The organism is Plantibacter flavus, assembly GCF_900177615.1.
In the GTDB taxonomy this organism is placed as follows: domain Bacteria; phylum Actinomycetota; class Actinomycetes; order Actinomycetales; family Microbacteriaceae; genus Plantibacter; species Plantibacter flavus.
This window is the reverse complement of sequence record NZ_FXAP01000001.1, coordinates 804,587-860,634: the sequence shown is the minus strand read 5'-3', so window position 1 is coordinate 860,634 and position 56,048 is coordinate 804,587. Positions and strand designations below refer to the sequence as shown.

51 protein-coding genes and 3 tRNA genes (2 of these 54 running past the window's edge) are annotated in these 56,048 nt (G+C 69.2%); 21 read left to right on the top strand and 33 right to left on the bottom strand.

The features are described 5' to 3' along the window. The 3 genes in view from cydD to B9Y95_RS04090 are tightly spaced (at most 9 nt apart) and all read right to left on the bottom strand, a layout consistent with a single transcriptional unit that may run on beyond the window. On the bottom strand, window positions 1-1,084 hold the 5' portion of the coding sequence (gene cydD, locus B9Y95_RS04100; RefSeq protein WP_085510708.1) for a thiol reductant ABC exporter subunit CydD. It extends 623 nt beyond the left edge of the window; only the first 1,084 of its 1,707 coding nucleotides appear in the window; the start codon lies at window positions 1,082-1,084; the stop codon falls past the left edge of the window. A 9-nt stretch (window positions 1,085-1,093) separates the two neighbouring features. Next, complete coding sequence (gene cydB / locus B9Y95_RS04095) at window positions 1,094-2,098, bottom strand: cytochrome d ubiquinol oxidase subunit II (RefSeq protein ID WP_064295578.1); 1,005 nt, start codon at window positions 2,096-2,098, stop codon at window positions 1,094-1,096. A 9-nt stretch (window positions 2,099-2,107) separates the two neighbouring features. Then, window positions 2,108-3,529, bottom strand: a complete 1,422-nt coding sequence (locus B9Y95_RS04090; RefSeq protein ID WP_079003899.1) for a cytochrome ubiquinol oxidase subunit I — start codon at window positions 3,527-3,529, stop codon at window positions 2,108-2,110. Window positions 3,530-3,730: 201 nt separating this feature from the next. Between B9Y95_RS04090 and B9Y95_RS04085 the strand changes: the two genes are divergently transcribed. The 3 genes from B9Y95_RS04085 to B9Y95_RS04075 all read left to right on the top strand — a co-directional run bounded on the left by B9Y95_RS04085 (window position 3,731) and on the right by B9Y95_RS04075 (window position 6,559). Further along, complete coding sequence (locus tag B9Y95_RS04085) at window positions 3,731-4,411, top strand: DedA family protein (RefSeq protein ID WP_085510707.1); 681 nt, start codon at window positions 3,731-3,733, stop codon at window positions 4,409-4,411. 133 nt (window positions 4,412-4,544) lie between these two features. Beyond that, window positions 4,545-5,510 carry an App1 family protein gene (locus tag B9Y95_RS04080; RefSeq protein ID WP_085511052.1) on the top strand — a complete coding sequence of 322 codons (966 nt, stop codon included), beginning with the start codon at window positions 4,545-4,547 and terminating at the stop codon, window positions 5,508-5,510. 8 nt (window positions 5,511-5,518) lie between these two features. Beyond that, a complete protein-coding gene (locus tag B9Y95_RS04075; protein WP_085510706.1) occupies window positions 5,519-6,559 on the top strand; it encodes an FUSC family protein in 1,041 nt (346 codons plus the stop codon). Window positions 6,560-6,621: 62 nt separating this feature from the next. Here the strand turns inward: B9Y95_RS04075 and B9Y95_RS04070 are convergent, their stop codons facing one another. Both B9Y95_RS04070 and B9Y95_RS04065 read right to left on the bottom strand, forming a co-directional pair. Next, window positions 6,622-7,176: a YceI family protein gene (locus B9Y95_RS04070; protein ID WP_079705738.1), complete on the bottom strand. Its 555-nt coding sequence runs from the start codon at window positions 7,174-7,176 to the stop codon at window positions 6,622-6,624. Between the two features lie 105 nt (window positions 7,177-7,281). Then, window positions 7,282-8,454, bottom strand: a complete 1,173-nt coding sequence (locus tag B9Y95_RS04065; RefSeq protein WP_085510705.1) for a glycoside hydrolase family 3 N-terminal domain-containing protein — start codon at window positions 8,452-8,454, stop codon at window positions 7,282-7,284. 116 nt (window positions 8,455-8,570) lie between these two features. Here B9Y95_RS04065 and B9Y95_RS04060 point away from each other — a divergent pair, with 116 nt between their 5' ends. After that, entirely contained in the window at window positions 8,571-9,740 is a 1,170-nt protein-coding gene (locus B9Y95_RS04060) for an aggregation-promoting factor C-terminal-like domain-containing protein (RefSeq protein WP_085510704.1), read from the top strand. A gap of 9 nt (window positions 9,741-9,749) precedes the next feature. Here the strand turns inward: B9Y95_RS04060 and B9Y95_RS04055 are convergent, their stop codons facing one another. After that, window positions 9,750-10,607, bottom strand: coding sequence for a UbiA family prenyltransferase (locus B9Y95_RS04055; protein WP_085511051.1), 858 nt, complete (start codon window positions 10,605-10,607; stop codon window positions 9,750-9,752). Window positions 10,608-10,662: 55 nt separating this feature from the next. Between B9Y95_RS04055 and B9Y95_RS04050 the strand changes: the two genes are divergently transcribed. The 3 genes from B9Y95_RS04050 to B9Y95_RS04040 are packed head-to-tail and all read left to right on the top strand — an operon-like array spanning window position 10,663 to window position 13,660. Next, entirely contained in the window at window positions 10,663-11,790 is a 1,128-nt protein-coding gene (locus B9Y95_RS04050; protein ID WP_085510703.1) for a type III polyketide synthase, read from the top strand. Beyond that, complete coding sequence (locus tag B9Y95_RS04045) at window positions 11,790-12,506, top strand: class I SAM-dependent methyltransferase (RefSeq protein ID WP_085510702.1); 717 nt, start codon at window positions 11,790-11,792, stop codon at window positions 12,504-12,506. Before B9Y95_RS04050 ends, B9Y95_RS04045 begins: the two co-directional genes overlap by 1 nt. After that, the gene (locus B9Y95_RS04040; protein ID WP_085510701.1) at window positions 12,503-13,660 is read left to right on the top strand and encodes an FAD-dependent oxidoreductase; all 1,158 of its coding nucleotides are present in this window, start codon (window positions 12,503-12,505) and stop codon (window positions 13,658-13,660) included. Before B9Y95_RS04045 ends, B9Y95_RS04040 begins: the two co-directional genes overlap by 4 nt. A gap of 21 nt (window positions 13,661-13,681) precedes the next feature. On the opposite strand, the gene B9Y95_RS04035 is transcribed toward B9Y95_RS04040, so the two are convergent. Then, a complete protein-coding gene (locus tag B9Y95_RS04035; protein WP_085510700.1) occupies window positions 13,682-15,172 on the bottom strand; it encodes a DHA2 family efflux MFS transporter permease subunit in 1,491 nt (496 codons plus the stop codon). A 162-nt stretch (window positions 15,173-15,334) separates the two neighbouring features. Here B9Y95_RS04035 and B9Y95_RS04030 point away from each other — a divergent pair, with 162 nt between their 5' ends. Further along, a complete protein-coding gene (locus B9Y95_RS04030; RefSeq protein ID WP_085510699.1) occupies window positions 15,335-16,162 on the top strand; it encodes an aldo/keto reductase in 828 nt (275 codons plus the stop codon). 66 nt (window positions 16,163-16,228) lie between these two features. On the opposite strand, the gene B9Y95_RS04025 is transcribed toward B9Y95_RS04030, so the two are convergent. The 10 genes from B9Y95_RS04025 to rplU form a co-directional block, all read right to left on the bottom strand. Beyond that, window positions 16,229-16,301, bottom strand: a tRNA-Ala gene (locus tag B9Y95_RS04025). A 107-nt stretch (window positions 16,302-16,408) separates the two neighbouring features. Continuing rightward, window positions 16,409-16,786, bottom strand: coding sequence for a ribosome silencing factor (gene rsfS / locus B9Y95_RS04020; protein WP_079002329.1), 378 nt, complete (start codon window positions 16,784-16,786; stop codon window positions 16,409-16,411). A 55-nt stretch (window positions 16,787-16,841) separates the two neighbouring features. Continuing rightward, a complete protein-coding gene (locus tag B9Y95_RS04015) occupies window positions 16,842-18,134 on the bottom strand; it encodes a hypothetical protein (protein ID WP_143736320.1) in 1,293 nt (430 codons plus the stop codon). Continuing rightward, window positions 18,131-18,808, bottom strand: a complete 678-nt coding sequence (gene nadD / locus B9Y95_RS04010) for a nicotinate-nucleotide adenylyltransferase (RefSeq protein WP_085510697.1) — start codon at window positions 18,806-18,808, stop codon at window positions 18,131-18,133. Before nadD ends, B9Y95_RS04015 begins: the two co-directional genes overlap by 4 nt. Then, complete coding sequence (locus B9Y95_RS04005) at window positions 18,759-18,968, bottom strand: hypothetical protein (protein WP_085510696.1); 210 nt, start codon at window positions 18,966-18,968, stop codon at window positions 18,759-18,761. The genes nadD and B9Y95_RS04005 overlap by 50 nt, the downstream gene beginning before the upstream one ends. A gap of 49 nt (window positions 18,969-19,017) precedes the next feature. Further along, window positions 19,018-20,286 (bottom strand): glutamate-5-semialdehyde dehydrogenase, encoded by a 1,269-nt coding sequence (locus tag B9Y95_RS04000; RefSeq protein WP_085510695.1) that lies wholly within the window; start codon window positions 20,284-20,286, stop codon window positions 19,018-19,020. 42 nt (window positions 20,287-20,328) lie between these two features. Continuing rightward, window positions 20,329-21,108 carry a glutamate 5-kinase gene (proB, locus tag B9Y95_RS03995; protein ID WP_079002325.1) on the bottom strand — a complete coding sequence of 260 codons (780 nt, stop codon included), beginning with the start codon at window positions 21,106-21,108 and terminating at the stop codon, window positions 20,329-20,331. Then, window positions 21,105-22,679 (bottom strand): GTPase ObgE, encoded by a 1,575-nt coding sequence (gene obgE, locus B9Y95_RS03990; protein ID WP_079705726.1) that lies wholly within the window; start codon window positions 22,677-22,679, stop codon window positions 21,105-21,107. The genes proB and obgE overlap by 4 nt, the downstream gene beginning before the upstream one ends. 91 nt (window positions 22,680-22,770) lie before the next feature. Then, the gene (rpmA, locus tag B9Y95_RS03985; RefSeq protein WP_056006626.1) at window positions 22,771-23,028 is read right to left on the bottom strand and encodes a 50S ribosomal protein L27; all 258 of its coding nucleotides are present in this window, start codon (window positions 23,026-23,028) and stop codon (window positions 22,771-22,773) included. Between the two features lie 20 nt (window positions 23,029-23,048). Continuing rightward, the gene (gene rplU / locus B9Y95_RS03980; protein WP_079002324.1) at window positions 23,049-23,357 is read right to left on the bottom strand and encodes a 50S ribosomal protein L21; all 309 of its coding nucleotides are present in this window, start codon (window positions 23,355-23,357) and stop codon (window positions 23,049-23,051) included. 335 nt (window positions 23,358-23,692) lie between these two features. Between rplU and B9Y95_RS03975 the strand changes: the two genes are divergently transcribed. Then, window positions 23,693-23,983, top strand: coding sequence for a DUF4031 domain-containing protein (locus B9Y95_RS03975; RefSeq protein ID WP_085510694.1), 291 nt, complete (start codon window positions 23,693-23,695; stop codon window positions 23,981-23,983). 10 nt (window positions 23,984-23,993) lie between these two features. Here the strand turns inward: B9Y95_RS03975 and B9Y95_RS03970 are convergent, their stop codons facing one another. Continuing rightward, window positions 23,994-26,408: an Rne/Rng family ribonuclease gene (locus B9Y95_RS03970; RefSeq protein ID WP_234993954.1), complete on the bottom strand. Its 2,415-nt coding sequence runs from the start codon at window positions 26,406-26,408 to the stop codon at window positions 23,994-23,996. Between the two features lie 312 nt (window positions 26,409-26,720). On the opposite strand from B9Y95_RS03970, the gene B9Y95_RS03965 reads away from it, so the two are divergent. Beyond that, window positions 26,721-27,320 (top strand): vitamin K epoxide reductase family protein, encoded by a 600-nt coding sequence (locus B9Y95_RS03965; protein ID WP_085510692.1) that lies wholly within the window; start codon window positions 26,721-26,723, stop codon window positions 27,318-27,320. A gap of 88 nt (window positions 27,321-27,408) precedes the next feature. Here B9Y95_RS03965 and ndk read toward each other — a convergent pair whose 3' ends face one another. The 5 genes from ndk to B9Y95_RS03940 form a co-directional block, all read right to left on the bottom strand. Next, complete coding sequence (gene ndk / locus B9Y95_RS03960) at window positions 27,409-27,825, bottom strand: nucleoside-diphosphate kinase (protein ID WP_064295600.1); 417 nt, start codon at window positions 27,823-27,825, stop codon at window positions 27,409-27,411. A gap of 2 nt (window positions 27,826-27,827) precedes the next feature. After that, complete coding sequence (locus B9Y95_RS03955) at window positions 27,828-28,202, bottom strand: DUF4233 domain-containing protein (RefSeq protein WP_064295611.1); 375 nt, start codon at window positions 28,200-28,202, stop codon at window positions 27,828-27,830. Beyond that, on the bottom strand, window positions 28,199-29,578 hold the full coding sequence (locus B9Y95_RS03950; protein WP_085510691.1) for a bifunctional folylpolyglutamate synthase/dihydrofolate synthase: 1,380 nt from the start codon (window positions 29,576-29,578) through the stop codon (window positions 28,199-28,201). The genes B9Y95_RS03955 and B9Y95_RS03950 overlap by 4 nt, the downstream gene beginning before the upstream one ends. Further along, window positions 29,568-32,936, bottom strand: coding sequence for an isoleucine--tRNA ligase (ileS, locus tag B9Y95_RS03945; RefSeq protein ID WP_085510690.1), 3,369 nt, complete (start codon window positions 32,934-32,936; stop codon window positions 29,568-29,570). The genes B9Y95_RS03950 and ileS overlap by 11 nt, the downstream gene beginning before the upstream one ends. 239 nt (window positions 32,937-33,175) lie before the next feature. Next, a complete protein-coding gene (locus B9Y95_RS03940; RefSeq protein WP_085510689.1) occupies window positions 33,176-33,826 on the bottom strand; it encodes a TetR/AcrR family transcriptional regulator in 651 nt (216 codons plus the stop codon). 208 nt (window positions 33,827-34,034) lie between these two features. Between B9Y95_RS03940 and B9Y95_RS03935 the strand changes: the two genes are divergently transcribed. From B9Y95_RS03935 to B9Y95_RS03920, 4 genes are read left to right on the top strand one after another with little or no spacing between them, the layout of a single operon-like run. Continuing rightward, window positions 34,035-35,654: an ABC transporter substrate-binding protein gene (locus B9Y95_RS03935; RefSeq protein ID WP_234993953.1), complete on the top strand. Its 1,620-nt coding sequence runs from the start codon at window positions 34,035-34,037 to the stop codon at window positions 35,652-35,654. After that, window positions 35,651-36,628 (top strand): ABC transporter permease, encoded by a 978-nt coding sequence (locus tag B9Y95_RS03930; RefSeq protein ID WP_085510687.1) that lies wholly within the window; start codon window positions 35,651-35,653, stop codon window positions 36,626-36,628. Before B9Y95_RS03935 ends, B9Y95_RS03930 begins: the two co-directional genes overlap by 4 nt. Then, complete coding sequence (locus B9Y95_RS03925; RefSeq protein ID WP_085510686.1) at window positions 36,625-37,503, top strand: ABC transporter permease; 879 nt, start codon at window positions 36,625-36,627, stop codon at window positions 37,501-37,503. Before B9Y95_RS03930 ends, B9Y95_RS03925 begins: the two co-directional genes overlap by 4 nt. Then, window positions 37,500-39,173: a dipeptide ABC transporter ATP-binding protein gene (locus B9Y95_RS03920; protein ID WP_085510685.1), complete on the top strand. Its 1,674-nt coding sequence runs from the start codon at window positions 37,500-37,502 to the stop codon at window positions 39,171-39,173. Before B9Y95_RS03925 ends, B9Y95_RS03920 begins: the two co-directional genes overlap by 4 nt. Here the strand turns inward: B9Y95_RS03920 and B9Y95_RS03915 are convergent. After that, entirely contained in the window at window positions 39,153-41,357 is a 2,205-nt protein-coding gene (locus B9Y95_RS03915) for an acyltransferase family protein (RefSeq protein WP_085510684.1), read from the bottom strand. The two genes, B9Y95_RS03920 and B9Y95_RS03915, sit on opposite strands and share 21 nt — an antisense overlap. 132 nt (window positions 41,358-41,489) lie before the next feature. On the opposite strand from B9Y95_RS03915, the gene valS reads away from it, so the two are divergent. The 4 genes from valS to B9Y95_RS03895 are packed head-to-tail and all read left to right on the top strand — an operon-like array spanning window position 41,490 to window position 46,854. Further along, window positions 41,490-44,087 carry a valine--tRNA ligase gene (valS, locus tag B9Y95_RS03910; protein WP_085510683.1) on the top strand — a complete coding sequence of 866 codons (2,598 nt, stop codon included), beginning with the start codon at window positions 41,490-41,492 and terminating at the stop codon, window positions 44,085-44,087. After that, window positions 44,084-44,530: a GNAT family N-acetyltransferase gene (locus tag B9Y95_RS03905; protein ID WP_064295157.1), complete on the top strand. Its 447-nt coding sequence runs from the start codon at window positions 44,084-44,086 to the stop codon at window positions 44,528-44,530. The genes valS and B9Y95_RS03905 overlap by 4 nt, the downstream gene beginning before the upstream one ends. After that, entirely contained in the window at window positions 44,530-44,787 is a 258-nt protein-coding gene (locus tag B9Y95_RS03900) for a hypothetical protein (RefSeq protein ID WP_085510682.1), read from the top strand. Before B9Y95_RS03905 ends, B9Y95_RS03900 begins: the two co-directional genes overlap by 1 nt. A gap of 33 nt (window positions 44,788-44,820) precedes the next feature. Further along, window positions 44,821-46,854: a M3 family metallopeptidase gene (locus B9Y95_RS03895; protein ID WP_085510681.1), complete on the top strand. Its 2,034-nt coding sequence runs from the start codon at window positions 44,821-44,823 to the stop codon at window positions 46,852-46,854. A 71-nt stretch (window positions 46,855-46,925) separates the two neighbouring features. Here B9Y95_RS03895 and clpX read toward each other — a convergent pair whose 3' ends face one another. The 6 genes from clpX to B9Y95_RS03865 all read right to left on the bottom strand — a co-directional run bounded on the left by clpX (window position 46,926) and on the right by B9Y95_RS03865 (window position 51,940). Beyond that, window positions 46,926-48,203, bottom strand: a complete 1,278-nt coding sequence (clpX, locus tag B9Y95_RS03890; protein ID WP_064295154.1) for an ATP-dependent Clp protease ATP-binding subunit ClpX — start codon at window positions 48,201-48,203, stop codon at window positions 46,926-46,928. A gap of 111 nt (window positions 48,204-48,314) precedes the next feature. Further along, entirely contained in the window at window positions 48,315-48,983 is a 669-nt protein-coding gene (locus tag B9Y95_RS03885) for an ATP-dependent Clp protease proteolytic subunit (protein ID WP_056006676.1), read from the bottom strand. A gap of 30 nt (window positions 48,984-49,013) precedes the next feature. After that, a complete protein-coding gene (locus B9Y95_RS03880; RefSeq protein ID WP_056006680.1) occupies window positions 49,014-49,607 on the bottom strand; it encodes an ATP-dependent Clp protease proteolytic subunit in 594 nt (197 codons plus the stop codon). 144 nt (window positions 49,608-49,751) lie between these two features. Then, entirely contained in the window at window positions 49,752-50,258 is a 507-nt protein-coding gene (locus B9Y95_RS03875) for a tetratricopeptide repeat protein (RefSeq protein ID WP_085510680.1), read from the bottom strand. Window positions 50,259-50,344: 86 nt separating this feature from the next. Next, window positions 50,345-51,811 carry a trigger factor gene (gene tig / locus B9Y95_RS03870; protein WP_159453325.1) on the bottom strand — a complete coding sequence of 489 codons (1,467 nt, stop codon included), beginning with the start codon at window positions 51,809-51,811 and terminating at the stop codon, window positions 50,345-50,347. Between the two features lie 55 nt (window positions 51,812-51,866). After that, window positions 51,867-51,940 (bottom strand) — tRNA-Pro (locus B9Y95_RS03865). 193 nt (window positions 51,941-52,133) lie between these two features. Between B9Y95_RS03865 and B9Y95_RS03860 the strand changes: the two genes are divergently transcribed. Both B9Y95_RS03860 and B9Y95_RS03855 read left to right on the top strand, forming a co-directional pair. Next, window positions 52,134-52,204 (top strand) — tRNA-Gly (locus tag B9Y95_RS03860). 587 nt (window positions 52,205-52,791) lie between these two features. Beyond that, window positions 52,792-52,983, top strand: a complete 192-nt coding sequence (locus tag B9Y95_RS03855; protein ID WP_085510678.1) for a hypothetical protein — start codon at window positions 52,792-52,794, stop codon at window positions 52,981-52,983. Here B9Y95_RS03855 and B9Y95_RS03850 read toward each other — a convergent pair. Beyond that, window positions 52,980-53,516 (bottom strand): gamma carbonic anhydrase family protein, encoded by a 537-nt coding sequence (locus B9Y95_RS03850; RefSeq protein WP_085510677.1) that lies wholly within the window; start codon window positions 53,514-53,516, stop codon window positions 52,980-52,982. The two genes, B9Y95_RS03855 and B9Y95_RS03850, sit on opposite strands and share 4 nt — an antisense overlap. Before the next feature lie 215 nt (window positions 53,517-53,731). Here B9Y95_RS03850 and B9Y95_RS03845 point away from each other — a divergent pair, with 215 nt between their 5' ends. Continuing rightward, window positions 53,732-54,220, top strand: a complete 489-nt coding sequence (locus tag B9Y95_RS03845; RefSeq protein WP_085510676.1) for a Dps family protein — start codon at window positions 53,732-53,734, stop codon at window positions 54,218-54,220. 90 nt (window positions 54,221-54,310) lie between these two features. Here B9Y95_RS03845 and B9Y95_RS03840 read toward each other — a convergent pair whose 3' ends face one another. Both B9Y95_RS03840 and B9Y95_RS03835 read right to left on the bottom strand, forming a co-directional pair. Beyond that, the gene (locus B9Y95_RS03840) at window positions 54,311-55,861 is read right to left on the bottom strand and encodes an amidohydrolase (protein ID WP_085510675.1); all 1,551 of its coding nucleotides are present in this window, start codon (window positions 55,859-55,861) and stop codon (window positions 54,311-54,313) included. A 37-nt stretch (window positions 55,862-55,898) separates the two neighbouring features. After that, window positions 55,899-56,048, bottom strand: the end of a protein-coding gene (locus tag B9Y95_RS03835) for an Fpg/Nei family DNA glycosylase (protein WP_085510674.1). The gene runs 852 nt beyond the window's last position; only the last 150 of its 1,002 coding nucleotides appear in the window; the start codon falls outside the window, past its right edge; its stop codon occupies window positions 55,899-55,901.

Below are 56,048 nucleotides of genomic sequence, written 5' to 3'. Positions count from 1 at the left end.
CCAGCACCCGCAGCTCGTCGTACTGCACGCCGAGACCGTCGAGTACCAGGCCAGACGTCCGGCGAGCGGAGTCGCCGACCGTTGCCGAATCGCCGACCTGATGAGGAGCCGACGGCGATTCGCGCACGGCCTTCGCTTCGTCGAGGATCTCGAAGACCTCGTCGGCGGCGGTGACCCCTTCCGCGGCCGCGTGGTAGTTCGCACCGACGTTCCGCAGTGGCAGGAAGGCCTCCGGGGCCAGGATCAGGACGAAGAGACCCGTTCCGAGGAGGAGCGAGCCGTCGAGGAGCCGGAGGCCGATGCCGACCGCGACCACGGCGACGGCGAGACTCGACAGCAGTTCGAGGGCGAAGCCGCTCACGAACGAGAACCGCAGGACCTTCATGGTCTCGACGCGGTACTCCTCGGTGACGGTTCGGATCCGCCGCACCTGCCGGTGCTGCCGACCGAACAGCTTGAGGGTCGCCATGCCCGCGACGAGCTCCAGGAACCCGCGCGACAGATGGGCCAGGGTCTCCCACTGCCGCCGCTGCACCGCCTGGGTCGCGAATCCGATGAGGATCATGAAGACGGGGATGAGCGGGAGCGTCACGATCACGGTGATGCCGCTGAGCGGGTCCTGGATGAAGATCACCGCCGCGATGATCGGCATGGCGATCGCCGTGAGGATGAGCTGCGGGACATAGCGACCGAAGTACGCGTCCAGGGCGTCGAGCCCGCGGCCCGCCACGGTCGTCAGTGCGGCGGAGCTCCGACGCGAGACCCACCCCGGCCCGAGCGTCTCGAACGCGCCGGCGAGGGCCCGCCGCAACTGACTGCGGACGATCGCGGAGCCACGGGCGTTCACCGAGTCGGATGCCAGGACGGTCCCGGCACGCAGCACCACGATGCCGATCAGCAGCCAGAGCGACGGCAGGAGCTCCTCGACCGGATCCCCCGCGATCGACCGGGACACGAGCTGGGCGACGAACCAGGCGAACCCGAGCGTGCAGGAGGTCTGGACGAGCGCGATGACCGCGCCGAGTCCGAGGATCGACCGGGCTCCGCGGGCGTAGCGGAGCAGTCGCGGATCGAGGGGGCGCACGATGACAGATTAGTGCGCGGCGGCTTCGATGTGCTTCCGCGTGATGCGCTTGCGGAACACCCAGTACGTCCATCCCTGGTAGGCGAGGATCAGCGGCAGGAAGATCAGGGCGGTCCACGACATCACCGTGAGGGTGTACTCCGTCGAGGAGGCGTTCGCGATCGTCAGGCTGTTCGCCGGGTCGTTGCTCGCCGGCATCACCGCTGGGAAGAGCGCGGTGAACAGGGTGAGCACGGCCGCCGCGACGGTCACGGCCATGAGCGCGAACGCACGGCCTTCCAGCCCTCGGCTGTTCGCGAACCAGGCGCTGATGAGCGAGACCGCGGCGATGGCGGCGAGGATCAACACCGGGAGCGAGAAGTGCGCCAGGACGGTCCACCCGAGGAATGACGCGGCGAGCAGGATGGCGACGAGCCCGGCGCGGCTCGCGAGGCGGCGGGCGCGCTCGCGGATGTCGCCCTCGGTCTTCAGCGAGGCGAACACGGCTCCGTGGGCGAAGAAGAGCACGAGCGTCGTGAGACCGCCGAGGATGCCGTACGGGTTGAGCAGGGTGAAGAGCGTGCCGGTGAAGTTGTGGTCGGCATCGAGCGGGACGCCCTGGACGATGTTCGCGAAGGCGACGCCCCAGAGGAAGGCAGGCAGGGCCGAGCCCACGATGATCATGAGGTCGAAGCGCCGTTTCCAGGAGGCTTCCGGCCGCTGGTGCCGGTACTCGAACGACACCCCTCTGATGATGAGCGCGAGCAGGATGAACAGCAGCGGGAGGTAGAAGCCGCTGAACAAGGTCGCGTACCACTCGGGGAAGGCGGCGAAGAGGCTCGCCCCGGCGACGATCAGCCAGGTCTCGTTGAGGTCCCAGACCGGCCCGATGGTGTTGATGAGCATCCGGCGGTCGGTCTCGTCCTTCCCGAGGAAGGGGATCGTCATGCCGACGCCGAAGTCGAAGCCGTCGAGGACGAAGTAGCCGACGAACAGTGCGGCGATGATCCAGAACCAGAGAATCGTGAGGTCCATGATGCGCTCCTAGTAGACCGTGGTCGCGGGGGCGGCGGGCTTCTGCACGCCGTCCTCGTCGGGTTCGGACAGCTCGATCGGGTCAGGCCCGGCCTTGATCGTCTTCTTCAGGAGACCGAACTCGACGACGAGCAGCGATCCGTAGACGACGGTGAAGGCGATCAACGAGATCAGGACGTCGAGGCCGGTGGTGTTCGGCGAGACCGCGTCCTCCGTCTTCAACAGGCTGAAGACGATCCACGGCTGGCGGCCCATCTCGGTGAAGACCCAGCCCATGGTCATGGCGAGGAACGGCATCGGGACGGCCCAGACCGCGACGCGCCACATCCAGCGCTTCGGCTCGCGGCCCTTGCGGGTGAACCAGAGACCGGCGGCCGCGACGAGCATCGAGGCGAGGCCGAGGCCGATCATCCAGCGGAACGCCCAGTAGGTGACCCAGATGACGGGCGAGTAGTCGCCCGGGCCGTAGAGCTGGGTGTACTGCGCCTGCAGGTCGTTGATGCCCTCAACCGTGCCGTCGAAGGTGTGGGTCGAGAGGAACGACAGCAGGTACGGGATGCGGATCGAGAAGAGCTCGTGGACGCCGTCGGGCGTGCCGAGGGTGAAGATCGAGAACGAGGCGTCGGCACCACTCGCCGTGTTGTACATCGCCTCCGCAGCCGCCATCTTCATCGGCTGGGTCTCGACCATGGCGAGGCTGAGCTGGTCGCCGGCGAGCATGGTGGCTCCACCCGCGAGGAGCATGCTCCACGCACCGACCTTGAGCGCCGGGCGCATCGCCTCGACGTGCTGGCCCCGGGCGAGGTGCCAGGCCGCAGCGGTGATGATGACGGCTGCGGAGACCATGAAGCACGCGAAGATCGTGTGCGGGAAGGCGGCCAGGGCGACCTTGTTGGTCAGCAGCTCCCAGATGTTCGTGAGCTCGGCGCGGCCTCGCTCCTCGTTGATCCGGAAGGCGACCGGGTTCTGCATGAAGGCGTTCGCCGCGATGATGAAGTAGGCCGACAGCACGGTGCCGAGCGCCACGATCCAGATGGTGGCGAGGTGGAGCTTCGGTGACAGCTTGTCCCAGCCGAAGATCCAGAGTCCGATGAACGTCGCCTCGAGGAAGAACGCGAGCAGGCCCTCGAGTGCCAGTGGTGCGCCGAAGACGTCGCCGACGAACCTGGAGTAGGTGGACCAGTTCATGCCGAACTGGAACTCCTGGACGATGCCCGTCACGACGCCCATGGCGAAGTTGATGAGGAAGATCTTCCCGAAGAACCGCGTGAGCTGCAGGTAGTGCAGCTTGCCAGTCCGGACCCAGGCGGTCTGGAACCCGGCGACCGTCACCGCCATGCCGATGGTGAGCGGCACGAAGATGAAGTGGTAGACGGTGGTGAGGCCGAACTGCCATCGGGACAGCAGTAACGGGTCGAGAAGATCGTTCACGATGATCACTCCATTTTTCGCGGCATCCAGGGAAGGCGGCGCAGGTGCGGCCCGATCGGGGTGGTCATCCCCGTGGCTTCGATCCATGTCGTCGAGACCAATGGTACAGGACTCCACGCCTGTGGTCAGACCACACATCCAAGGGTGTCCTAACAGGGGTTTCCGAGCCGCTCCCACACCCGCGGCAGTAGGCTCTGAGCCGTGAACGACGTGCTCGGCTGGCTGCTCGACCTGGTGCAGAGCGTCGACCCCGTCACGCGCACGATCCTCGCCGGGGTCGGCATCATGCTCGAGACCTCGGTCCTGGTCGGCCTCGTCATCCCGGGCGACACGGTCGTCATCGTCGCCAGCACCGCTGTCGTCGGACCGGTCCAGTGGATCTCGATGATCCTCGTCGTCATCACCGGCGCGCTCATCGGCGAGTCCGTCGGGTTCGCGCTCGGCCGCTGGTTCGGCCCGCGCATCCGTGCCAGCAGACTCGGCCGCCGCATCGGCGAGCGGCACTGGGCCCGGGCCGAGCGCTATCTCGACCGGCGGGGTGGCATCGCGGTCTTCATCTCGCGGTTCCTCCCGGTCCTCCACTCACTGATCCCCCTCACGGTCGGCATGAGCACGATGAGCTACCGACGCTTCATCTCCTGGACGGTGCCCGCCTGCGTCATCTGGTCCTCGGCCTACGTCTCCGTCGGAGCACTGGCCGCGGGCAGCTACCGCGAGCTGTCGGACCGCCTCCACTGGGCGGGCTACGTCTTCGTCGGCATCATCGTCGTCTTCGCCGTCGTGGTCCTCGTCGTGAAGCGACTCCTCCAGCGGAGCGAGGAGCGACACATGCTCGCCCAGGAGGACGCGACACGACCCGACGACGCCTCGACGCCCGAGTAGCAGACCACCGTCATCGCCGCGAGACGGCGGGCCGGACGCACCGGCATGACAGACTGAACGGGTGAAGGCATCCGACGATCGTCCAACGGCCTCCTCCGACGCCGCCGAGCAGATCCGGCACTTCGCCGCACGGATGGAGGACGCCGTCCAGCTGCGCCGCCAGCGTCGTGCGAGGCGGCACGGACGTGAAGCGGCGATCATCCCCTTCACCGGCTACGGATCGACGTCGTGGATCCGTGTCCTGGCCAGGGTCGTCCTGGCGGAACCCGGCAAGACCACCGTCCAACCGCAGCAGAAGGTGCGCGGCTGGAAGAGCTTCTTCGCGCTGAGCATCGCCGACCCGACGGTCGAGGTGGAAGTCGACGGACAGCGTCACACGGTCACGGGCGACCGAGGCGGCGTGGTCGACGCGGTGGTCCAGGTGTCACTCACCCCCGGCTGGCACACCCTCCGACTGAGCTCGGAGGGCAGCGACCCCGTCGAAGCGCCGGTCTTCATCGTCGCCGACGACATCGAGTTCGGCATCGTGTCCGACATCGACGACACGGTGATGGTGACGGCGCTCCCCCGCCCGCTCGTCGCGGCCTGGAACACCTTCGTCCTCGACGAGCACGCCAGGACACCGGTGCCCGGCATGGCGGTCTTCCTCGAGCGCACGGCGCGCGAGCACCCCGGTTCGCCGATCATCTACCTCTCCACCGGCGCCTGGAACGTCGCGCCGACGCTCACCCGGTTCCTCTCCCGCAACCTCTACCCCGCCGGAGCCCTCCTCCTCACCGACTGGGGCCCCACGCACGACCGGTTCTTCCGCAGTGGTCGCGAGCACAAGCGCAACAACCTCGACCGGTTCGCCGAGGACTTCCCGCGTCTGCGGTGGCTCCTCGTCGGCGACGACGGACAGCACGACGAAGCCCTCTACCGGAGCTTCGAGGAACGCCACCCCGACCGCGTCGCCGCCGTGGCGATCCGTCAGCTCTCCCCCGGTGAGGCGGTCCTCGCCGGGGGGCGCTCGAAGGTCGGCGCCCAGCACGAGGGCGCCCCCTGGGTCTACGCGGGGAACGGCGCGGAACTGCTCGACCAGCTCCACGACAAGCTCTGACGGCACGGATGTCCGTCGTCCCCGTCCTGCGCATCAGATCGCGGCTGCCCCTGCTCCAGGTGCTGAAGACGGCGCTGGCCGCCGTCGCGTCCTGGATCGTCGCGATCACGATCATCCCGGGCCAGCTCCCGGTCTTCGCCGCCATCGCGGCGATCCTCGTGGTGCAGCCGAGCGTCAACCAGTCGTTCGGGAAGGCGCTCGAGCGCAGCCTCGGGGTCATCACCGGCGTCATCCTCGCGACGGCCATCGGGATCGTCTTCGGACACTCCGCCTGGATCGTGCTCCTGGCCATCGTCATCTCCATCCTGCTCGGATGGATCCTCCGCCTCGGGCCCGGATCCGCCAACCAGATCCCGATCAGCGCGATGCTGGTGCTGTCGATCGGCGCTGCGACCCCGGACTACGCGGTCGCGCGGATCGTCGAGACCGTGCTCGGTGCGGGTATCGGACTCCTCGTCAACGTCGTCCTCGTCGCACCGGTCCTCCTCGCTCCTGCGAAGGCGGCGGTGACCACCCTCGCGCTCGCGTGCGCCGACACCCTGGACCATCTCGCCACATCACTCTCGCGTGCGAACTCGGACGCGGAGCTGGTGGCGCTGCTCCAGCAGGCTCGGGCGTTGAAGCCCCTGCGAGACCGGGCGATCGCCGCGGTGAAGGAAGGCGATGACAGCCTGCTGCTCAACCCTCGCCGATCGAGGCACCGAGACGAACTCGACCGTCAGCGCATGCTGCTGCGTCGACTGGAGCCGGTGGTCACGAGGACCCTCGGCATGGCGCGCTCGGTGCACGACCACGACGACCCGACCCTGCACGAGGAGCCGACGGTGGCGGACATCGCCGTCGAACTCGCACGGGCGGCCCACGACCTCAGGCTGCTGGTGAACGATCGTGCCGCGTCCGACGAGCCGCCGACCGAGACCGCGGAGATCCCGGCCCTGACGGCTCCCCTCGTGATCGCCCGCCCGCACCCCCAGCACTGGATCCTCATCGGATCGCTCATGGAGGACCTCCGTCGCGTGCGCGACGAGATCGTCGGCGAGCCGACCTGAGTCGGCCGAATACACGAAGGGCCGGTGGAGCGATGCTCCACCGGCCCTTCGACGTCCTGGGACTACGCCTGGTGCGCGGCCTGCAGTTCGATGGTGATCGTGACGTCGTTGCCGAGCAGGACGCCGCCGGTCTCGAGCGCCGCGTTGTAGGTGAGGCCGAAGTCCTCGCGGTTGATCTTGGTCGTCGCCGTGGCGCCGAACTTGTAGTTGCCGTACGGGTCGGTCGCGAAGCCGCCGAACTCGACGGTGAAGGTGACGGGCTTGGTCACGCCCTTGATCGTGAGGTCGCCGTCCACGAGGAAGTCGTCGCCCTTGGCGCGGGCGCCGGTCGAGACGAAGTCGATCGTCGGGTAGGTCTCGGCGTCGAAGAAGTCGCCGGTGCGGAGGTGACCGTCGCGGTCGGCCTGGTTCGTGTTGATCGATGCGACCTCGGCGGACGCGGTGATCTTCGTCTCGAGGGGGTTCTCCGGCGTGACGAACGTCGCGTTGAAGCGCTCGAACTTGCCCTTGACCTTCGAGACCATGATGTGGCGAATGCTGAAGCCGACCTCGCTGTGCGTGGCGTCGACCTCCCAGGTGCCAACCTTGTAGCCGGGAATCGTCAGGGTGTCGGTCATGCGGTACTCCTTGCGTCGATGTGCGGCGCGCTCGCGCCACGTTCTATTCAAACGCACGGACCTGGGAGCTATTCCCGCATCACCGAGAAATTCTCTTCACCGACATCAGCGCGACATCGGCCGGAGCGACGGCAGGCCGAGCCGGACGCGCAGCAGTCGGTGCGCCGCATCGGCGACCGTCGACTCCGGAATCCTCCCGGACCTGACCGCGGCGGCGATGTCGGCCACGAGCACGGCCGGATCGACACCGGTCGACGACGGGTCCGCCCCGAGGACGTAGAGCAGCATCGTGCTGCCGGCGGCCACGGCGCGGATCGCGTTCTCCGATGGGTTCTGGTACTCCGGCAGACCCGTGTGCTGCAGCATGAGCATGTCGTCGGTGATCGTGACACCGGTGAAGCCGAGGTCGTTCCGGAGGCGATCGTGCCACGCAGCCGACAGCGTCGCCGGTGCGGCGTCGACCGCCGAGTAGACCAGATGGCCGAACATCACGACCTCGGCCCCGGCGTCGATACCGGCGACGAACGGCAGGGCGTCGGTCGCAGCCCAGTCCGCGGCACCGATGGCCGTCGTCGGTACCGTCGAGTGCGAGTCCCCCGGCGCCTGTCCGTGGCCGGGGAAGTGCTTGAGCGTGCTGAGCACAGCACCTCGCTCACCGCGGACGGCCGCGGCCACCCGCTCCGCCGAGGCGTCCGGCGTCGTCCCGAGGGCGCGGTCGTAGATGAAGGAGCTCGGATCGGCGGTCTCGTCAGCGACGATGCCGAAGTTCACGGTGCAGCCGGCACCGGCGAGCATCACAGCGCGTTGGCGGAACGCCTCCTCGCTCGCAGCTGGCGGTTGCGACTTCAGGGTGTCGGCAGCGGCGAAGACGTCCTCGTCGATGCGCCGGACATCGCCGCCCTCCTGGTCGATGCCGATGAGCAGCGGCATGGTCGGGTCGGGGCTGAGGGCGCTCGTCACCGCGGGCAGCCCCGCGAGGTCCGGCACGTTGTCGCCCATGATGATGAACCCGCCCGGCCGATACCGCTCGACGAACGCCCGGAGCGTGCCCGGGTCGGTGCCTGGAGCGTGGAGCATCAGCATGGATGCGATCCGCTGCTCGAGGGTCATCGCGGCGAGTTCGGCGGCCGCACGCTGGTCGGCGACAGCCGGAGTCGTGCTCGTGGGACGGCTCGACGGCTTCGGGGATCCGGGCCCCGTGCACCCGGACAGGCCGAGGACGGCACTCGCCGCCATCGAGGCGCCGACTGCGAGAAACCCTCGTCGTCCCAGCTGCACCGGCCCACTCTAGGCTCGGATCTTCCACGCAGGCTGGGCGTCGCTCCCGGTGTGGCAGGAGTGACGAATGTGACATCGGCGGCTACACTTGCGTGGGTGACCGCCAGGATGGACGCATGCGCAAGCCGCTGACAGCCCTCTCGCCCCGCTCGAGGGGCGTCTCGCGAGCCGCCGCCCTCGGAGCCGCGCTCGTCATCGCGGTGTCGGTCGCAAGCCCGGCGGCCGCCGTGACCCCCACCTCGTTCCGGACCGCCGACTACCCGAGCTGGGACGACGTCCAGGCGGCCAAGGCGAACGAATCGACCGCCCAGGCCGAAGCCGACCGGATCGTGTCCCTCCTCGACGGACTGCGCGACGAGTCCGCCCGGCTCGGCGACGAAGCCGTCCGCCAGGGCGCGGCCGCGGGTGAGGCCAAGGCGGCGTTCGACGCGCAGGCCGCCGTCGCGGACACGATCAGTGCGCAGGCGACGGCCGCAGCATCGGCAGCGGCATCGAGCAAGCGTCAGGCCGGCGCGGTCATCGCCCAGATGACGCGCACCGGCGGCGTCGATCCGACACTCTCCCTCGTCCTCTCCGGCGCGGCCGACGACGACCTCCTGTCCAAGCTCAGCGCGATCAGCAAGCTGAGCGAGACCTCGGCTCAAGACCTCGCGTCCGCGACCGCCGCGAGCAACACGGCGACCGCGCTCGCCGAGCAGGCGACGGCGGCCGAGACCGAACGTCAGCGACTCTCGGAGGCGGCGGATGCCAGCTACGAGACGGCGCAGTCCGCGAGCGACGCCGCCGATGCGGCGGTCGCCGAACAGCAGGCCAACCGCGACCGGCTGTATCAGCAGCTCGCCGTCCTCAAGAACACCACCGCGGCGGTCGAACAGGCCTACGCGCAGAGCCAGGAGGCGATCGCCGCGGAGGAGCAGCGACGCAACGAGGCGACCGGTGGCGAGGGCTCCACGAGCGCTCCTCCGCCGGACCTCGCGGCCGACCCGGCCGGAGCCAAGGCATACGCCCAGTCCGCGATCGGCGCCTACGGCTGGGGCAGCGGAGAATTCCAGTGCCTGCTGCAGCTCTGGACACGGGAGTCGAGTTGGCGCGTCAACGCCTACAACGAGTCCAGCGGCGCCTACGGCATCCCGCAGTCCTTGCCCGGGAGCAAGATGGCCAGCTCCGGCGACGACTGGCGCACCAACGCGGCGACGCAGATCAACTGGGGCCTGAACTACATCGACAGCCGATACGGCTCCCCCTGCGGCGCGTGGGCGCACTCGGAAGCGACCAACTGGTACTGACGCCCCGTCTCAACCGACCTGGGCCGCGCCGAGATTCGTCCCGGCCACTGCCAACACCACGGTGACGAGCAGGGCAGCCCCGATGATCAGTCGGAACAGCAGACGGTCCGGCGCTCGGGTTCCGACGAGCACGAGCCCCCACACGACGAGCGCGAGGACGCCGACCGTACCCAGCACCCCGACGATCGGCGGTGCGATGGGCCTGCCGACGAAGATCCCGCTCTGTCCGAGGACGGCGACCACACCTGAGACGCCAAGGGCGACGAAGGCCGTCCAGCCGGCGGTCCGCGCGCCGAGCCGGTGCGGCAGGCCGCGGACGCCGGTCCGCAGGTCGTCCTCGAGATCGGGCAGTGCGTTCGTGAAGTGGATCGCCACACCGAACAGCCCACCGACGGCGAGCGTCCACGCGGCCGGCACGATCGGTGGGACCGCAGCGAAGGTGACCACGGCGGGCAATGCGCCGAACCCCACGATGAACGGGACGACCGACCAGGCCGTCGCCTTGAGACCCAGGTTGTAGGCCCATCCGCAGACGAGGAAGAGCAGGTGCGAGGCCGCCGACGCCCAGCCGAGTGATGCCGAGAGCGGAATGCTCGCCGCACCGGCCAGCAGTGCCGCCGCCCGGACGGTCGAGACGCTGAGGTCACCGCGTGCGATCGGTTTGTCCTGTCGTCCCGAGCGACGATCCCGCCTGGCGTCGAGCCAGTCGTTGGACCAGCCGATCGAGAGTTGCCCGACGAACACCACCACGCCGAGCAGTGCCGTCCGGAGGGGTGGCAGGCCGACGGTCGATCCGAGTACGACGGCGAGAACGGTCACCGCGACGGTCGGCCCGGGATGCGAGGACGCGAACAGACGACGGACCATGGAGAACACCGCCTCAGCTTAGGGTGACACCCGGGCCGCGGCGGTACACTGCAGCATGACCGTCTCCGTGAGGGCGATCGGCGTGGCCGTTCCTCAGACCATCCTTCATCAAGACGAGATCAGGGATGTGTTCCGCGACCAACCCGGGCGGACCCGGCTCGCCCAGCGTCTCATCGGCGCCGCCTTCGACGCGTCCGCCATCGACACCAGGCACACCGTCATCGACGCCTTCGACCACGAGGTCGAGACGACCACGGCCGCCTTCTACGACGCGGCGCAGCGGCAGGTGCTCTCCCCGCCCACCGGCGTGCGGAACGACGCCTACATCGAGCACGCTCCCCCGCTGCTCCTCGAGGCCGCACGGCGGGCATTGGACGCCGCCCCCGGTCTGTCGGCGGCGGACGTCACCCACGTCGTGACCGCGTCCTGCACCGGGTTCTTCGCGCCCGGCCCGGAATACCTCCTCGTGCGCGACCTCGGGCTGGACCCGGGCACGGAGCGCTACCACCTGGGGTTCCAGGGGTGCTTCGCCGCGTTCCCCGCCCTTCGCGCCGCAGAGGCGTTCTGCACAGCCGACCCCGACGCCGTCGTCCTCGTGGTCTGCATCGAGCTCTGCTCCATCCACCTCCGTTCCTCCGACGACCCCGACGTGATCCTCGGTTCCTCGGTGTTCGCCGACGGTGCCGCGGCTGCCGTCGTGACCGGTCGGGACACCGGTTCGTCCGCGCCCGTGCTCGAGTTCGACGGCTGGTCCACCGCGCTCGTGCCGGACGGCGAGACGGAGATGGCCTGGACGATCGGCGATCACGGGTTCGAGATGGTCCTGAGCGGCGCGGTGCCCAAGCTGATCGGCGAGCACCTCGAGATCGCCCTCCGCCCACTCCTCGCCGCAGCCGATGACGCCCCGGTCTCGTCGATCGACCGCTGGGCGATCCATCCCGGTGGCCGGAGCATCCTCGACCGGGTCCAGCGCGGGTTCGGGCTCGACGACGAACTGCTGGCTCCGTCACGCACGGTGCTCCGCGAGTACGGCAACATGTCGAGCGCGACCGTGCTCTTCATCCTCCAGAGCCTGCTCGACGGCGCGCCGGCCGACGCCGATGAACGGGTGTGCGCCCTCGCCTTCGGTCCGGGACTGACGATCGAGAGCGCGCTGCTCCGGCTCCGGGCCGGCCGGGCCTGATGCTGCCCGACCTCGGCCGCCGTGCGACGGATCTCCTCGAACTGATGGACGACCCCGACTGCGATCCCGCGCTGCTGGACGCCACCTACGCCAGGTTCGCGACGGTGAACCGGCTCGTCTCGGGCTGGCGTGGTCTGTACCGGTCGCGCATCCGTCCACTCCTCCACCCGTCCCGGACCACGACGATCCTCGACATCGGCTTCGGTGGTGGCGATGTCGCCGTGGCCATCGCCGACTGGGCGCAGGCCGACCACCTCCCCGTGCAGGTGGTGGGGATCGATCCCGACGAGCGGTCCGTGGCCTTCGCCCGTCGCCGGTACCCCGATGGCCCCGTCGCCTTCCGTCCGGCGCACAGCAGCGACCTCGTCGCCGGTGGCGAGGAGGCCGACATCGTCCTGTCCAACCACGTGCTCCACCACCTCGATCCCGCGGGCCTGTCGAGCCTGCTCGCCGACAGTTCACGGATCGCCAGACGACTCGTCCTGCACAGCGACCTCGAGCGCGACCGACTCGCGTACGCGGTCTACGGGCTCGCCACCCGTGCAGGACGAAGGCGTTCCTTCCTGCACGTCGACGGCCTCCGCTCGATCCGTCGCAGCTATCGCCAGGACGAGCTGCAGCGCGTCGTGCCCGACGACTGGAACGTCGAGCGAAGCTTCCCCATGCGACTCCTGCTCTCGCAGACCGTCCCGTCGGCAGCGGACGGCCCCCGATGACCGAGGTGCTCGTCATCGGTGGCGGACCGGTCGGCCTCGTGTCGGCGATCCTCCTCGCTCAGGCCGGCGTCGACGTGACCGTCTGGGAACGACGGTCGGACCCACCCTCCGGCACCCGGGCGATCGGGATCCACCCGCCGTCGCTCGACCTGTTCGAGCGACTCGGCGTCCTCGACGAGATCCGCCGCGACGCGGTCCGGATCGACCAGGGCGAAGCCTGGAACGCCGGACGACGCCTCGGGGCGGTCGTGTTCCGTGATCGGCCCGTCCCGCACCCCTACGTCGCCGCGCTCGAGCAATGGCGGACCGAACGGTTCCTCCGTGCTCGACTCGAAGCCGTCGCGCCGGGATCGCTCCGGACGGGGACGAGCTGTACGCGGTTGATGCCGGCCGAGGACGGCGTCCTCGTGTCCGGCAGTGACGCCGGTGGAACGGTGAGCACCCGCGCAGCCGTCGTGGTCGTCGCAGCAGGAGGACGCGCCACCGTCGACGGGATGCAGGCTCCAGGCCCCGCGCACCGATACCGGGACCGGTACCTCATGGGCGACGTCGCGGATCGGAGTGGGGCCGGTTCCATCGCCAGGGTGCACCTGCACCACCGAGGGGTCGTCGAGTCCTTCCCGCTCCCCCATGGCACGCGACGATACGTCGTGCACACCGGGTACTCGGTCGATCAGGACGCCGCCCGCCCGGAACCCACCGCGTCCGACCTCGCGTCCCTCGTCGCCGAACGCACTGGCGACGACGTGGATCCGGCGACGAACACCATGCTCAGCGCGTTCGGCGTGCTTCGTCGACGACGGAAGCGCGTCGTCGACGGTCGGGTCGTCTATCTGGGCGACGCCGCCCACGAGATCAGCCCGATCGGCGGGCAGGGCATGAACCTGGGCTGGTCCGACGCACGGGTCTTCGCGCCATTGATCGCCCGCATGACCACCGGGCATCTCTCGACACAGCACGACGTGGCCGCGGCCGTCTCCCGCCAACAGCGCGCGATCCGTCGGGCCTCATGGCAGGCGGAGCTCAACATGCGCTTGGGACGTCCGTTGCCGAGCCCGCTCGTCGGAGTGCGGGACCTTGCGCTGCGAACCGCACTCAACGGCCCCGCGATGCCGATCCTCGCCGACGCCTACACGATGCGCTGGCTGCGCTGACGCCGTCCGAGGCCGTGCGTCTCAGTGACCGACGTGCACGCCCGCCGAAGCCTGGTCCGTCCGCCGGATGAGGAACGACGCACCGATCGCGAGCAGCGAGAGCACGGCGCCGCACATGAACGCAGCCTGCACGCCGGCTGCCGTCGCGTCGACCGCGGAACTCCCGACCGCCGCACGAGCCGCCGCGGTGGTCGACATCATCGTGATGAACAACGCCGTCCCCGCCGCACCGGCGAGCTGCTGGACCGTGCCGACGATGGCGCTGCCGTGCGGGTAGAGCTCGGGCCGCAGTGAACCGAGCGCCGAGGTGAGGAGCGGTGTGAACATGAACGCGAGGCCGGCGCTCAGCAGCACGTGCACGGCGATGATCATGACGATGGCGCTGTCGACGCCGAGCATCGTCAGCAGCCAGAGCGCAGCACTCACGGCGAAGGCCCCGGGGATCACCAGCGGACGCGGACCGAACCGGTCGAACAGCGACCCGACCAGCGGCGCGAGAGCGGCCATCGTCAGGCCGCCCGGCAGCAGCATGAGGCCCGTGGTCAACGTGTCGACCTGGAGGACGGTCTGCAAGTAGATCGGCAGGATGATCAGGGAACCGAACAACGCCATCATGACGATCGCGACCAGGATGATCGAAACCGAGAACGAGCGGTTCGCGAAGGTGCGGAGGTCCATGAACGCCCGGTCGTCGCGCGCGAGGGCACGCTGGCGGAGGACGAAGCCCAGCAGGGCGAGGACACCGACCGTGAGCGGGATCCAGACGGGCATGAGCGCGTGTCCCTCGGCGGACTCGCCGATGCTGCTGAGACCGAAGATGAGGCCACCGAACGCGAAGGCGGAGAGGACGAGCGACAGCACGTCGAAGCGGACCCGACGCGGCTCCGTCACGTTCCGCACGAGGACTGCGCCGAGGACCAGCGAGGCGACGGCGATGGGGAGGACGATCCAGAACATCCAGCGCCAGTCGAGCACGCTGAGGATGAGCCCGGAGACGGTCGGCCCGACGGCCGGCGCGACCGAGATGACGATCGAGATCGCACCCATCGTCCGGCCGCGCGCCGAGACCGGCACGACGTTGAGCACGGTCGTCATGAGCAACGGCATCATGATGGCGGTACCGCTGGCCTGGACGACACGACCGAGCAGGAGCGTGCCGAAACCCGGGGACAGCGCGGCGATGAGCGTGCCGAGGCTGAACAGCACCATCGCGGTGATGAACATCGTCCGGAGGGAGAACCGCTCCAGGAGGAACCCGGTCGCGGGGATCACGACGGCCATGGTGAGCATGAAGCCGGTGGTCAGCCACTGCGCGGAACTCGCCGTGATGTCGAGGTCCTCCATGAGCCGCGGCAGGGCGACGCTCATGATCGTCTCGTTGAGGATGACGACGAACGCCGACACGAGGAGCAGCCCGATCAGGAGCTTGGACCCAGGTGGAAGACGGTCGTCCGAGGGCTTCCCGGTCGTCGGGACGGAACCGGTCGGATTCGGCACGGTTTCAGTCGTCATAGCGGTGTCATCCTTCTCAGGCCTCGGCCGTCGCACGGGCAGACGCCTGCCCTCTCGAAAGACAAGCGCCGTGTCGCCGCGGGTATTCCCATGCGTGTCGACCGGTTACGCGCAGGGCGAAGACCCGTTCCGGACGGACGGTTCCGGTGCCAGCATGAGGACATGACAGTTCCCACCATCACCCTGAACGACGGTCACACCATCCCTCAGCTCGGCTTCGGCGTCTTCCTCGTCGACCCGCAGGAGGCTGAGCGCATCGTCTCGGACGCGCTCGAGGTCGGCTACCGCCACATCGACACCGCCGCCATCTACAAGAACGAGGAGGGCGTCGGCGCCGCCATCGCGAAGTCCGGCATCCCCCGCGACGAACTCTTCATCACCACGAAGCTCTGGAACGACCGTCATCAGAAGGCGTCCGCTCACGCCGCCATCGACGAGAGTCTCGACAAGCTCGGGCTCGACCACGTCGACCTGTACCTGACCCACTGGCCGACCCCGGCCAAGGACGACTACCTCGAGGCATGGCTTGCCCTCGAGGAGATCAAGGCGGCCGGCAAGGCGCGTTCGATCGGCGTGTCGAACCATCAGGTCGGGCACCTCGAGAAGCTGATCGCGGGTTCCGCGACGGTCCCTGCGGTCAACCAGATCGAACTCCACCCGGCGTTCGCCCAGCGGGAGCTGCGCGCCTTCGGTGCCGAGCACGGCATCCACATCGAGTCCTGGGGCCCGCTCGGTCAGGGCAAGTACGACCTCTTCGGCGAGCAGGCCGTCTCCGCTGCAGCCGAGGCACACGGCGTCACGCCGGCGCAGGTCGTCATCCGGTGGCACCTGCAGAACGGGCTCATCGTCTTCCCGAAGTCGAACTCGCGCGAGCGCATCGCGCAGAACTTCGACGTCTTCGGCTTCGAGCTGTCCGCCGACGAGATCGCGTCCATCGACGCCCTCGACTCGGGCAAGCGCGTCGGCAGCCACCCCGACGAGGTGAACTGACCTCAGGGCACCAACGCAGAAGTCCCCGTCAGCTGTTCGGCTGACGGGGACTTCTCGGTGTTCGGGTGGATCTGAGGGGACTCGAACCCCTGACCCCCTGCATGCCATGCAGGTGCGCTACCAGCTGCGCCACAGACCCGTATTCAACTTGCTCGCCCCTGCTGATTCAGCGGAAGCAACTTGAATAGGTTACTACATCTTGAGAGCGGTTGTGACCACTTTCGGTGCTCGGCACCGACGGGATGGTCAGTTCGCGGGCTGCGGGGCGGACGAGACCAGCGGAATCACCGGGCAGTCCTTCCACAGACGCTCCAGCGAGTAGTACATCCGCTCCTCCTCGTGGAAGACGTGGACGACGACCTCGCCGAAGTCGAGCAGGATCCACCGCCCCTCGGACTTGCCTTCGCGTCGCAGCGTCTTCACGCCGCTCGCGTTCAGGCGGTCTTCGACCTCGCCGGCGATGGCGACGACGTTGCGCTCACTCCGACCGGTGACGAGGAGGAAGGCGTCGACGAACGGCAACGGACCGGAGACGTCGAGCGCGACGAGGTCCTCGCCGCCCTTGGACTCGGCTGCGGTCGCTGCGAGCTGGACGGCGTCCAGTGTGGTGTCGGACAGGGTCATGTGGTGTACTCCTCTGGCGATCGCATGGTGCGCGATCGGATGGATGCCGGCAGGGCTAGAACGCTCCGCCGAAGAAACCGATGATGAGCACCGCGATCACGCCGGCGGCGAGCACCGCGGCGGCGATCGCGAGCGTCATCAGCAGCTTGTTGCTCTGGTTGGTGGTGGCCGGGACGACGTCGCGGGTGGAACCGTGGCTACTGACCGCGCGGCTGGCCGCGACCGGGGACGCTGCGGTGACCGAGGCCGGCAGTTCGTCGCCCTCGATGAGTCGGTCGATCCCTGCACCGTCGAAATGGTTCGGGTCTTGACCGGCGGAACCCAGTCCGCGGGGCAGATCGATGGTTCCGGTGATGAGGATCTCGCCGGTGGAGTTGGAGGTGGCGCCCGCCTCAGCCTGCGCCGGTGCGACGGGGATGATGAGCGAGCTCGTGGTGATCTGCCCCGTGCTCGTCATACCGCTTCCGAGGAGGTCTTCGAACGCGACCTCGTTGTCGGCCTGCGAAGCCTTCTCGGCTTCGAGTGCCGCCACGAGCATGGAGTCGCGCCCGAACCCCTTCGACAGGGTCGACGCGGGGTCCTCGGAGATGTCGTCGCGGTCCGAGACGTCGAAGAGCGAACCGGTGGCCACCGGTGTCGCGGCGGCGGGGGTCACGGGAGGCGTCGGCACCTCGGCGGACCGGGCCTTGGTTGCACGCTCGTCGGCGGCGGCCCGCTCAGCGGCCTTCCGTTCAGCCGCCTTGCGTTCTTCGGCCTTGCGTTCTGCGGCCTGCTGTTCTTCGGCCTTGCGCTCGGCGGCCTTGCGCTGCTCGGCCTGCTTGGTGGCCGCGGCTTCGCGACGTTCCTGCTCAGCTGCGGCGGCAGCCTTGGCGTCCGCTTCCTGCTGCGCGAGCTTCGCGGCCTGCTGACGGGCCGCCTTGTTCTGCTTCTGGGGTGGAGCGACCACCTGGTCTGGCGTCCGCGGCGGCAGGGCGACCGAAGGGACCGGCTGCTCGACCGGAGGAGCGACCGGCGCTGCCGGGGAGCCCACCTGCTCGATCGATCCGGTGCGCTCGAGTTCTCGCAACTGACGGCGCGTGAGTCCACCGGTCGGGGCCGGAGCAGGTGCACCGGATGCCTGAGTGCTCGACGACGGCGCGGGTGACGTGGACGCAGGTGCTGGAGCGCTGTCGTCGCGCGACGTGGCCTGCTCGGGGATCGCTCCCCCGGCGACGGGTTCGGATGTCGACGCGCGTCGTGTCCGTGGTGCAGCAGCGTCCGGCGTCGCTTCGTCAGCGGACGTCGACGGCTGCTGGCTCGCTCGAGCCTGTCGCCTGGTCAGGGGCGCATCCTCTGGCAACGCGGTCATGTGGCTTCACTCCGATACAGGTGGTGCTTGGTGATGTACTGCACGACACCGTCGGGAACCAGATACCAGACCGGAAAGCCTTTGCTCACCCGGCTCCGGCAATCCGTCGACGATATCGCTAGGGCCGGAACTTCCAACAAGCTTACGTCGTGCTGTGGTAATCCGGAAACGTTCAAATCGTGTCCCGGTCTACTCACAGCGACGAAGTGAGCGAGGTCCCAGACCTCTCTGACGTCTTTCCAACTGAGGATCTGGGCGATCGCGTCGGCACCAGTGATGAAGAACAGCTCGGCATCGGGACGCTTCCGGCGCAGATCGCGCAGCGTGTCGATCGTGTACGTCGGTCCAGCTCGATCGATGTCGACCCGGCTGACGGTGAAGCGGGGGTTCGCTGCGGTCGCGATCACGGTCATGAGGTAGCGGTGCTCGCTGTCACTCACGCCCGACTTCCGGTACGGCATTCCGGTCGGGACGAAGACGACCTCATCGAGATCGAAGTGCTGCGCGACCTCCGAGGCGGCGACGAGGTGCCCGTGGTGGATCGGGTCGAACGTCCCGCCCATGACCCCGATCCGAGGACGACGGGTCGTCGTCTCGGTGACGGGCGCGCTCACGCCGGACAGCCTAGTGGCCGTGCTCGCCGTGAGCGGAGGCCGACTCGCCCTTGTCGGCATGGCGGTTGGCGACGTCGCGGTAGCTGAAGGTCACGGCGCCGAGGATGGCGAACAGCACGAGGGCGACCGCGCCGAACACCCAGGTCGGTGCGGCGAGTTCGACGGCGTGCTCCGACTCGGCCAGGACGGTGGCAGCCAATACGGACGCGGCAATCGACATGATCTCTCCTTCTGTGCGACGCCTCGTGACGCCCGTACCAGTCTAGCGACTACCGACGGGTGTGGCCCGAACCACGCACGAGCCACTTCGTACTCGTCAGTTCCGGCAGCCCCATCGGTCCGCGGGCATGGAGCTTCTGCGTCGAGATCCCGACCTCGGCACCGAATCCGAACTCGGCGCCGTCGGTGAAGCGGGTCGAGGCGTTGACCATGACGACGGCCGAATCGACCTCGGCGAGGAACCGGTCGGCGTTCATCACGTCGTTCGTGATGATCGCGTCGGTGTGTCCGGTGGAGTATCGGTCGATGTGCTCGAGCGCGGCGTCGAGGTCGTCGACCACGCGCACCGAGAGCTCGAGCGACATGTGCTCGGTGGACCAGTCCTCCTCCACTGCGGGCACGACGTCGGCGAAGACCTCGCTGGCACGTTCGTCCGCGTGGATGAGCACCCCGTGCTCGCGCAGGTCGCCGAGCACGGCGGGGAGCACGCGGGCGGCCGCATCACGGTGGATGAGGATCGTCTCGAGCGCATTGCAGACTGATGGGCGCTGCACCTTGGCGTTGCGGACGATGTCGACGGCCCAGTCGAGTTCGGCAGTCTCGTCGAGGAACACGTGGACGACGCCGGCTCCGGTCTCGATTACCGGGACCGTCGACTCCCGGACGACCGTCTCGATGAGTGACGCGCTCCCCCGCGGGATGAGGACGTCGATCAGGCCTCTGGCGTTCATGAGCTGCTTCGCACCATCGCGACCGAACTCGTCGATGGTCTGTACCGCGTCCCCGGGGAGACCGACGGACTCGAGTGCCGATCGCAGCAGCCCCACGAGGACCGCGTTCGAGCGTTCCGCCGCCGACCCGCCGCGGAGCACCACGGCGTTGCCGCTCTTGATCGCGAGGGCGGCGATGTCGACCGTGACGTTCGGCCGCGCCTCGTAGATCGCGCCGACCACGCCGAACGGGACACGGACCTGCTCGAGCTTCACCCCGTCCGGAGTGTTGCTCCCGCGGACCACCTGGCCGACCGGGTCGACGATCGCGATGACGTCGCGGACCGCCACCGCGAGCCCCTCGATGCGGCCCCGATCGAGGCGGAGACGGTCTTGCAGGCCGACACTGATGCCCTGCTCGCGTCCTGCGACGAGGTCGCGGTCGTTGGCGGCGATGATCGCATCCGCGCCCTCGACGATCGCGACGGCGATAGCCTCGAGGGCTCGGTTCTTCTGCGCGGTGGTCGCCTGGGCGAGGACCCGGGAGGCGCGCTTCGCAGCGGTGAGACGATCCGCGAGTGGCAGCACGGTGGTGGTTTGCGACGACATGCGTCGATTCTACTCAGCGGCGTCTGGTGGACGCTCTCCGCGTCACGCCGGTTGGAACCAGGTGCCGAGGTGCTCACCGCGGAGGGCGGACGCGACGTTCGTCGTCGACGTCACGAGGACGGAGGTCCCCGCCTCGGCGGCCAACCGGGCGGCCGACACCTTCGTGCCCGCTCCCCCGGTGCCGACGCCCGCAGAGCCGATATCGCCGAAGGTGACGCCCGAGAGGGTGTCTCCGAACGGGACCTCCTCGATGCGCTCGGCACCCGCTTCGTGCGGAGGGCGGGTGTACAGCGCGTCGACGTCACTCAGGAGGACGAGGACGTCGGCCGCCACGAGGACCGACACGAGGGCGGCCAGGCGGTCGTTGTCGCCGAACCGGATCTCGTGCGTCGCGACGGTGTCGTTCTCGTTCACGATCGGCAGGATGCGCAACCCGAGGAGGCGTTCCATCGCCCGCTGGGCATTGCTCCGGTGACTGGGGTTCTCGAGGTCGCCGGCGGTGAGCAGCACCTGGCCCGCGACGATGCCGAACCGGTCGAGGCTGTCCTGGTACCGGTAGATCAACACGTTCTGCCCGACGGCGGCAGCCGCCTGCTGGGTCGCCAGGTCGCTCGGACGGGCGTCGAGGCGGAGGTAGGGCATCCCGGTCGCGATGGCGCCCGAGGACACGAGGATGACCTCGGTGCCTCGGGCGTGCGCCTCGGCGAGAGCCTCGACCAGCGCGGTGATCTGCCCGGCGTTGTCGCCACTGATCGAGGAGGACCCGACCTTCACGACGATGCGTCGCGCCGAAGGGATGCCGCTGCGCTGGTGGATGGTCACCGGTCGTCGTCCTCCGTCGTGACACCCTCATCCTGCTGTGCGTCGGCCGGCACGGAGCCGACCTCGAAGCCCTCGTCGTCGTTCCAGAGACCGGCCGCACGTTCGCGGAGCAGCTCGGCACGGGCCTCGGCCTTGGCGTCCATGCGCTCGAAGTACTCGTCGCGACGCTGGTTGCGCGTCGGGCGGTGGCTCGCGTCGAGACGCGGGTCCGTTCCGCGCGGCTGCGTCAGCAGTTCCGCGGTGCTCGTGAGTGTGGGCTCCCAGTCGAAGACCACACCGCCACCCGCGCCGATCATCACGGTCGCACCGGCGACGGCACCGGCCTTGAAGAGCGCCTCTTCGACGCCGAGCTTCGCCAGGCGGTCCGCGAGGAACCCGACGGCCTCCTCATTGTTGAAGTCCGTCTGCTGCACCCAGCGTTCCGGCTTCGCGCCGAGGATGCGGTAGAGGTTGCCGTACGTGCCACCCTCGACCGTGACGGTGAACTTGGAGTCGTCGACCGGCTTCGGGCGGAGCACGATCCGGGGCTTGGCGGCCTCGAGGGCTGCGCGGGCGCGGCTCTCCTCGACGAGCTCGCTCAACGCGAACGAGAGCTGTCGGAGGCCTTCGCGCGAGACCGTCGAGATCTCGAAGACCTTGTAGCCGCGTGCCTCGAGGTCGGGACGCAGGAACTCGGCGAGCTCCCTCGCCTCCGGGACGTCGATCTTGTTGAGGGCGATGAGCTGCGGGCGCTCGACCAGCGGCGTCTGCCCCTCCGGCACCGGGTAGGCGGCGAGCTCGGCCAGGATGATGTCGAGGTCGCTGATCGGGTCGCGTCCCGGTTCGAGCGTCGCGCAGTCCAGCACGTGCAGGAGCGCGGAGCAGCGCTCGACGTGACGCAGGAACTCGAGGCCGAGGCCCTTGCCCTCACTGGCGCCCTCGATGAGCCCGGGGACGTCCGCCATGGTGTAACGGACCTCGCCGGCCTCGACGACGCCGAGGTTCGGGTGCAGGGTGGTGAACGGGTAGTCCGCGATCTTGGGCTTCGCCGCGGACATCGCCGCGATGAGGCTGGACTTGCCGGCGGAGGGGTACCCGACGAGCGCGACGTCGGCGACGGTCTTCAGCTCGAGGAGGACGTCGCCTTCCCAGCCGGGCGTGCCGAGCAGCGCGAACCCGGGGGCCTTGCGCTTGGTCGAGGAGAGTGCCGCATTCCCGAGGCCGCCCTGGCCTCCGGGGGCGACGACGAACTCCATGCCGGGCTCGACGAAGTCGACGAGTTCGACGCCGTCGACGTCCTTGACGACCGTCCCGACGGGGACCGGCAGGATGAGCGTCTCGCCCTGGAACCCGTTGCGGTGGTCGCCCATGCCGAAGCCGCCGGTGTCGGAGCTCCGGTGCGGAGACCGGTGGTACCCGAGCAGCGTCGTGATCTGAGGATCGGACACGAGCACGATGTCACCACCGTGTCCGCCGTTGCCGCCATCGGGGCCGGCCAGCGGCTTGAACTTCTCGCGCTTCACGGAGACGCAGCCGTTGCCGCCGCCGCCCGCTCGCAGGTGCAGTGTGACCCGGTCGACGAATGTGACCATGGACGCTCAGCCCCTCTCTGGATCATGGAACTCGGTTGTACGACAGCAGGGGGCGGGCCGAAGCCCGCCCCCTGCTGGAAAGACGTTGTTGCTACTCTGCAGCAGCGACGATGTTGACGACCTTGCGGCCGCCCTTGTTGCCGAACTGCACGGAGCCGGCCTCGAGGGCGAACAGCGTGTCGTCGCCGCCACGACCGACGTTGGCGCCGGGGTGGAAGTGCGTGCCGCGCTGACGGACGAGGATCTCGCCCGCGAGGACGACCTGGCCGCCGAAGCGCTTCACACCGAGACGCTGTGCGTTGGAGTCACGACCGTTGCGAGTGGAACTCGCACCCTTCTTGTGTGCCATCTCTTCTTCTCCTCGATGCCTTACTTGATGCCGGTGATCTTGACGCGCGTGAGCTCCTGACGGTGCCCCTGACGCTTCTTGTAACCGGTCTTGTTCTTGAACTTCTGGATGATGATCTTCGGACCGCGGAGGTTCTCGAGCACCTCGGCCGTCACCGTGATCTTCGCGAGCGACTTCGCGTCGGAGATGATCTTCTCACCGTCGACGTGGAGCACCGCGGGAAGCTCGATGTTGCCATCCTTGTCGGCCTTGACCCGGTCCATCGTGACGATGGTTCCGATCTCGACCTTCTCCTGCCGTCCTCCGGCGCGCACAACTGCGTAAACCACTACGTACCCGTTCTTTGGGGAGCGAAACGCTCCGACTGACTGTTGCTGGAAGTTACTGCTCGGAAAGGCTCGAACACGTGGGACACCTTGATGGCAGAAAACCGTTGGGCGTGGCATTGAAAACTCAATGCACACCAACGGTCGAGTTTACTTCATCGTGCAGTCCAGGTCAAACCAGTGGGCACAGAACCTCGAGACCGAGGCTGTTCCTCACGGCTCCCACACCGGACGCACTCGACAAGTGTACCCCGGGGGCCCCTGAACGCCGGCCGGGTGCCCGGCGCGTCCGACCACGGACGGGAATCGCGCAAGAGGCTCGATGGTTGGATGGAGGCATGACGGTGCTCATCGATCCCCCGCTGTGGCCGGCGCACGGCACGCTCTGGTCCCACGTGGTGAGCGACAGCTCCCTGGAGGAGTTGCACGCCTTCGCCGGACGCACCGGGCTCCCGCCGCGATCGTTCGACCTCGACCACTACGACGTCCCCGCTGAGCGCCATGCCTCGCTCGTGGCGGCCGGCGCCGTCCCGGTGACCGGCGGCGACCTCGTCCGTCGACTCATCGCCAGCGGCTTGCGCATCACCGCACGCGAACGGCGCGCCTCCCGAGGAGACGCGCCGTCCTGATACGACCGGACTATTCGGCCTGACGCTGTGCGCCGTCCGAACCGACGGCCTGTCCGCCCGCGAGTGAAGCGGTGGACACCCGGCGGCTGCGGCCGCGACCCTGGCCCGGCTGCTTCGGCTCGGGGAGCGCGTCGAGGACTGACTCGAGCAGGTGCTCGGGGTCCGCGACGGCCGCGCGACGCGGCTTGTCGGCGACCGGTGCGATCGGGAGGTCGAGCAAGGCCAGCGCCGGGGACGCGGATTCGCTCGGCGCCTCGGTGGGGCGTTCCTCCGAAGCACCCCGGCGGGACCCGTCACCGCCGCGACGGCGCGGTTCGCGCTTCTCGCGCCGGCTCCGACGACCGTCGTGCGACCCGGACTGATCCTCCGGTGACGTCGTGGACTCGTCCGCAACCGGCTCCTCGGAACCCTGCGCCTCGGTGTGCTGCGGCTGCGTGTGCTGCGCCTCGGCCACGACGGCGTCGGCCACGGCCTCGGCGGCGGCGAGCTCCTCGTGGTGCAGCGTGCGCGCCGCGATCAGGGCGAGCGCGTTCTTCGCGTCGTCGGTGATCCCGTGCGTCTGTCCGGCCGGCTTCTGCTGGGCGCTCTGGCCGTTCGAGGACGGCTGTCCGCCCTGGGACCCGCCCTTACCGCGCCGGCGCTGCTGCTCCGGCTGCGGCGTCTGGCGGTGCTTCACGACGGGGTCGTGGTGCACGACCACGCCGCGTCCGGCGCAGACCTCGCAGGGCTCGCTGAACGTCTCGAGCAGGCCGAGGCCGAGCTTCTTACGCGTCATCTGCACGAGACCGAGCGAGGTGACCTCGGCGACCTGGTGCTTCGTGCGGTCGCGGCTGAGGCACTCCACGAGGCGGCGCAGCACGAGGTCGCGGTTCGACTCGAGCACCATGTCGATGAAGTCGACGACGATGATCCCGCCGATGTCGCGCAGCCGCAGCTGACGCACGACCTCCTCAGCGGCCTCGAGGTTGTTCTTGGTGACCGTCTCCTCGAGGTTGCCGCCGGAACCGACGAACTTCCCCGTGTTGACGTCGACGACCGTCATGGCCTCGGTGCGATCGATCACGAGGGATCCGCCGGACGGCAGCCAGACCTTGCGGTCGAGCGCCTTCTCGATCTGCTCGGCGATGCGGTAGTCGACGAAGGAGTCGCCCGTGCCGTCATACGGCTCGACACGCTCGAGCAGGTCGGGGGCGACGCCTCGCAGGTAGCTCTGGATGTCCTGCAGCGCGTCCGAGCCCTGGATGACGAGCTTGTGGAAGTCCTCGTTGAAGACGTCGCGGATGATCTTGATGAGCAGGTCGGGCTCGCTGTGTAGCAGTGCCGGCGACTGGACCGTCTCGATCTGACGGGAGATCTCCGACCACTGCGACTTCAGCCGCGTGACGTCGAGCGTGAGCTGCTCCTCGGTCGCGCCCTCGGCGGCCGTGCGGACGATGACGCCGACGTTCTCCGGAAGGACCTCCTTGAGGATCTTCTTCAGGCGGGCGCGCTCCGTGTCGGGCAGCTTGCGCGAGATGCCGTTCATCGAACCGTTCGGCACGTAGACCAGGTACCGACCGGGGAGCGAGACCTGACTCGTCAGGCGCGCACCCTTGTGTCCGACCGGGTCCTTCGTGACCTGGACGAGGACCTTGTCGCCGCCCTTGAGCGCGAGCTCGATCCGGCGGGGCTGGTTGCCCGTCTCCACGGAGTCCCAGTCGACCTCGCCGGAGTAGAGCACCGCGTTGCGTCCGCGACCGATGTCGACGAACGCCGCCTCCATGCTGGGCAGGACGTTCTGCACGCGGCCGAGGTAGACGTTGCCGATGAGCGACGCCTCCTGGCTCCTGGCGACGTAGTGCTCCACGAGCACGCCGTCCTCCAGCACGCCGATCTGCGTCTTGCCGTTCTTGGAGCGGACGACCATGACACGGTCGACCGATTCGCGGCGGGCGAGGAACTCGGCCTCGGTGACGACCGGACGACGACGACCGGCGTCGCGTCCGTCACGGCGACGCTGCTTCTTGGCCTCGAGTCTCGTCGAGCCGCGCACCTTCTGCGGTTCGGTGATGAGTTCCGGCTCACGCGGCGTGCGGACCTTGACCACGTTGCGGGTGTCGGGGCGCGAGTCGCCACCCCGCTCGCCCTGCTCCGGTCCGTCCTCGCCGGCACGACGACGCGTGCGACGCCTCGACGAGCTGAGCTCCGCCTCGAGCGGTTCGTCGTCGCGGTGGACGATCGGTGGCAGGTCGGGCGCCTGGAACAGCAGCATGGTGGTCGGTGGACGCACCGGTGCGGCAGGTGTCGACTGCTCGTCGGGCCCGGTCGCCTGGGCGTCCGTCTCGGTGCTGGTCGACTCGTCCGCCGTCTCGGGCGTCGCGAGGTGCTGGTCGGTCGGTTCGTGCTCGGTCCCCGGCGTGGCCGGATCCTCGGTGTGCTCTTTCACCATTCCTGGTGTACTCCCCTATGCCGGGTCGGTGGCCGCGCCACCCTCCGGTTCTTCGTCTCGTGCGTGCGGCCGCGGGTGCAGCCGTTCGCAAATCCTGTGTGATCGCTGGCTCTCGGAGCTCTCACGATCGTGCCGGCACGTGCCGGCGGGTCCTGGGCTCTCATTGCCCAACAAGCCTGTTGTGTCGTGCGGTCGAGCGCGGCTCGAGCACCACCCCACGATTATCGCACGAACAGGGCCGACGGTCCTGAGTACGGACCACCCGGGCATGTCCCGCGGCCGTCCAGGCGGGCGTGCGAGAATCAGGGCGTGTCAACTCCGGTCATCGACGTGCGCCCCAGGGGCCTCGCCATCTTCCTCATCGTCGCAGGTGTCATCGGGTGGATCGCGGCGTTCGCGCTCACCCTCGACAAGTTCCAGCTCCTGCAGGATCCGAACGCCCAGCTCGGCTGCAACCTGAGCATCCTCGTGCAGTGCGGGGTCAACCTGAACTCCTGGCAGGGTGCCATCCTCGGGTTCCCGAACCCGATCATCGGCCTCGCCGCCTGGATCGCCCCGATCGCCGTCGGCGTCGCGGTCCTCGCCGGTGCGCAGTTCGCGCGGTGGTTCTGGATCGCGTTCAACATCGGGTTCCTCGGTGCGCTGGGATTCGTCATCTGGCTGATCTCACAGAGCATCTTCGTCCTCGGCACGCTGTGCCCGTGGTGCATGGTCACCTGGTCGGTGACGATCCCCTCGTTCATCGCGGTGACCTCGTTCACCCTGCGGAACGGCATCATCCCGGCATCCCCCGCCGTCCGCCGCATCGCCGGGGTCGTGTCCTCATGGATCGTGGTGGTGACGCTCGGGTGCTACCTCGTGGTGGCGGTCATCGCCCAGCTCCGCCTCGACGTCCTGTCCTACCTGTAGCCGGTGGCGGCCCGAACGGCCGCCGGACGCGCACGACGAAGCCCGCCCCCGGAATCGGAGGCGGGCTTCGTCGTGCGGAGTCGGTGCGTCAGGCGAACCAGAGCGCGAGCTCGCGGGAGGCGGACTCGGGGCTGTCCGAACCGTGGACGAGGTTCTGCTGGACCTTGAGGCCCCAGTCGCGGCCGAAGTCGCCGCGGATGGTCCCGGGCGCGGCGGTGGTCGGGTCGGTCGTGCCGGCGAGCGAGCGGAAGCCCTCGATGACGCGGTTACCGGCGACGCGGATCGCGACGACGGGACCGCTCAGCATGAACTCGACGAGGGGCTCGTAGAACGGCTTGCCCTCGTGCTCGGCGTAGTGGGCGGCCAGCAGCTCGCGGTCCGGCTCGACCATGCGCAGGTCCACGAGCGAATAGCCCTTCGCCTCGATCCGACGGAGGATCTCGCCGGTCAGGTTGCGTGCGACGCCGTCAGGCTTCACGAGTACCAGGGTTTCTTCAACAGCCACGGTCAATCCTTCGCTTCTCGGTAGAGCGCCTGCTGACGCTCGATCTTGTCGCCTTGGACCATCGCATAGGTCCAGACGGCTGCGGCCATCCCGCCGACGAGGAACATCATCGGCACGAGCAGGCCGGTAGCCACGATAGCGGCTTGCACCGCCCAGCCCAGCCAATACCCCCAGCGGAATCGCAGGAGCGGGATCGTCGCGACGATGATCAGACACAGCACCGCTCCGCCGATCAACGCGACCGGGGCCGGGAGGGCCTTCAGCCCGAAGATGACGAGCGCGCCGAGGAACATGACGATCATCTCGAAGCCGAGGATGATCGATCCGAGGGTCTGCTTGATGCTCCGTGGAGCCCGGCTCCGTGCCATGCCGCTCATGCGGTCGCCTTCCATTCCCGGTCGTCGGCGACCTCGATCGCCTCGCCCACGAGGGTGATCGAGCCGGTGATCACGACCAGCCGGCGCGGGGCCTCCTCAGCCCAGCGCCGTGCGTCCTCCGCGGCCTCGTCGAGGGTGTCGGCGAAGGTCGACGCCGGCAGGTCGAGCGACGCGGCGAGGCGCGAGAGCTCCTCGGCGGGGATCGCCCGCTCCGACTCCGACTGGGTGAAGAAGAAGCCGGATGCGGCGGGCGCCAGGGTCGTCAGGATGCCGGCGGCGTCCTTGTCCTGGAGGATGCCGACCACGAAGGCGATCTCGTCGACGTCGAAGTAGCTGCCGAGTGCGGCGACCAGGGACGCGGCACCGTGCGGGTTGTGCGCAGCGTCGACGAGCACGGTCGGCTCGGTGCCGATGAGCTGCAGACGTCCCGGGGAGGCGACCTCGGTGAGGCCCTCCGCGAGGACGTCCTCCGCGATCGGCTGGGTCGCTCCGCCGAGGAACGCCTCGACCGCGGCGATCGCGAGCGTCGCGTTCCGTCCCTGGTGGTCACCGTAGAGCGGGAGGTACAGCTCCGGGTAGGTGCCGGCGCGCCCTCGGACGGTGATGAGCTGTCCGCCCACCGCCACGGCGTCCTGCACGAGGGCGAACTCCTCACCTTCGAACACGGCCGGGTCGTCGACCGCCGCGGCGGCGTCGACGATCGCCTGACGCGCGTCGGGGTGCTGCGCGGCCGAGACCACCTGCGCACCGGGCTTGATGATCCCGGCCTTGGTGCGCGCGATCTCGGCGATCGTCTTGCCGAGCCGCTGCACGTGGTCGAGGTCGATCGGAGTGAAGACGGCGACCTCGGCATCGGCGGCGTTGGTCGAGTCCCAGGCACCGCCCATACCCACCTCGACGACGGCGACGTCGACGGGGGCGTCGCCGAAGCAGGCGAATCCCAGGACGGTGAGCGCCTCGAAGAAGGTCAGCGCGGGCTCACCGGCCGCCGTGAGCTCGGCGTCGACCATCGCCAGATACGGCTTGATGTCGTCCCAGTTCCTGGCGACGGCCTCGTCCGAGATCCGCTCGCCGTCGATCCCGATGCGCTCGGTGAACCGGACGAGGTGCGGACTCGTGAAGAGACCGGTGCGGAGCCCGTGGGCGCGGAGGATGCTCTCGATCATGCGCGCCGTGCTCGTCTTGCCGTTCGTTCCGGCGATCTGGATGATCGCGAAGGACGACTCCGGGTTGCCGAGGAGCTCGAGCGCCCGCTTGGTGGCACCGAGACGCGGCTGCGGCTGGGCCTCCCCCAGTCGTTCCAGGAGCTCGCGGTACACGGCGTCGGCGGCATCGGCCGCGGACGACTCGTCTCCGGGGATCAGGTCATCGGACATCGGCGGTCTCCTCTGCACGCGCGAGGGTCACCGTGAAGGCTCCGGCGTTGCCGAACTTCCCGGCCGCGAACGACTGGGCGAAGCCAGACGCTCCAGCCTGGCCCTCGTCGTCGGACCAGGTCAGGGACGTCGCCAGGGTGTCGCCGGCGAGGTCGACCACGTCGAGGGCACTGCGCACCGCGCGTTCGTCGGCGTCGTCCTCGAATCGGAGCTGCAGCCGGATCCGGTCACTCACCTGCAGGTCCGCCGCCTTCCGGGTGTCCTGGACGGCACGGATGACGTCGCGGGCGAGTCCCTCCGCCTCGAGCTCGGGCGTCAGCGTGGTCTCGAGCAGGGCGAAGCCACCCGATGGCAGGAGCGCGAGCGCAACGCCACCGGCGGCGCCCGACGAGGCCTCCATGACGAGCTCGTACTCGCCGTCGACGAGCTCGATGCCGCCGGCCGTGACCGTGCCGTCGACCTCGGACCAGTCGCCGCTCCGAGCGCCCGTGATCGCCTGTTGCACCGTCTTGCCGAGGCGCGGACCCGCCGCGCGGGCGTTGATCGAGAGGCGCGAGGTGACGCCGAACTCGGTGCCGCTGGTGTCGGTCAACTCGGCGAAGGAGACGGCCTTGAGGTTGAGCTCTTCGCGGAGGATCGCCTCGAACGGCGCGAGCGACGCGGGGTCGGGCGTGACCACGGTGAGCGAGGCGAGCGGCAACCGCACACGGAGACCCGCCTGCTTGCGGAGGGCGAGGGTGACGCCGGAGACCTCGCGGACCCGGTCCATCGCCTCGACGAGCGCAGTGTCCTCCGGGAACGCCTCGGGCTCCGGCCAGTCGGTGAGGTGCACGCTGCGCTCGCCCGTCAGGCCGGTCCAGATCTGCTCCGTGATGAGCGGCAGGAGCGGAGCGGCGACCCGGCAGTACGTCTCGAGGACGGTGTAGAGCGTGTCGAAGGCGTCGCGGTCGAAGACGCCACCGTCGGTCGACCAGAAGCGGTCGCGGGAGCGACGCACGTACCAGTTGGTCAGGACGTCCGCGAAGTCCCGCAGCGAGGCCGCTGCGAGGGTCGCGTCGAACGCCTCGAGGTGGTCGGTCACCGTGACGACGAGTTCACGCGTCTTGGCGAGGATGTAGCGGTCGAGGACGTCGGTGGAGTCCGTGCGCCACACGGCGTCGTAGCCACCAGGCACCGCCGTGTTGGCGTACAGCGAGAAGAAGTACCAGGTGTTCCACAACGGCAGCATCACCTGACGGACGCCCTCACGGATGCCCTCCTCCGTCACGACCAGGTTGCCGCCGCGCAGCACCGAGCTCGACATCAGGAACCAGCGCATGGCGTCGGAACCGTCGCGGTCGAAGACCTCGTTGACGTCCGGGTAGTTCCGCAGCGACTTCGACATCTTCTGACCGTCGCTGCCGAGGACGATGCCGTGGCTCACGACGCTGGTGAACGCCGGGCGGTCGAACAGCGCGGTCGACAGCACGTGCAGGAGGTAGAACCACCCACGCGTCTGGCCGATGTACTCGACGATGAAGTCCGCGGGGCTGTGCGAGTCGAACCACTCGCGGTTCTCGAACGGGTAGTGCACCTGGGCGAACGGCATCGATCCGGAGTCGAACCAGACGTCGAGGACGTCGGTGATGCGGCGCATCGTCGACCGGCCGGTCGGGTCGTCGGGGTTCGGCCGCGTGAGCTCGTCGATGTACGGTCGGTGCAGATCGGTCGGGCGCACGCCGAAGTCGGCCTCGAGCTCGTCCAGCGAGCCGTACACGTCGATGCGCGGGTAAGCCGGGTCGTCGCTCTTCCACACGGGGATCGGCGAGCCCCAGTACCGGTTGCGGCTGATCGACCAGTCGCGCGCACCTGCGAGCCACTTGCCGAACTGTCCGTCCTTCACGTTCTCCGGCACCCAGGTGATCTCCTGGTTGAGCTCCTCCATGCGGTCGCGGAACTCGGGCACGCGGACGAACCAGCTCGACACCGCCTTGTAGATGAGCGGCTGCTTGCAGCGCCAGCAGTGCGGGTAGGAGTGCTCGTAGCTCGCCTGACGCAGGAGGCGGCCCTGCGCCTTCAACAGCTGGGTGAGCGGCTTGTTGGCGTCGAAGACCTGGAGACCGGCGACGTCGGACACCTCGGGGAGGAACTTCCCGCCGTCGTCGACGGAGACGATCACCGGGATGCCGGCGGCCTCGCACACCTTCTGGTCCTCTTCACCGTAGGCGGGGGCCTGGTGCACGATGCCGGTGCCGTCCTCGGTCGACACGTAGTCGGCGACGAGGATGCGCCAGGCCTGCTCCATGCCCCACTCGGCGTCGGCGTAGTAGTCCCAGAGGCGGTCGTAGGAGACGCCTTCGAGCTCGCGCCCGACGACCGTCCGGGAGACGGCGGCCTGCGCCTCGGCCGCGGAGTCGTAGCCCAGGTCCTTCGCGTAGTTGCCGAGCAGCGCCGAGGCGATGAGGTACTCGCCGCCGAGCACCTCGGTGTCGGCGTGGGAGGAGCCCTCCTCGCGGAGCACCGTGGCGTCAGGGGTGCCGTTCGGACCGGCCGGGACGACCGCGTACTCGATGTCGGGCCCGACGGCGAGCGCGGCGTTCGTCGGCAGGGTCCAGGGCGTGGTCGTCCAGGCGAGCGCGCGGACGGCGGTCAGTCCGAGGCTCTCTGCCTTCGGGCCGACCAGCGGGAAGGTGACCGTGACGGTCTGGTCCTGGCGGGAGCGGTAGACGTCGTCGTCCATCCGCAGCTCGTGGTTGGACAGCGGCGTCTGGTCGCGCCAGCAGTAGGGCAGCACCCGGTAGCCCTCGTAGGCGAGGCCCTTGTCGTGGAGCTGCTTGAAGGCCCAGATGACCGACTCCATGTAGGTCACGTCGAGGGTCTTGTAGTCGTGCTCGAAGTCGACCCAGCGCGCCTGGCGCGTCACGTAGTCCTGCCATTCCTCCGTGTAGCGGAGGACGGAGTCACGTGCGACCTGGTTGAAGGCGGCGAGCCCCATCTCGTCGATCTGTCGCTTGTCGGTGATGCCGAGCTGGCGCTCCGCCTCCAGCTCGGCGGGGAGACCGTGGGTGTCCCAGCCGAACCGGCGGTGCACCTGCTTGCCGCGCATCGTCTGGAACCGGGGGAAGAGGTCCTTGGCGTAACCCGTGAGGAGGTGACCGTAGTGCGGGAGGCCGTTCGCGAAAGGCGGGCCGTCGTAGAACACCCACTCCGGAGCGCCCTCGCGCTGGTCGATGGAGGCCTGGAAGGTGCCGTCGGCGGCCCAGCGGGCGAGCACACCCTCCTCGATCGAGGGGAAGCTGGGCGACGGCGTCACGCCGAACGCCGCGCCGTTCGACGCCGACTCGGCTGGGGTCGGTTCCTGGGACTTCGGGTAGCTCATCGTTCTCCTGGCAGGTCTCGTGGGTCCTGCGAGGACGCCGGCGTTGCCGACGCGGTACCACCCCGCTTGCCGCTCCACTGGAACGGCCGCTCTGCATCGGCTGTGACGGGCCTGACCCGCTCGGTTCTACTGGGCTCCCGCTGAGCGGTCACTGTTCTGCCGAGGACTCCCCGGTGATGGCCGGATCGATGTCGATGGTCCCATCGTACAGCCTGCGGAGCGGCTCCGAGGAGGGTCTGCTACGAGGACCTCGGCCCATCGATCCGCGCGAGGGCACGGCCGTACCCGTCCACCACCGGTGCGATCGCGCGCTGGAGGTAGTCGCCGAGCTCCCCCCGGCCGACACCTGCGGCCGCCCAGGCCCCGGCGCCGGCGACGATCGCGCCGGCGAGCGCCGCTGCGGCGGACCGGATCGTCAGCTCGTCGGCGCGGACGGCGAGGCGGGCGAGCGACACCCGGAGCACGGCTTGGAGACGTAGCAGACGTTCGAGACCCGACGCCTGGAGCTCCCAGGCGGTGTCCATCAGCTCGATCTGCGTGAGCGCCCAGGGCACGGCTCCGTTCGAGCGCTCCTCGGCGATGCCCAGGAGGGCTGCTTGCAGTGACGGCATGGCGTCGGCGACATCCGTCGCGGGGGTGTCCCCACCTGCGGCGAGCGCCCGTTCGAGTCCGGCGAGCGCGGCGTCGACGTCGACCCAGAGGACGTCGCTCTTGGAGCCGAAGTAGTTGAAGAAGGTGTTGCGGCTGACGCCGGCGCGGCTCGCGATCTGATCGACGGTGGTGCCGGGGTACCCCTGTTCGAGGAAGAGTTCGGCGGCCGCCTCCTCGAGGACGCGTCGGGAGGATCGTCGGGGTCTGCCGACGGCGTTCCGTGCCGGTGGTCGTGCCATGTGGGCTCCTTCCGCCGCCTGTGAGCCTAGCCGTCGTGCGAGGGGTCGGGGCGTGGTGCCGAGGCTCTATGCTGGTTCTGAGACGGCGTCCAATAATTCGTCCGACGCCGCCACCGGGCCCTCAGCACCCGGTCGATCGCCTTCTGGAGTCCCTGTGCCCGCATCCCCCTCCCCTGCCCGTCGACGCCCTGCGTCCTCGCGTCGTCCGTTGCGCATCGCCGCGGCGCTCGTTCCGCTCGCGGTCCTGCTCGCGGCGTGTGCACCGGGGACGCCGGCCGCGTCGAGCACGCCGAAGGCCGGTGGGACGCTCGTCTACGCCAGCGGGGATGCCGAGCCCACGTGTCTCGATCCGCATGTCGGCGGGAACTACCCGCAGGCCCTGTTGAGCGCTCAGTTCCTCGAGCCGCTCGTGTCGCGAGACGCCAAGGGCGCGATCATCCCGTGGCTCGCCGAGTCCTGGACGACGTCGGAGGACGGTCTGACCTGGGAGTTCACGCTGCGGTCGGACGTGACGTTCACCGACGGCACACCGTTCGACGCGGCAGCGGTCAAGGCGAACATCGAGCACCTGCAGGACCCGGCGACGAAGTCGTCCACGGGCTACCTCGCGGTGGGCAAGGTCGCGTCGGTCGAGGCGGTCGACGCCACGACGGCCCGGTTCACGCTCTCCGCTCCGGACAGCGCGCTCCTGGAGTCGTTGTCGCAGCCGTGGACGGCGATGGAGTCCCCGACGGGTATCGCCCGCGGTGAAGCGGCGAACTGCGATGCGCCGGTCGGTACCGGACCGTTCGTCGTCGACGAGTGGGTGAAGCAGGACCACGTCTCGCTCGTCCGGAACGACGCCTACGACTCGGCACCGAGCGATGCCGCCAACGACGGGCCGGCGTACCTCGACGGCATCACGTGGCGCTTCATCCCCGACTCCGCGTCGCGCTTCGCGGCACTCCAGAGCGGCGACGTCGACATCATCGACAACGCGCAGCCCGACACGATCGCGCAGGCGAAGGACTCGAAGACGATCGTCGACCTGGACGCACCGCGCCCCGGCGCCTCGAACCGGATCGAGCTGAACGCGGGACAGGCGCCGTTCGACGACCAGCGCGTGCGGGAGGCGTTCGTGCGGTCGACGGACGTGAACGCCGGCATCGAGTCGCTGTTCTTCGGCACGGCGAAGCGTTCCTACTCCCCGCTGTCGAGCGCGGAGGCGACCGCCTACTCCGACGAGAGCCTGTTCGGGTACGACCTCGATGCGGCGAACAAGCTCCTGGACGAGGCCGGCTGGACCGAGAAGGACGAGGACGGCGTGCGGACGAAGGACGGCGTCCGGCTGACCGTACGGTTCCCCGTCAGCACGAACCAGTCGATCCCGGCCGAGCAGTCGCTCTTCGAGCAGATCCAGGCCGGAGCCGGTGACGCCGGCTTCGACGTGCAGCTCGAGCTGCTCGACCTCTCGAGCTGGTACGAGGCTCTCGGCTCCAACGCCTACGAGGCCGTCAGCGCCCCGTACACGAAGGTGGGACCGGACGTGCTCCGCGTGCTCTACGACTCCTCGGGCATCGTCCCGGCGCCGAGCGGCTACTTCGCGAACCACGCCCAGCTGGACGACCCCGCGCTCGACGAGATCCTGAAGCAGGCGAGCGACACCCTCGATCCCGAGGAGCGGGCGTTCCTCTACGAGCAGGCGCAGCAGATCATCCTCGACGGCTACTACATCCTGCCGCTCTACGACCAGCAGAACCATTTCCTGCTGAGCACCTCACTGCAGGGCGTCCGCGCGCTGCCGACGGTGTCGACGCCGGTCTTCGGGGACGCCTGGCTCGTGGAGTGAGCTCCATCGGCCGCTCGGGACGCGACCTCCGCCGCCTGGCCGGGCGGATCGGGGCACGTCTGGCCGGTGCGGTGTTCGTGCTCTGGGCGGTCGCGACGGTCACCTTCTTCGCCGTCCGGCTGATCCCCGGCGACCCGGCGCAGGCTTATCTCGGCGGCCCCGGCTCCCAGGCGTCGGCTGAGGCGCTCGAGCGGGTGCGCGAACAGTACGGCCTGGACCAGCCGCTCCTCGTGCAGTACCTGGCGCAACTGGTCCGACTGGTCCAGGGGGATCTCGGCGAGTCGGCGTCCCTCCGCACGCCGGTGGCCCAGGTGCTCGCCGAGCAGCTCGGCGGCACGCTGATCCTGGCGACGGCGTCGCTCGCGGTCGCCTGGCTGCTCGCACTCGGCCTCGCGGTCTGGTCGACCCGTGGTGGGCGGGTCTCCGCCGCACTCGGATCGGCCGTCGAGCTCGTGGCGGCGTCACTCCCCCAGTTCTGGCTCGCGACCGTCCTCATCACGCTGTTCAGCACCTGGCTCGGATGGCTCCCTCCGGTGAGCACGGGTGATGCGTTCGGTCTCATCCTCCCGGTGCTGACCCTGGCGATCCCGGTCGCCGGGTTCCTGGCGCAGGTGATGCGGGAACCGCTGCTCGATGCGGGGAGTGCACCGTTCGCCGTCTCCGCGGCCGCGCGAGGTGAGTCGACGACCGGCCTGCTCCTCAGGCACGGCCTGCGTCATGCCGCCGTGCCCGCGGTCAACCTGTCGGGATGGGCCTTCGGGTACCTCATCAGCGGCGCGGTGGTGGTGGAGACCATCTTCGCCCGGCCTGGCCTCGGGCGGACGCTGCTCCAGGCGGTGACCGTCCGCGATGTCCCGGTGGTCACCGGCGTGGTGTTGAGCTCGGCGGTGGCCTACGTCGTCGTCATGTTCCTCGCGGATCTCGCTGCTGAGCTACTCGACCCACGCGACCGGATCCGGCGGTCCGGTTCATGAGCGGGCTCGCGATCACCCCGACATCCGGAAGCCCCGACGCCCGGGTCCGCCGCGGACGGCGCCGGTCGTCGGGATTCGGCGCACCCGAGTTCGTCGCGGCCGTGGTGGTGCTGTTCCTGCTCGGCTGTGCGCTCGCCCCCCAGCTGTTCGCGACGGCGTCGCCGACGGCGGTCGACCCGCGGGCCGCGTTCTCGCCGCCCTCCCTCTCGCACTGGTTCGGGACGGACGAGTCCGGCCGCGACGTCTGGAGCCGGGTCGTGCACGGTGCGGGGACCTCGCTGCTCATCGGCGTCGCCGCGACGGCCATCGGACTGCTCCTCGGAGCAGTCCTCGCGACGATCGCCGCAGTCGGCGGCCGGATCGCGGACTTCGCCGTGGGACGCGTCCTCGAGGTGCTCTTCGCGTTCCCCGGCCTGTTGCTCGCGCTGCTCGTGATCGTCATCGCGGGGCCCGGTCCCGTCACGGCGACGATCGCGGTCGGCCTGTCGACGGCGCCGGGATACGCGCGGCTCATCCGCGGTCAACTGCTCCAGGTCCGCTCCTCCGACTTCGTCGAGGCCGCGCGAGTGCTCGGGCACGGGCCCGCCCGGATCCTGTTCCGACACATCCTCCCGAACGCCGTCGCCCCGCTGTTCGTCCTCGCGACCCTCGGCATCGGACAGGCGGTCGTCTGGGCCTCCGCCCTGAGCTACCTCGGGCTCGGGGCGCAACCACCCGCCCCGGAATGGGGTGCCATGCTCGCCGCAGCACGAACCTACCTCGCGACGGCGTGGTGGCTCACGGCGTTCCCCGGTCTGATGATCGTCGCGACCGCCCTGTCCACCACGGTCCTCGGACGGGGTCTCCAGCGCCGATCACGGGAGGACGGCCGATGAGCGACTCCACTCCCCTGCTCCAGGTGGAAGCACTGACGGTCGGATTCGGCAGCGGGGACGCCGTCGTCTCCGACGTCTCCTTCCAGGTCGAGCGCGGCACCTGCGTCGCGATCGTCGGCGAGTCGGGCTCCGGCAAGAGCGTGACCGCCAGATCGCTCCTCGGCCTCGCCGGCCCATCGGCGCGGGTGACGGCCGCTCGACTCGACTTCGGCGGCACCGACCTCCGCGGACTCGGAGCATCGGCCTGGCGACGCCTGCGCGGGCGTCGCATCGGACTCGTCCTCCAGGACGCGCTCGTGTCGCTCGACCCCCTGCGGCCGATCGGGCGCGAGATCGACGACGCACTCCGACTCGGTACCGACCTCGACCGGACCGCACGCACCCGGCGGGTGCTCGAACTCCTCGAATCCGTCGGCATGCCCGACCCGGCTTCCCGCATCGGCCAACGTTCCGGTGAACTCTCCGGCGGGCTCCGTCAGCGCGCGCTCATCGCTTCAGCGATCGCACTAGACCCCGACCTCCTCATCGCCGACGAACCGACGACCGCGCTCGACGTCACCGTCCAAGCACGTGTCATCGGCCTCCTCGACGACGTCAAGCGGCGCGGGGCGGGTCTCCTCCTGATCAGCCACGACCTCGCCGTCGTCTCGTCGATCGCCGACCACCTCGTCGTGATGCAGCACGGTGTCGTCGTCGAGCAGGGGCCGGCCGAGCAGGTGCTGACCAGGCCGACACACCCGTACACCCGAGCCCTCATCGCCGCGGTCCCCACCGACCGCGCTCGAGGAACGCGCCTGAGCGCAGACCCGGCGGTCGACGCGGCACCGGTGGCCGAACAGCCGGCGACGGGCACCCGTCTGACGACGCAAACCGGATCGGACGCACCCGCGCTCGAGTTCCGATCCGTCACGCGGAGCTTCGAGCGCGGCCGCGGCGCCTCGGCGATCCTCGCGGTCGACGACGTCTCACTCCGCCTGGAACCGGGGACGACCCTGGGTGTGGTCGGCGAGTCCGGTTCGGGCAAGACCACCCTCGCCCGCATCGCACTCGGCCTGACCGCGCCACAGTCGGGAACCGTGCTCCTCGAGGGCGAATCATGGTCGGAGCTCCCTGAGCGAGCACGTCGTCCACGACGGAACCGTCTGGGCTGGGTCTCGCAGGATCCGCTGAGTTCGTTCGATCCACGCTGGCGCGTCGACGCCATCCTCGCCGACGCCGTTCGTGGACGCGAAGCCGCACCTCGTGACATCACCCGTCTCCTCGCGGACGTCGGCCTCGATCCCTCGCTGGCTCGCGCGCGCCCGCGAACGCTCTCCGGCGGGCAGCGGCAACGGGTGGCGATCGCCCGGGCCCTCGCGAGTCGACCGTCGACGCTCATCCTCGACGAACCCGTCTCCGCGCTCGACGTCACCGTCCAAGCCAGGATCCTGGACCTCCTCGACGACCTGCAGCGACGCCACGGCCTGAGCTACCTGCTGATCTCCCACGACCTCGGCGTCATCCGGCACATGAGCGACTGGGTCGCCGTGATGCAGCACGGGCGGGTGGTCGAGCATGGCGACGCCGAGCAGGTGTTCACCGCCCCGGCCCACCCCTACACCGCCCGACTCGCAGCCGACGCTCCGCGCCTCATCGCGCCCGGCGCGGCATCAGGGCGCGACGGCGCCTGACTCCGGCGTCGGGATCCGGTCCAGCACCGCCTGGACGACGGGCGCGAGGGTCTCGGCGTACACCCAGCTCAGGTGGTGGTGATCGCGGTACGCGAGGACACCGCCGATCACCGGCGAGCACCGATCGGACGCGCACAGGGCGTCCGTGAGGTCCACGGGTCGGACCCGTGGGTCGATGCTCGCGAGGGCGGCCTCGTACTGCGGATCCTCCGTGAGCGCGTCGCTCCGGTCCCGCGCGCACCCGTCCGACGGATCAGCATCGTCGCGGACGCACTCCAGCACGTCGTCCGACATCGTCGGGGTGTCACGCAGGACGACGATCTGCTCGATCGTCGATGGCACGAGCGCCCAGCGCTCCGCATAGGCTTCCGCAGCCACCTCCCGCCAGTCGCGGTCCCCCTCGGCGACGACCGGGTTCCGGGCGCGCGCCGAGACGACGAGCGTGTCGATCTCCGGTTCGTCCTGCAGCAGCTCGAGGGCGTCGCGGTTCCAGCTCAGGCACCCGGCGCGCATCTCGGCGAGCACCGCCGCGCTCGTCCCGGGCTCCGTGCGCTCGGCGTCGCTGAACAGGCAGGAGCTCTTCGCCGCGACGAGGAGCCGCCACCCGTTCGTCTCGGCAGCCGTCGCGAACGCCGGCAACCACTGCTCGGCGTGGGAGTCCCCGATGAGCGCCACCGTCCTCGTCGCCTGCTCCGCGCTGGCGCCGTAGGCGCAGACCTCGAACGCGGCAGCTCGGATGTCGGTGATGCAGCGGTCCGGCGGCAGGTCGGCGAGCGACGCGTCGGGAACGACGACCCCGCGGGTCTCATCCCCGGGAGACGCCGAGGGACCGTCGCGCGAGGTCTCGCCACCGGAGACTTCACTGCCGTCCGATGACGCTCCATCGTCACGCGGACACGCTGCAGCATCGACGAGCTCCGCGGCACCGAGGCAGTTCGACGGGGTCGCGACCAGGGTCTCGATGCGCTGCTGTTCGGCCGCGATGCGCGCCTCGGCACCGGGGAGCACCCCGATCGAGGTGGCCAACAGGACGCTCATCGCGAGGGCGGTCGCGCCGATGACCCGTCGTGGCCGCCAACCGGCGATCCGCCCGAACCGGATCGGGCGCTCCACGAACCGCGTCGTCACCTCCGCCAGGACGCCGGTGATGACGAGGAGGATGAGCTGCTCGGGGACGGTGGCCGACCGAGCGAGCACGATCCCGCCGAACACGATGAGGGGCCAGTGCCACAGATAGACGGCGTAGGAGCGGTCGCCGAGCCACTGGATCGGCGCCCGGGCGAGCAGCGCGGTCGGCGACCGCCGGACGTCCGGGGCCCAGGCCGCCATCACGGCGATCGTCCCGCCCACCGGCAGCGCCGCGGACAACGCAGGGAAGGGCGTCTCCCCCGAATACCAGACGGCAGCCGCCCCGATCGCGGCGAAGCCGAGCCAGGCGACGACCGTGCGCCCACCCGCCCGCAGCGCCCAGCCGCGCCGGGCCCCCTCGGCCACCAGGATCGCCGTCAGTCCCCCGGCGGCGAACTCCCAGGCCCTCGTCGTCGTGGCGAAGTAGGCCGGAGACGGGTCCTGCGCGGTGAAGACGACCGACCAGGCGGCCGACGCGATGCAGACGAGTCCGATCGCGATCGCGACGCCCCGACGCCGCGCCGTCGTCTCAGCCGCGCGTCGGGCGAACCGGACGGCGAGCCAGCCGGCGACGAGGACCAGGATCGGCCAGACGAGGTAGAACTGCTCCTCGACCGACAGCGACCAGAAGTGCTGCACGGGTGACGGAGCGTCCTCCGCCGCGAGGTAGTCGATCGCGGATCCGGCGAGCGCCCAGTTCTCGATGTACAGGCCCGACCACGCGATCTCGCGCAGGAACCGGGGCAGGTCCCCGAGCGGTGCGAGGTACCAGCTCGCGACGAGGGTCGCGGTGAGGACGGTGAGCGCGGCGGGGAGCAGTCGGCGTGCGCGCCGGGCCCAGAACCGCCCGAGTCGGACCGAACCGGATCGCTCGACCTCGGCGAGGAGGTGCGCCGTGATGAGGAACCCGGAGATCGCGAAGAACACGTCGACGCCGACGAACCCGCCCGGCACGAGCCCCGGCCAGAGATGGAAGACCACGACGAGCGAGACCGCCACGGCGCGCAGGCCTTGGAGGTCGGCTCTGACGGCGCCGGAGGCGGCTCTGGTCGACACGGTCCGATGCTATCGGCGGAGGATCACGGTCTGCGGTCCGGTGCCCTCCCGGTCCCCTGCGATAGCATGGGATGTTCCCACACACTCAGGCACGCAGACACGGTGCCGCACATATCAGCAGGAGATCGACTCATGACCGCTGCCAGCATCCCGGACAAGCCGGCCCTCGAAGGTCTCGAGCAGAAGTGGGGCTCCTCCTGGGAGTCCGCGGGGACCTACCGGTTCGAGCGCGACGGCGCCACGCGAGAGTGCATCTACTCGATCGACACCCCGCCGCCGACCGCATCCGGCTCCCTGCACATCGGTCACGTCTTCAGCTACACGCACACCGACGTGATCGCCCGCTACCAGCGGATGACCGGCAAGCGCGTCTTCTACCCCATGGGCTGGGACGACAACGGCCTGCCGACCGAACGCCGCGTCCAGAACTACTACGGCGTCCGGTGCGACCCGACGCTCCCCTACGACGCCGATTTCACCCCGCCGTTCGAGGGTGGCGACAACAAGAGCACCAAGGCCGCCGACCAGATCCCGATCTCGCGTCGCAACTTCATCGAGCTGTGCGAGCGCCTCACCGTCGAGGACGAGCAGCAGTTCGAGGCCGTCTGGCGCGCACTCGGCCTCTCCGTGGACTGGACGCAGAGCTACCGCACCATCGGCGACGAGTCGATCACGGCGAGCCAGCTCGCGTTCCTGCGCAACCTGGACCGCGGCGAGGCCTACCAGGCCATGGCGCCGACCCTGTGGGACATCACCTTCCGCACGGCGGTCGCCCAGGCGGAGCTCGAGGACAAGGAGCAGCCGGGTACCTACCGCCGACTCTCCTTCCACCGCCCCGACGGCGGCACCATCGAGATCGAGACCACACGACCGGAGCTCCTCCCCGCCTGCGTCGCCCTCGTCGCCCACCCCGACGACGAGCGCTTCAAGCCGCTGTTCGGCACGACCGTGACCACGCCCGTGTTCGGCGTCGAGGTGCCCGTGCTCGCCCACCACCTCGCCCAGCCCGACAAGGGCGCCGGCATCGCGATGGTGTGCACCTTCGGCGACATCACCGACATCGTGTGGTGGCGCGAACTCGACCTCCCCAACCGCGCGATCCTCGGCTTCGACGGCCGCGTCATCTCCGAGGCCCCTGAGGCGATCACCTCCGAGGCCGGCCTCGAGGCGTACGCGCAGCTCGCCGGGAAGACCGTCTTCAGCGCCAAGCAGACCGTCGTCGACCTCCTCGCCGCCTCGGGCGACCTGATCGGCGAGCCGAAGCAGATCACCCACCCGGTGAAGTTCTTCGAGAAGGGCGACAAGCCGCTCGAGATCGTCTCGACCCGCCAGTGGTACATCCGCAACGGCGCCCGCGACGAACAGCTCCGCAGCCGCCTCCTCGAACTCGGCTCGGAGCTCGAGTGGCACCCCGACTTCATGCGCGTGCGCTACGAGAACTGGGTCGGTGGTCTGTCCGGCGACTGGCTGATCTCCCGCCAGCGCTTCTTCGGTGTGCCGATCCCCCTCTGGTACCCGCTCGACGCCGACGGCAACCCGGTCTACGACCAGCCGATCGCGCCAGACCACGCCGCTCTGCCCGTCGACCCGTCCAGCGATGCCGCACCCGGTTACGACGAGTCGCAGCGCGGCGTGCCCGGCGGGTTCATGGGCGAGGTCGACGTCATGGACACCTGGGCCACGTCGAGCCTCACCCCGCAGCTCGCCGGCGGCTGGGAGCGCGACCCCGAGCTCTGGGACCTCGTGTTCCCGTACTCGCTGCGCCCGCAGGGTCAGGACATCATCCGCACCTGGCTGTTCTCCACCATGCTCCGCAGCGTCCTCGAGTACGACCGGAAGCCGTGGGAGCACGCCTCCGTGTCCGGCTTCATCGTCGACCCCGACCGCAAGAAGATGTCGAAGTCGAAGGGCAACGTCGTCACGCCGGCGGCCATGCTCGAACAGCACGGTTCGGACGCCGTCCGGTACTGGGCTGCCTCGAGCCGTCTCGGTACCGACGCCGCGTTCGACCCGCAGAACCCGACGCAGATCAAGATCGGCCGACGCCTGGCGATCAAGGTGCTCAACGCCTCGAAGTTCATCCTCGGCTTCACCGGTCGTGAAGACGCCCCGGTGACGGAGGCCGTCGACCTCGCCATGCTGAGCGTCCTCCGCAAGACCGTCGCCGACGCCAGCAGTGCGCTGGCCGGTTACGACCACGCACGTGCACTCGAGCTCACCGAGGCGTTCTTCTGGACGTTCTGCGACGACTACCTCGAGCTCGTCAAGGAGCGGGCGTACGGCGAGGAGAGCCCTGAGCAGGCTTCGGCGGTGGCCGCGCTGCGGATCGCGCTCTCGACCCTGCTCCGCCTGTTCGCCCCGTTCATCCCGTTCGCGGCAGAGGAAGCCTGGTCCTGGACGCACGACGGCTCCGTGCACCGTGCCAGCTGGCCGACCGACGAGGAGTTCGCAGGACTCGCAGCGGGCGAACCGCAGGTGCTGCAGCTCGCGAGCGAGGCGCTCACGGGCATCCGGCGCGCGAAGACCGACGCCAAGGCGTCCCAGAAGACTCCGGTGGACTCCGCGGTCATCGCCGGACCCGCCGCATCGATCGAGCTGCTCGCGCTCGTCGCCGACGACCTCCGCGCCGTCGGACGCATCGAGTCCCTCGAGTTCCGCACCGCCGACGTCCTGTCGGTCGGCGACATCGTCTTCACGCCGGCGGCCGACGCCGAGGAGGCACGCGCATGAGCGTCACCATCCGTCCCGCCGTCGAGAGCGACCTGTTCGCCTGGCACGCGCTGTACTCCGGCTACGGGGAGTTCTACGGCAACCCCTTGACCGACGAGAAGGCCGTCCTCGTCTGGGGCTGGCTCAGCGACCCGACCCACCCGTTGACCGCGCTCGTCGCGGAGGACGCACAGGGCGCCCTCGTCGGGCTCGCGCACTATCGCGTGTTCCCCCGTGCCCTCGCCGGAGGGACCGGGCTCTACCTCGACGACCTGTTCGTCGCCGAGGACGCCCGCACCGGCGGGGTCGGGACCGCGCTGATCGAGCACGTCCGCGACCTCGCGAAAGCGGACGGCCACAGCGTCGTCCGGTGGATCACGGCCGCCGACAACGAGCGCGCCCAGGCCGTGTACGACAAGCTGGCGACCCGCACGAGCTGGGTCACCTACGACCTGGAGCCGTGATGCAACTCGGGACCCGCTGGGCGGTCGGTGCCGAGCCACCGGAGAACGTGCCGACGCCGGTGCAGACGGCCATCGCCGCTGAGGAGCAGGAATTGCTCGCGCAGGGTGTCGACACGTCCTCGTGGCGCTGGACCCTCACCTGGCTCGAACGCCGGCCCGTGGTCGAGCTCGACGACGGTACGACCATCCGTCAGCACGCGGACGGATCCGTCAGCCTCACCCGACCAGACGAGGACCACGACGACGACGAGGACTGAGCCTCCTCCCCGGCACGCTGGATAGGGTGAGGTATGGAATCACACACGAATCCGTTCCTCCAGCCGAGCACGCTCCCCTATCAGCTGCCGCCGTTCCGCGAGATCCGCGAGGAGCACTTCCGCCCCGCCTTCATCGCCGGGTTCGCGCAGCAACTCGACGAGATCGCGGCGATCACCGCGCAGAACGACGCGCCGACCTTCGAGAACACGCTGATCCCGCTCGAACGGAGCGGCGCGATCCTCAGGCACGTCGCAGCGGTCTTCTTCAACCAGAGTTCGGCGGACAGCTCCACGTTCACCAATGAACTCGAGGAGGAGCTCGCTCCGCAGCTGGCCGCCCACGAGGATGCGATCAGGCTCGACCCCGCGCTGTACGCGCGGATCGTCGCGGTCCACGCGAGTCTCGACGACCTCCAGCTGACCGCCGAGGCGGCTTACCTGGTCCGACGCGTGTACAGCGAACACACGCTCGCAGGCGCCGGTCTCGACGCCGAGGAGAAGCAGCGGCTCTCCGACCTCAACCTCCGCCTCTCGACACTGACCACCCGGTTCGAGAAGCAGCTCCTGGCCGACACCAACGAGCTTGCCGTCCACCTCACCGATGCCGCGGAGCTCGACGGCCTGAGTGCGGGCGAGATCTCCGCCGCGGCCCAGGCGGCCGCCGAGCGAGGCCTCGGCGGTTGGCTCGTCACCCTCGTCCTCCCGACCGGCCATCCGGCGCTGTCGTCGTTGACGCACCGTGGCGTCCGCGAGCGGATCATGACGGCCTCCCGCGCCCGCGGCACGCACGGCGGACCGAACGACAACCGTGACCTCGTGCTCGAGATCACCCGCCTCCGAGCCGAGCGCGCCGCGCTCCTGGGGTTCCCGTCGCATGCGGCAGTGGTCACCGCCGACCAGACTGCGGGGACCCCGGAGGCCGTCGCAGCGCTCCTCTCCCGTCTGGCGATCCCCGCCGCCCGCAACGCGGATCGGGAACAACGCGAGCTCGAGCGGGTCACCGGTCTCGAGACCGTCGAGGCCTGGGACTGGCCGTTCGCGACCGAACAGGTCAGGATCGACCGGTTCGATGTCGACACCAGCGTGATGCGCCCGTACTTCGAGGCGGAGCGGGTCCTGTTCGACGGGGTGTTCGCCGCAGCGACCAAGCTCTACGGCATCACCTTCGCCGAACGGGCCGATCTCCAGGGCTACCACCCCGACGTCCGTGTCTTCGAGGTCTGGAACGAGGACGGCTCCGGCCTCGGCTTGTACCTCCTCGACCTGTACACCCGCGACAGCAAGCGCGGCGGCGCCTGGATGAACGCGCTCATCTCGCAGAACCGCCTGCTCGACCAGCCCACCGTCGTGGTCAACAACCTGAACGTCCCGAAGCCCGCCGACGGCGAACCGACCCTGCTGAGCCTCGACGAGGTCACGACCTTCTTCCACGAGTTCGGCCACGCGCTGCACGGTCTCTTCGCGGAGGTCGAATATCCGCGGTTCTCCGGTACGAACGTCTTCCGGGACTTCGTCGAGTTCCCGAGCCAGGTGAACGAGATGTGGATGCTGTGGCCCGAGGTGCTCGCCGGCTACGCCAGGCACGTCGAGACCGGTGAGCCGATGCCGCAGGAACTGGTGGCGAAGCTCCAGGCGTCCGAGGGCTTCAACGAGGGCTTCTCGACGAGCGAATACCTCGCTGCGGCGATGCTCGACCAGGCGTGGCACAGCATCGGTGCCGATGACCGGGTCGACGATGTCGAGGCGTTCGAGGCGGCGGCACTCCGGTCCGCCGGGCTCGACAATCCGGCCGTCCCGCCCCGGTACGCGAGTACCTACTTCGCCCACACCTTCTCGGGTGGATACGACGCCGGCTACTACTCCTACATCTGGAGCGAGGTGCTCGACGCGGACACCGTCGACTGGTTTACGGAGAACGGCGGACTGACGAGGGAGAACGGCGACCGCTTCCGCAGCAAGCTCCTCGGGGTCGGCGGTTCGAAGGATCCCCTGGACGCCTACCGCGACTTCCGTGGGCGCGACGCGGTCATCGAGCCGCTCCTCCGACGCCGCGGACTCGAGGACTGAACGACGAAGCCCGCCGCAGCGTCTCCGGAGGATCCGGGTGCTGCGGCGGGCTAATGACCGCCGGGCGTCGTCTAAGCCGACTTCTCCTGGCGGCGAGCCGCACGCGGGACGATCGTCGGGGCTGCGTTCTCGACGACGGACTCCCGGGTGATGACGACGCGAGCGACCTCGTCGGTGGAGGGCACCTCGAACATGATCGGCCCGAGCACCTCTTCCATGATGGCTCGGAGCCCTCGGGCACCGGTCTTGCGGAGGACGGCGAGGTCGGCGATCGCTTCGAGTGCCGCTTGGTCGAACTCCAGCTCGACGCCGTCGATCTCGAACATGCGCTGGTACTGACGCACGAGCGCGTTCTTCGGGACCGTGAGGATCTCCATGAGCGCATGCTGGTCGAGCGGGGTGACCGTCGTGACGACCGGCAGGCGACCGATGAACTCGGGGATGAGGCCGAACTTGTGGAGGTCTTCCGGCAGGACCTCACCGAAGAGGTTCACGTCGTCGCCCTTGCTGTGCAGGGGGGCTCCGAAGCCGATGCCCTTCTTGCCCGCGCGGGAGGAGATGATCTCCTCCAGCCCGGCAAAGGCGCCGGCCACGATGAACAGGACGTTCGTCGTGTCGATCTGGATGAACTCCTGGTGCGGGTGCTTCCGGCCGCCCTGCGGGGGTACCGAGGCGACGGTTCCCTCGAGGATCTTGAGGAGCGCCTGCTGGACACCCTCGCCGGAGACGTCGCGCGTGATGGAGGGGTTCTCCGCCTTACGGGCGATCTTGTCGACCTCGTCGATGTAGATGATGCCGGTCTCCGCGCGCTTGACGTCGTAGTCGGCGGCCTGGATGAGCTTGAGGAGGATGTTCTCGACGTCCTCGCCGACGTAGCCGGCCTCGGTGAGTGCGGTCGCATCGGCGACGGCGAAGGGGACGTTGAGCCGCTTCGCGAGGGTCTGCGCCAGATACGTCTTGCCGCATCCCGTCGGTCCGATGAGGAGGATGTTGCTCTTCGCGATCTCGATGTCGTCGTGCACCGTCTCGGCGGGCGCGAGCGTTGCGCGGGAGCGGACGCGCTTGTAGTGGTTGTACACCGCGACCGAGAGCGCCTTCTTCGCAGCCTCCTGGCCGATGACGTACTCCTCGAGGAAGGCGAAGATCTCCTTCGGCTTCGGGAGGTCGAACTCGCTCACCGTCTCCTCGCTCGCTTCAGCGAGTCGCTCGGCGATGATCTCGTTGCACAACTCGACGCACTCGTCGCAGATGTACACGCCGGGACCAGCGATCAGCTGCTGGACCTGCTTCTGGCTCTTGCCGCAGAACGAGCACTTGAGCAGATCGGCGCTTTCGCCTATCCGTGCCATGTCTTTCCCTCTCCCTGGAGATTCGGTGCTCCGAGCCTAACCTGTCCCTGCGACAACTCGGCGCGCCACCCCGCTGGGATGACGCGCCGAGTCGTGAGCACGGGAGCCGGGTCAGGCCGTGATGGCCGCGACCGGGTTCTTCCGCGAGGTGAGCACCTGGTCGATGAGACCGTACTCGAGCGCCTCGGCGGCCGAGAGGATCTTGTCGCGGTCGATGTCCTTGTTGACCTGCTCCACCGAACGGTTGGAGTGGTGTGCCAGGGTCGACTCGAGCCAGCCGCGCATGCGGAGGATCTCGGCCGCCTGGATCTCGATGTCCGAAGCCTGACCGTGGCCGGCCTCGCCGACGGCGGGCTGGTGGATCAGGATGCGGGCGTTCGGGAGCGCGAGGCGCTTGCCCGGCGTACCGGCGGCGGTGAGCACGGCAGCGGCGGAGGCCGCCTGTCCGAGGACCACCGTCATCACGTGCGGACGGATGTACTGCATCGTGTCGTAGATCGCCGTCATCGCGGTGAACGAGCCACCGGGTGAGTTGATGTACATGACGATGTCGCGGTCGGGGTCCATGCTCTCGAGCACGAGCAGCTGGGCCATGATGTCGTCGGCCGATGCATCGTCGACCTGCACGCCGAGGAAGATGATGCGGTCCTCGAAGAGCTTCGCGTACGGGTCCTGGCGCTTGTAGCCGTAGGCCGTGCGCTCTTCGAAGCTCGGGAGGATGTAGCGAGCACCCGGCATCTGCAGCGAGCGTCCCGCCGCACTGAACGTTGGAGTCTCCATGTGTTGCATTCCTGTCTGGTCGAAGCCGGGTTACTTGTCGCTGTCGACGGTTCCGCCGCCGCCGGCCACGTCGAGCGCGGACTCACGGAGGTGGTCGACGAAACCGTATTCGAGCGCCTCTTCGGCGTTGAACCAGCGGTCGCGGTCGCCGTCGGCGTTGATCTGCTCGACGCTCTTGCCGGTCTGCGCCGCGGTGATCTCGGCGAGACGGCGCTTCATGTCGAGGATGAGCTGCGCCTGGGTCTGGATGTCGCTCGACGTGCCGCCGAATCCGCCGTGCGGCTGGTGGAGGAGCACGCGGGCGTTCGGGGTGATGTAGCGCTTGCCCTTGGTGCCGGCCGTGAGGAGGAGCTGCCCCATCGACGCCGCCATGCCGATACCGACCGTGACGATGTCGTTCGGCACGAACTGCATGGTGTCGTATATGGCCATGCCGGCCGTGATGGAGCCACCGGGCGAGTTGATGTAGAGGTAGATGTCGCGCTTCGGGTCGTCCGCGGCGAGGAGCAGCAGCTTGGCCGCGATCTCGTTCGCGTTCTCGTCGCGGACCTCGGCGCCCAGCCAGATGATCCGGTCCTTCAGCAGGCGGTCAAAGACACTGGGCGAGAACTGTGGTTCGGCCATTATCGCTCCGTTTCGGTTGTGCAGTGGTTCGAATCTATCGGAGGCGACGCACGACCAACGCCCTGTTCGCCCTCGGCAGACTCCCGGGCGGCGGGGTTCGCCGGAGGCGGACGGCGAGCGGACGGACCGCGCGAACGTCGGGGCTCAGCTGAGCGGATCCGTCTCGAGTTCGTCGGCGTAGGCGCGGACGGACCGGTGGTAGCGCGGGAGGTGCGGCACGAGGGCACGAAGGGCGACCGCGGTCGCTCGGCGAGGGTCCCCCGAGCTGGCGAGCGCCAGGGCCAGGAAGGCCGCGGTCGCGTCCCCGTACGGACCGGCCGGGTCGTCTGCGAGCTGCTGTTCGAGCAGGGCGACGCTCTCAGCGGTCCGGCCGAGGTTGCGGAGGGTGCTCGCCAGTTGGATGATCGCCTGCGGACGGTGCTCCTCGTCGAGCCCAGCCTCGAGCGCGGCGCGATAGAAGACCTCCGCCTCGACCTCGTGGCCGGCGGAGTCGCGTGCACCGGCAGCCTCGAACGCGGCGCGAGCGTCACCCGCCGGACGCTCGGCGGCCAGGGCGTCGATGGCCGCGATGCGCTGCTCGTCGTCGATGGTCTCGTCAGCCCAGACGGCTTCGACCCGGTCGTCCCAGGTGGTCGCTTCACTCGCGGTCATGGCGTCTCTCCTTCGTCGGGTACGTCCGGACACGACGCGACAGGGGCGGAATCGCTTCCGCCCCTGTCGTCACTGCTGGTGCTGTCCTACTCGGCAGCGGCCTCGTCGGCAGCGGCCTTCTTGGCCGGTGCCTTCTTGGCGGGCGCCTTCTTCGCAGGTGCCTTCTTGGCGGCGGCCTTCTTCGGCTCTGCCTCGGCCGGAGCCTCGTCGGAGGCGTCCTCGGCCGGAGCCTCGGTCGTCTCGTCGGCTGCAGTCTCGGTGGCGGCGTCCTCGTCCTCGACCACGGCGACGAAGTCGCTCAGGTCGACGGGCTTGCCGTTGGAGTCGACGACCTCGGCCTTGCCGAGCGCGATGGCGATGGCCTTGTTGCGGGCGACCTCGCCGACCATGGCGGGGATCTGACCCTGCTGGCCGAGTGCCTCGATGAACTCACCGGGCTCCATGCCGTACTGCGACGCGCTCTGGATGAGGTACTCGGTGAGCTCGTTCTGGTTCACCTGCACGTTGAGCGACTCCGCGAGGGCGTCGAGGAGGAGCTGCGTGCGCAGTGCCTTCTCGCTGGACTCGGTGACCTCGGCGCGGTGCTCGTCGTCCTCGAGGCGGTTCTCGCCCTCGAGGTGACGGTGCACCTCGTCCTCGATGACGCTCTCGGGCACGGGGATCTGCGCGGCCTCGAGCATGGCGTCGACGAGCGCGGTGCGTGCGTCGCGGCCCTGGGTGATGACCTGCTGGCGCTCGACGACCTCGCGCAGCTGCGCCTTGAACTCGTCGATGGTGTCGAACTCGCTCGCGATCTGAGCGAAGTCGTCGTCGGCCTCGGGAAGCTCGCGCTCCTTGACGGCGGTCAGGGTGACGGTGACCTCGGCGTCCTCACCCTCGTGCTCGCCACCGAGCAGCGGCGAGGTGAAGGTGGTGGTCTCACCGGCGGTGAGGGAGTCGAGTGCCTCGTCGATGCCGGTGAGCAGCTCGCCCGAACCGATCTCGTAGGAGACGCCGCTCGCGCGGTCGACCTCGGCGTCGTTGATCTTGGCGACCAGGTCGAGCTGGGCGAAGTCGCCCGTCTTGGCCGGGCGGTCGACGGTCACGAGCGTGCCGAAGCGTGCACGGATGCGGTCGAGCTCGTCCTGGACGTCGGCTTCGCCGGCTTCCTGGGCGTCGACGGTGAGCTTGAGGCCCTCGTAAGCGGGAAGCGTGATCTCGGGACGGACGTCGACCTCGATGTTCACGAGCAGGTCGCCGGAGAAGTCCTTCTCGTTCGGCCACTCGACGATGTCGGCCTGCGGGCGGCCGAGCGGACGGAGCTCGTTCTCCTCGAGTGCCTTACGGAAGAAGCCGTCGAGGCCCTCGTTGACGGCGTGCTCGATCACGGCGCCCTTGCCGACGCGCTGGTCGATGATCGCCGGTGGCACCTTGCCCTTACGGAAGCCGGGGACGTTGATGTCCTCGGCGATGTGTCCGTAGGCGTGGGTGATGCTCGGCTTGAGCTCCTCGGGCGTCACCGCGATGGCGAGCTTGACGCGAGTGGGGCTCAGCTTCTCGACCGTGGTCTTCACGTGATTACTTCTCCTGTGTCGGGGATTCTGCCTCAGTTGAGGACGCAAAACGGAGTCGGGGCGACAGGATTCGAACCTGCGACCTCCCGGTCCCAAACCGGGCGCTCTACCAAGCTGAGCTACGCCCCGGATCGGCGACAATCCGGCCAGCCGGCCCGACCGACGAGCGGTGGGCGAAATGGCCTCGGTCAGTCTAGCCCAGAATCTGTGCGACCCCTGTGCGGTTTCCGGGGCGGAAGCGGCCTCGGGACTCGGAGCTGCACGGATGGGCGCTCGGGATGCAGTAGCATTGCCGGGTGGGTTCGTCGCGCTGCGACGCCTCGGGGATGTAGCTCAATGGTAGAGCCTCAGTCTTCCAAACTGATTACGCGGGTTCGATTCCCGTCATCCCCTCTCCATCCATCAGAACCAGGCAGCGCCGCGAAAGCAGGCGCGACGGTTCGGTTATCGTGCAGGGACTTCCTGACGCCGCGCCTCCTGACAGCCTCAGGGACCGAAGCATCCCGAGCGAACCTCTCCCGGTCGCTGAAGTGACACGTGTCGAGCTGCCCTTCGACAGGCTCAGGGACCATGCATCCCGAGCGAACCTCTCCCGGTCGCTGAGCCTGTCGAAGTGCCCACGAAGACGCCTCATCATTCCGGGCACACCTCTCCCGCTCACTGAGCCTGTCGAAGTGCCCACGAAGACCCACACCCTTCGACAAGCTCAGGGACCGGAGGAGGTTACTCAGGGACCGGAGGAGGTTACTCAGGGACCGGGAGAACCTCGCCGGAGCGGGAGGTCCTACGCGTGCCCTTCGACAAGCTCAGCGACCGGAGGAGGTTACTCAGGGACCGGTAGGAGTTGGTCAGGGACCGGGAGGAGTCACTCAGGGACCGGAAGAGGGTCACCGGAGCGGGAGGTCCCACGCTGAGCACTTCGACAGGTCGTCGCGTGGGGAGGACTGAGCACGGGATGCCCGACGCCCTAGGCTGAGCGCATGCGACTCGACGCGATCTGGCCCCACATCTGGACGGTGGCCGGCGCGCTCATCTTCTTCGTCGGGGTGTACGCACTCGCAACCGGACGACTCGGCGTCGGACTCATCTGCATGATCGGCTGCGTCGTCTGCCTGTCCGGCTCGCTCGCCGCGCAGCGTCGCCTCCGGAAGCGCGACGCACGCCGCCGCTAATCCTCGTCGACGGCTGCGGCGTGGACCGCCCTGAGGGCGACGTAATGTGCGGCGTTCTGCCGGATCGCCTCCCGCTCGTCGGCCGTCAGCTCCCGCCGCACCTTGGCCGGGACCCCCGCGACGAGCGAACCGGGCGGCACGATCATGCCCTCGAGGACCACCGCTCCCCCGGCGACGAGCGACCCGGCACCGATCACGGCGCCACTCAGGATCACGGAACCCATGCCGATGAGGCAGTCGTCCTCGACGGTGCAGCCGTGGACGACCGCGTTGTGTCCGACGGAGACGTTGCGCCCGATGACCGTCGGGGGGCCGCTGTCCGTGTGCACGGCGACCCCGTCCTGGATGTTGGACCCGGCGCCGAGCGTGATCGAGTCGGAGTCCGCACGCAGGACGGCGTTGTACCAGACGCTCGAATCCGCGGCGAGCGTGACGGCTCCCACCAGCACGGATCCCGGCGCCGTGTAGGCGCTCGGATCGATGCGGGGCGAGCGTCCGTCTGAGAGTTTCCTGACCGTACCGTGCAGCGTCATACCGGCCACGCTATCGCAGGCGGCCCCGACGGACGGGAACCCGCGTCGTTCCGGGGTGAATCGCCGGTACGGTCAGGCTTTCCTTGCTGAGTCCACCCTTCGTAAGCCGAGCCTCGACTTCCTTGCGGAATGTCTGCGGCTGAGTACCGTTGCATTCAAGCAGACCGACGAATCCGTCCGACCAGTGCCTCACTCGTCAACGAAGGGGAAACACCATGACCGACATCACCACCTCCATTCCGCAGGCCGTCGCCAACCCGGACGTCGCAGCAGGCACCGCGCAGTTCCTCAGCCCCGTCGTCGTCGACCTCACCGCCATCGTCGTCAACGGCAAGCAGGCCCACTGGCACGTGCGTGGCGCGAACTTCATCGGCGTCCATGAGCTGCTCGACGACATCGTCGAGCACGCGCAGGAGTGGGCCGACCTCGCTGCAGAGCGCATCGTCGCCCTCGGCCTCCCGGTCGACGCGCGCCTCAGCACCGTCGCTGCGAAGACCAGCACGCCCGAGCTGAGCGAGGGCTTCCAGCAGTCCGACCGCACCATCGCCGAGGTCATCGCCCTCATCGACGCAGCGTCCGCCTCGGTCAACACCGCGGTCGACGAGCTCGACGAGCTCGACCAGACCAGCCAGGACATCGCGATCGAGATCGCCCGCGGCCTCGACAAGGACCGCTGGTTCCTCTTCGCGCACCTCAGCCGCTAGCACCCCGGCGGGGCGACCCGCGAGCATCACCTACGAAGGGGCAGTCCACCGTGGCTGCCCCTTCGTCGTGTTCCCGCGGGCCGCGCAGCGTCACGCCCCCGGGCCGGGCCTCCCGGCTGCCGTCAGGCGACCACCCAACATCGTCGCCAGGACCGGCATGGTGCGCAGGGCCTCCGTTGCGCAGGAGAACGGGTCGAACGGCACGACGACGAGGTCGGCGGGGCGGCCGACGGCCACCACGTCGTCGTCTCCTCTGGTCGACGCCGCCAGTGCCTCCTCGACCGTGATGGCCTGCTCCCCGTGCCAGGCCTCGCGTCCATCGCGGCTGCGCGTCACGGCCGCGGCGATGGAGACCCACGGGTCGAGCGGAGCGACCGGGGCGTCGGAACCGAGTCGGAGCGTGGCGCCGGCATCGAGGAGGCTGCGGAGCACGAAGGCACGGTCGGTGCGCCCGGCCCAGTGGACCTCGGCGATGTCCCGATCGTCCATCGCGTGTTCCGGCTGGACACTCGCAGCCGTTCCGGTCCGCGCGAACCGCTCGAGGTCCGACGCCCGGAGCAGCTGCGCGTGCTCGATCGTGCCCCTCGCGCCGGTCGTCTCGATGGCGTCGAGCGCGAGGGTGTTGGCTCGGTCACCGATGGCGTGCACCGCGCAATGGAGGCCGTTGGCGGTCGCCAGGGTGAGCAGCGCGGTGAGTCGCTCCGGCGGGACGTTGAGCATCCCGTGTGCGTCGGTTCCGGGAGCCGAACCCGGGTAGGGAGCTTCGCAGCAGGCCGTCCGGGTGTTGAGGGATCCGTCGGTGATGACCTTGAACGGACCGACCTGCACCAGGCCGTCCGTTCCGGCGAGCACTCCCCCGGTCACGAGCCCGGCGTCGATCGCGCGCTCGAGGTGCTCGGCGTACACACCGAAGGAGATGCGGAGCGCGCGAGTCCCGTTTCCGACCCGACGGATCCAGTCAGCGGCGTTCCAGCGCATCTCCAGGTCGACGACGCCGACGACGCCGCGGGATGCCGCCTGATCGGCTGCGGCGTCGACCCACCGGTCGGAGAGCTCGTCGGCGACCTGGTCGAGCTGTTTGAGGACGGCGAACGACTCCTCCTCCCGCAACAGGCCGGTGGGATGGTCGGCGAAGCCCGTGGCCCGGAGCGCCGCGCTGTTCAGCCAGCAGCAGTGGAGGTCGGCGCTGACCAGCACGACCTCGCGGTCCGGTGCGATCACGTCGAGCAGTGCGAACGTCGGCGTGTCCGGCCAGAGGGCGTCCCGGAACCTCGCGCCCTCGACCCAGCCATCACCGTCGGCCTCCTGAGCGATCCGCTCAGCGACCAACTCGACCGCCTCGGCGGCGGATGCGGCCGAGGACAGGTCGACGCGCCTGGCCGTACGCGCCCACTGCGTGAAGTGCACGTGGTGGTCCCAGAGCCCGGGCAGGAGGAACCCACCACCGCCGTCCAACACCCCGGGGTCGGAGCGGAGCAGGACCTCGGGGTCGGCGGGTCGGATCGCCACGATCGAGCCGTCCTCCAGCAGGACGTCGACCCGTTCGGCATCGGACGCGCCTCCGCGGCGCGGTCCGGACAGGTGGACGTCGGCGATCGTCGTGACGAGGTCGCCATCGGGTCCAGGGCGGTGCTCGGTCATCACATCGGTCCTCGTCGGTTCGGCAGGCGGGTTCGGTTCAGCGCTGACAGTTCGGGCACCAGTACAGCTTGCGGGCGCCCATCTCCTCCAAGAGGATGTTCGTCCCGCAGACCCGGCACGGCAGTCCCTCCCGCTTGTAGACCCAGTGGCGATCGGCGCGGTTGGCCATCGCGAGGCGGTAGTCGGC

What these genes read in the sequence shown, in the direction of transcription:
- cydB (WP_064295578.1), bottom strand. Translation starts at nt 2,098, where the DNA reads ATGGACCTCACGATTCTCTGGTTCTGGATCATCGCCGCACTGTTCGTC.
- B9Y95_RS04080 (WP_085511052.1), top strand. Translation starts at nt 4,545, where the DNA reads ATGGAGGACGCCGTCCAGCTGCGCCGCCAGCGTCGTGCGAGGCGGCAC.
- B9Y95_RS04075 (WP_085510706.1), top strand. Translation starts at nt 5,519, where the DNA reads ATGTCCGTCGTCCCCGTCCTGCGCATCAGATCGCGGCTGCCCCTGCTC.
- B9Y95_RS04070 (WP_079705738.1), bottom strand. Translation starts at nt 7,176, where the DNA reads ATGACCGACACCCTGACGATTCCCGGCTACAAGGTTGGCACCTGGGAG.
- B9Y95_RS04060 (WP_085510704.1), top strand. Translation starts at nt 8,571, where the DNA reads ATGCGCAAGCCGCTGACAGCCCTCTCGCCCCGCTCGAGGGGCGTCTCG.
- B9Y95_RS04055 (WP_085511051.1), bottom strand. Translation starts at nt 10,607, where the DNA reads ATGGTCCGTCGTCTGTTCGCGTCCTCGCATCCCGGGCCGACCGTCGCG.
- B9Y95_RS04050 (WP_085510703.1), top strand. Translation starts at nt 10,663, where the DNA reads ATGACCGTCTCCGTGAGGGCGATCGGCGTGGCCGTTCCTCAGACCATC.
- B9Y95_RS04045 (WP_085510702.1), top strand. Translation starts at nt 11,790, where the DNA reads ATGCTGCCCGACCTCGGCCGCCGTGCGACGGATCTCCTCGAACTGATG.
- B9Y95_RS04040 (WP_085510701.1), top strand. Translation starts at nt 12,503, where the DNA reads ATGACCGAGGTGCTCGTCATCGGTGGCGGACCGGTCGGCCTCGTGTCG.
- B9Y95_RS04035 (WP_085510700.1), bottom strand. Translation starts at nt 15,172, where the DNA reads ATGACGACTGAAACCGTGCCGAATCCGACCGGTTCCGTCCCGACGACC.
- B9Y95_RS04030 (WP_085510699.1), top strand. Translation starts at nt 15,335, where the DNA reads ATGACAGTTCCCACCATCACCCTGAACGACGGTCACACCATCCCTCAG.
- rsfS (WP_079002329.1), bottom strand. Translation starts at nt 16,786, where the DNA reads ATGACCCTGTCCGACACCACACTGGACGCCGTCCAGCTCGCAGCGACC.
- B9Y95_RS04015 (WP_143736320.1), bottom strand. Translation starts at nt 18,134, where the DNA reads ATGACCGCGTTGCCAGAGGATGCGCCCCTGACCAGGCGACAGGCTCGA.
- nadD (WP_085510697.1), bottom strand. Translation starts at nt 18,808, where the DNA reads ATGCCGACAAGGGCGAGTCGGCCTCCGCTCACGGCGAGCACGGCCACT.
- B9Y95_RS04005 (WP_085510696.1), bottom strand. Translation starts at nt 18,968, where the DNA reads ATGTCGATTGCCGCGTCCGTATTGGCTGCCACCGTCCTGGCCGAGTCG.
- B9Y95_RS04000 (WP_085510695.1), bottom strand. Translation starts at nt 20,286, where the DNA reads ATGTCGTCGCAAACCACCACCGTGCTGCCACTCGCGGATCGTCTCACC.
- obgE (WP_079705726.1), bottom strand. Translation starts at nt 22,679, where the DNA reads ATGGTCACATTCGTCGACCGGGTCACACTGCACCTGCGAGCGGGCGGC.
- rpmA (WP_056006626.1), bottom strand. Translation starts at nt 23,028, where the DNA reads ATGGCACACAAGAAGGGTGCGAGTTCCACTCGCAACGGTCGTGACTCC.
- B9Y95_RS03975 (WP_085510694.1), top strand. Translation starts at nt 23,693, where the DNA reads ATGACGGTGCTCATCGATCCCCCGCTGTGGCCGGCGCACGGCACGCTC.
- B9Y95_RS03955 (WP_064295611.1), bottom strand. Translation starts at nt 28,202, where the DNA reads ATGAGCGGCATGGCACGGAGCCGGGCTCCACGGAGCATCAAGCAGACC.
- B9Y95_RS03950 (WP_085510691.1), bottom strand. Translation starts at nt 29,578, where the DNA reads ATGTCCGATGACCTGATCCCCGGAGACGAGTCGTCCGCGGCCGATGCC.
- ileS (WP_085510690.1), bottom strand. Translation starts at nt 32,936, where the DNA reads ATGAGCTACCCGAAGTCCCAGGAACCGACCCCAGCCGAGTCGGCGTCG.
- B9Y95_RS03940 (WP_085510689.1), bottom strand. Translation starts at nt 33,826, where the DNA reads ATGGCACGACCACCGGCACGGAACGCCGTCGGCAGACCCCGACGATCC.
- B9Y95_RS03925 (WP_085510686.1), top strand. Translation starts at nt 36,625, where the DNA reads ATGAGCGGGCTCGCGATCACCCCGACATCCGGAAGCCCCGACGCCCGG.
- B9Y95_RS03920 (WP_085510685.1), top strand. Translation starts at nt 37,500, where the DNA reads ATGAGCGACTCCACTCCCCTGCTCCAGGTGGAAGCACTGACGGTCGGA.
- valS (WP_085510683.1), top strand. Translation starts at nt 41,490, where the DNA reads ATGACCGCTGCCAGCATCCCGGACAAGCCGGCCCTCGAAGGTCTCGAG.
- B9Y95_RS03905 (WP_064295157.1), top strand. Translation starts at nt 44,084, where the DNA reads ATGAGCGTCACCATCCGTCCCGCCGTCGAGAGCGACCTGTTCGCCTGG.
- B9Y95_RS03900 (WP_085510682.1), top strand. Translation starts at nt 44,530, where the DNA reads ATGCAACTCGGGACCCGCTGGGCGGTCGGTGCCGAGCCACCGGAGAAC.
- B9Y95_RS03895 (WP_085510681.1), top strand. Translation starts at nt 44,821, where the DNA reads ATGGAATCACACACGAATCCGTTCCTCCAGCCGAGCACGCTCCCCTAT.
- clpX (WP_064295154.1), bottom strand. Translation starts at nt 48,203, where the DNA reads ATGGCACGGATAGGCGAAAGCGCCGATCTGCTCAAGTGCTCGTTCTGC.
- B9Y95_RS03885 (WP_056006676.1), bottom strand. Translation starts at nt 48,983, where the DNA reads ATGGAGACTCCAACGTTCAGTGCGGCGGGACGCTCGCTGCAGATGCCG.
- B9Y95_RS03880 (WP_056006680.1), bottom strand. Translation starts at nt 49,607, where the DNA reads ATGGCCGAACCACAGTTCTCGCCCAGTGTCTTTGACCGCCTGCTGAAG.
- B9Y95_RS03875 (WP_085510680.1), bottom strand. Translation starts at nt 50,258, where the DNA reads ATGACCGCGAGTGAAGCGACCACCTGGGACGACCGGGTCGAAGCCGTC.
- B9Y95_RS03855 (WP_085510678.1), top strand. Translation starts at nt 52,792, where the DNA reads ATGCGACTCGACGCGATCTGGCCCCACATCTGGACGGTGGCCGGCGCG.
- B9Y95_RS03850 (WP_085510677.1), bottom strand. Translation starts at nt 53,516, where the DNA reads ATGACGCTGCACGGTACGGTCAGGAAACTCTCAGACGGACGCTCGCCC.
- B9Y95_RS03845 (WP_085510676.1), top strand. Translation starts at nt 53,732, where the DNA reads ATGACCGACATCACCACCTCCATTCCGCAGGCCGTCGCCAACCCGGAC.
- B9Y95_RS03840 (WP_085510675.1), bottom strand. Translation starts at nt 55,861, where the DNA reads ATGACCGAGCACCGCCCTGGACCCGATGGCGACCTCGTCACGACGATC.